General features: G+C 33.3%; 35 protein-coding genes, 1 other RNA gene and 6 pseudogenes (1 of these 42 running past the window's edge). 26 read left to right on the top strand and 16 right to left on the bottom strand.

Going from position 1 to position 40,444, the window contains the following annotated elements; genetic code table 11:
- The 4 genes in view from tig to lon are tightly spaced (at most 15 nt apart) and all read left to right on the top strand, a layout consistent with a single transcriptional unit that may run on beyond the window.
- A protein-coding gene (gene tig / locus LB100_RS00235; protein WP_264719574.1) for a trigger factor crosses the window boundary here: on the top strand, positions 1–1,222 show its 3' portion. The gene continues 122 nt to the left of window position 1, outside the view; the window shows 1,222 of its 1,344 coding nt (coding positions 123–1,344); its start codon lies beyond the left edge, outside the window; the stop codon is at positions 1,220–1,222.
- 11 nt (positions 1,223–1,233) lie between these two features.
- Positions 1,234–1,860 (top strand): ATP-dependent Clp endopeptidase proteolytic subunit ClpP, encoded by a 627-nt coding sequence (gene clpP / locus LB100_RS00240; RefSeq protein ID WP_108784694.1) that lies wholly within the window; start codon positions 1,234–1,236, stop codon positions 1,858–1,860.
- The gene (gene clpX / locus LB100_RS00245; RefSeq protein WP_456200920.1) at positions 1,860–3,137 is read left to right on the top strand and encodes an ATP-dependent Clp protease ATP-binding subunit ClpX; all 1,278 of its coding nucleotides are present in this window, start codon (positions 1,860–1,862) and stop codon (positions 3,135–3,137) included. Before clpP ends, clpX begins: the two co-directional genes overlap by 1 nt.
- Positions 3,138–3,152: 15 nt before the next feature.
- Entirely contained in the window at positions 3,153–5,609 is a 2,457-nt protein-coding gene (gene lon / locus LB100_RS00250) for an endopeptidase La (protein ID WP_456200922.1), read from the top strand.
- 99 nt (positions 5,610–5,708) lie between these two features.
- On the opposite strand, the gene LB100_RS00255 is transcribed toward lon, so the two are convergent.
- Both LB100_RS00255 and LB100_RS00260 read right to left on the bottom strand, forming a co-directional pair.
- Positions 5,709–7,265: a penicillin-binding transpeptidase domain-containing protein gene (locus LB100_RS00255; RefSeq protein WP_139686890.1), complete on the bottom strand. Its 1,557-nt coding sequence runs from the start codon at positions 7,263–7,265 to the stop codon at positions 5,709–5,711.
- Positions 7,220–8,056 (bottom strand): polysaccharide deacetylase family protein, encoded by an 837-nt coding sequence (locus LB100_RS00260; protein ID WP_456200923.1) that lies wholly within the window; start codon positions 8,054–8,056, stop codon positions 7,220–7,222. Before LB100_RS00260 ends, LB100_RS00255 begins: the two co-directional genes overlap by 46 nt.
- Before the next feature lie 120 nt (positions 8,057–8,176).
- On the opposite strand from LB100_RS00260, the gene LB100_RS00265 reads away from it, so the two are divergent.
- The 6 genes from LB100_RS00265 to LB100_RS00290 all read left to right on the top strand — a co-directional run bounded on the left by LB100_RS00265 (position 8,177) and on the right by LB100_RS00290 (position 13,304).
- Complete coding sequence (locus tag LB100_RS00265) at positions 8,177–9,679, top strand: YifB family Mg chelatase-like AAA ATPase (RefSeq protein ID WP_456200925.1); 1,503 nt, start codon at positions 8,177–8,179, stop codon at positions 9,677–9,679.
- A gap of 77 nt (positions 9,680–9,756) precedes the next feature.
- Positions 9,757–10,194 carry a hypothetical protein gene (locus tag LB100_RS00270; RefSeq protein WP_456200926.1) on the top strand — a complete coding sequence of 146 codons (438 nt, stop codon included), beginning with the start codon at positions 9,757–9,759 and terminating at the stop codon, positions 10,192–10,194.
- 232 nt (positions 10,195–10,426) lie between these two features.
- Complete coding sequence (gene ftsZ, locus LB100_RS00275; RefSeq protein WP_264330441.1) at positions 10,427–11,611, top strand: cell division protein FtsZ; 1,185 nt, start codon at positions 10,427–10,429, stop codon at positions 11,609–11,611.
- Complete coding sequence (locus LB100_RS00280; protein WP_264336848.1) at positions 11,611–12,009, top strand: EVE domain-containing protein; 399 nt, start codon at positions 11,611–11,613, stop codon at positions 12,007–12,009. The genes ftsZ and LB100_RS00280 overlap by 1 nt, the downstream gene beginning before the upstream one ends.
- A complete protein-coding gene (gene ybeY, locus LB100_RS00285; protein WP_007302008.1) occupies positions 12,003–12,461 on the top strand; it encodes an rRNA maturation RNase YbeY in 459 nt (152 codons plus the stop codon). Before LB100_RS00280 ends, ybeY begins: the two co-directional genes overlap by 7 nt.
- A gap of 54 nt (positions 12,462–12,515) precedes the next feature.
- Positions 12,516–13,304 carry a succinate dehydrogenase iron-sulfur subunit gene (locus LB100_RS00290; protein WP_006014752.1) on the top strand — a complete coding sequence of 263 codons (789 nt, stop codon included), beginning with the start codon at positions 12,516–12,518 and terminating at the stop codon, positions 13,302–13,304.
- A 3-nt stretch (positions 13,305–13,307) separates the two neighbouring features.
- Here the strand turns inward: LB100_RS00290 and LB100_RS00295 are convergent, their stop codons facing one another.
- The 4 genes from LB100_RS00295 to LB100_RS00310 are packed head-to-tail and all read right to left on the bottom strand — an operon-like array spanning position 13,308 to position 16,740.
- Entirely contained in the window at positions 13,308–14,444 is a 1,137-nt protein-coding gene (locus tag LB100_RS00295; protein ID WP_264330443.1) for a hypothetical protein, read from the bottom strand.
- A gap of 35 nt (positions 14,445–14,479) precedes the next feature.
- Positions 14,480–15,271: a GNAT family N-acetyltransferase gene (locus tag LB100_RS00300; protein WP_456200930.1), complete on the bottom strand. Its 792-nt coding sequence runs from the start codon at positions 15,269–15,271 to the stop codon at positions 14,480–14,482.
- On the bottom strand, positions 15,261–15,743 hold the full coding sequence (locus LB100_RS00305; protein WP_015587887.1) for a phosphatidylglycerophosphatase A family protein: 483 nt from the start codon (positions 15,741–15,743) through the stop codon (positions 15,261–15,263). The genes LB100_RS00300 and LB100_RS00305 overlap by 11 nt, the downstream gene beginning before the upstream one ends.
- Before the next feature lie 19 nt (positions 15,744–15,762).
- Positions 15,763–16,740 (bottom strand): NAD(P)H-dependent glycerol-3-phosphate dehydrogenase, encoded by a 978-nt coding sequence (locus LB100_RS00310; RefSeq protein ID WP_456200933.1) that lies wholly within the window; start codon positions 16,738–16,740, stop codon positions 15,763–15,765.
- Positions 16,741–17,062: 322 nt separating this feature from the next.
- Between LB100_RS00310 and LB100_RS00315 the strand changes: the two genes are divergently transcribed.
- A complete protein-coding gene (locus LB100_RS00315; protein WP_264330446.1) occupies positions 17,063–17,833 on the top strand; it encodes a response regulator transcription factor in 771 nt (256 codons plus the stop codon).
- Positions 17,834–18,041: 208 nt separating this feature from the next.
- A complete protein-coding gene (locus LB100_RS00320) occupies positions 18,042–18,182 on the top strand; it encodes a hypothetical protein (RefSeq protein WP_006014837.1) in 141 nt (46 codons plus the stop codon).
- Here LB100_RS00320 and rnpB read toward each other — a convergent pair.
- An RNA gene (gene rnpB, locus LB100_RS00325) (RNase P RNA component class A) lies at positions 18,171–18,519 on the bottom strand. The genes LB100_RS00320 and rnpB overlap by 12 nt on opposite strands.
- A 193-nt stretch (positions 18,520–18,712) precedes the next feature.
- On the opposite strand from rnpB, the pseudogene LB100_RS00330 reads away from it, so the two are divergent.
- Both LB100_RS00330 and LB100_RS00335 read left to right on the top strand, forming a co-directional pair.
- Positions 18,713–19,572: pseudogene (locus LB100_RS00330) on the top strand (IS3 family transposase); the annotation flags it as partial.
- Positions 19,568–19,831: pseudogene (locus LB100_RS00335) on the top strand (hypothetical protein); the annotation flags it as partial. The pseudogenes LB100_RS00330 and LB100_RS00335, both read left to right, overlap by 5 nt.
- A 369-nt stretch (positions 19,832–20,200) precedes the next feature.
- On the opposite strand, the gene LB100_RS00340 reads toward LB100_RS00335, so the two are convergent.
- Positions 20,201–20,449 (bottom strand): hypothetical protein, encoded by a 249-nt coding sequence (locus tag LB100_RS00340; RefSeq protein ID WP_264720191.1) that lies wholly within the window; start codon positions 20,447–20,449, stop codon positions 20,201–20,203.
- A 397-nt stretch (positions 20,450–20,846) separates the two neighbouring features.
- Between LB100_RS00340 and LB100_RS00345 the strand changes: the two genes are divergently transcribed.
- The 3 genes from LB100_RS00345 (at position 20,847) to LB100_RS00355 (ending at position 23,968) form a co-directional block, all read left to right on the top strand.
- On the top strand, positions 20,847–21,401 hold the full coding sequence (locus LB100_RS00345) for a hypothetical protein (RefSeq protein WP_264377991.1): 555 nt from the start codon (positions 20,847–20,849) through the stop codon (positions 21,399–21,401).
- Positions 21,402–21,740: 339 nt separating this feature from the next.
- Positions 21,741–22,967, top strand: coding sequence for a tRNA (N(6)-L-threonylcarbamoyladenosine(37)-C(2))-methylthiotransferase MtaB (mtaB, locus tag LB100_RS00350; RefSeq protein WP_264720190.1), 1,227 nt, complete (start codon positions 21,741–21,743; stop codon positions 22,965–22,967).
- A gap of 59 nt (positions 22,968–23,026) precedes the next feature.
- Positions 23,027–23,968: a P44/Msp2 family outer membrane protein gene (locus tag LB100_RS00355; protein ID WP_264720189.1), complete on the top strand. Its 942-nt coding sequence runs from the start codon at positions 23,027–23,029 to the stop codon at positions 23,966–23,968.
- Between the two features lie 388 nt (positions 23,969–24,356).
- Here LB100_RS00355 and secA read toward each other — a convergent pair whose 3' ends face one another.
- Entirely contained in the window at positions 24,357–27,017 is a 2,661-nt protein-coding gene (gene secA / locus LB100_RS00360) for a preprotein translocase subunit SecA (protein WP_456200936.1), read from the bottom strand.
- 225 nt (positions 27,018–27,242) lie between these two features.
- Here secA and LB100_RS00365 point away from each other — a divergent pair, with 225 nt between their 5' ends.
- The gene (locus tag LB100_RS00365; RefSeq protein WP_456200938.1) at positions 27,243–28,316 is read left to right on the top strand and encodes a hypothetical protein; all 1,074 of its coding nucleotides are present in this window, start codon (positions 27,243–27,245) and stop codon (positions 28,314–28,316) included.
- 149 nt (positions 28,317–28,465) lie between these two features.
- Here the strand turns inward: LB100_RS00365 and LB100_RS00370 are convergent.
- Positions 28,466–29,298 (bottom strand): IS5 family transposase gene (locus tag LB100_RS00370; RefSeq protein WP_456200940.1). Its coding sequence is split into 2 segments (ribosomal slippage): positions 28,466–28,929 and positions 28,929–29,298, totalling 834 coding nucleotides; the frame shifts between segments, so codons are not numbered across the junction.
- 106 nt (positions 29,299–29,404) lie between these two features.
- On the opposite strand from LB100_RS00370, the gene LB100_RS00375 reads away from it, so the two are divergent.
- The 3 genes from LB100_RS00375 to LB100_RS00385 all read left to right on the top strand — a co-directional run bounded on the left by LB100_RS00375 (position 29,405) and on the right by LB100_RS00385 (position 33,083).
- Complete coding sequence (locus tag LB100_RS00375) at positions 29,405–30,208, top strand: hypothetical protein (protein WP_006015273.1); 804 nt, start codon at positions 29,405–29,407, stop codon at positions 30,206–30,208.
- 100 nt (positions 30,209–30,308) lie between these two features.
- On the top strand, positions 30,309–31,469 hold the full coding sequence (locus tag LB100_RS00380; protein WP_456200943.1) for a porin: 1,161 nt from the start codon (positions 30,309–30,311) through the stop codon (positions 31,467–31,469).
- Positions 31,470–31,724: 255 nt separating this feature from the next.
- A complete protein-coding gene (locus LB100_RS00385; protein WP_456200945.1) occupies positions 31,725–33,083 on the top strand; it encodes a DNA recombination protein RmuC in 1,359 nt (452 codons plus the stop codon).
- Between the two features lie 32 nt (positions 33,084–33,115).
- Here LB100_RS00385 and LB100_RS00390 read toward each other — a convergent pair whose 3' ends face one another.
- A complete protein-coding gene (locus LB100_RS00390) occupies positions 33,116–34,222 on the bottom strand; it encodes a D-alanyl-D-alanine carboxypeptidase family protein (protein WP_264330504.1) in 1,107 nt (368 codons plus the stop codon).
- A gap of 662 nt (positions 34,223–34,884) precedes the next feature.
- Here LB100_RS00390 and radC point away from each other — a divergent pair.
- Complete coding sequence (radC, locus tag LB100_RS00395) at positions 34,885–35,565, top strand: RadC family protein (RefSeq protein ID WP_264336722.1); 681 nt, start codon at positions 34,885–34,887, stop codon at positions 35,563–35,565.
- A gap of 214 nt (positions 35,566–35,779) precedes the next feature.
- Here the strand turns inward: radC and LB100_RS00400 are convergent, their stop codons facing one another.
- The 3 genes from LB100_RS00400 to LB100_RS00410 form a co-directional block, all read right to left on the bottom strand.
- Positions 35,780–36,262, bottom strand: coding sequence for a hypothetical protein (locus LB100_RS00400; protein WP_456200947.1), 483 nt, complete (start codon positions 36,260–36,262; stop codon positions 35,780–35,782).
- Positions 36,216–36,524 carry a hypothetical protein gene (locus tag LB100_RS00405; protein WP_456200949.1) on the bottom strand — a complete coding sequence of 103 codons (309 nt, stop codon included), beginning with the start codon at positions 36,522–36,524 and terminating at the stop codon, positions 36,216–36,218. The genes LB100_RS00400 and LB100_RS00405 overlap by 47 nt, the downstream gene beginning before the upstream one ends.
- 195 nt (positions 36,525–36,719) lie before the next feature.
- Positions 36,720–37,028: a hypothetical protein gene (locus tag LB100_RS00410; protein ID WP_456200951.1), complete on the bottom strand. Its 309-nt coding sequence runs from the start codon at positions 37,026–37,028 to the stop codon at positions 36,720–36,722.
- A gap of 155 nt (positions 37,029–37,183) precedes the next feature.
- Between LB100_RS00410 and LB100_RS00415 the strand changes: the two are divergent.
- Positions 37,184–37,576 (top strand): annotated as a pseudogene (locus LB100_RS00415) (WPE palindromic element domain-containing protein); the annotation flags it as partial.
- A 314-nt stretch (positions 37,577–37,890) separates the two neighbouring features.
- Here the strand turns inward: LB100_RS00415 and LB100_RS00420 are convergent.
- Positions 37,891–38,031: pseudogene (locus LB100_RS00420) on the bottom strand (IS110 family transposase); the annotation flags it as partial.
- Between the two features lie 233 nt (positions 38,032–38,264).
- On the opposite strand from LB100_RS00420, the pseudogene LB100_RS00425 reads away from it, so the two are divergent.
- Together LB100_RS00425 and LB100_RS00430 are read left to right on the top strand one after the other, a co-directional pair.
- Positions 38,265–38,621: pseudogene (locus LB100_RS00425) on the top strand (phage tail protein); the annotation flags it as partial.
- A 168-nt stretch (positions 38,622–38,789) separates the two neighbouring features.
- Positions 38,790–39,161: pseudogene (locus tag LB100_RS00430) on the top strand (ankyrin repeat domain-containing protein); the annotation flags it as partial.
- Here LB100_RS00430 and LB100_RS00435 read toward each other — a convergent pair.
- Positions 39,047–39,331 (bottom strand): DUF2339 domain-containing protein, encoded by a 285-nt coding sequence (locus LB100_RS00435; protein ID WP_405197037.1) that lies wholly within the window; start codon positions 39,329–39,331, stop codon positions 39,047–39,049. The pseudogene LB100_RS00430 and the gene LB100_RS00435 overlap by 115 nt on opposite strands.
- On the opposite strand from LB100_RS00435, the gene LB100_RS00440 reads away from it, so the two are divergent.
- On the top strand, positions 39,258–39,425 hold the full coding sequence (locus tag LB100_RS00440) for a hypothetical protein (RefSeq protein ID WP_456201049.1): 168 nt from the start codon (positions 39,258–39,260) through the stop codon (positions 39,423–39,425). The two genes, LB100_RS00435 and LB100_RS00440, sit on opposite strands and share 74 nt — an antisense overlap.
- Positions 39,426–40,444: the final 1,019 nt, after the last annotated feature.

The following is a 40,444-nucleotide window of genomic DNA, read 5'->3' on the forward strand; positions in this document are numbered from 1 at the left end:
TATAGAACAAAAGATAAACTCTAGATTACAAGAAATAGCGAAGAATGCAAAATTGCCTGGATTTAGATCAGGAAAGATCCCTTACGATCTTGTTGTTACAAATTATAAAAACGAAGCTTTGGAATATGTGATAAACGATACGATTGACTATTGCTCAAGTGATTTAATGAAAAAAATCGAAGTTAAGTCTCACATCCATCCTAAGGTTGATATTATGTCATTACCAAACCTGGATAAAAAGGATGAAAAAGGCGACTTTCTGTACAAATTATCTTTTGAATCGATGCCAAAAGTGCCAGTGATAGATCTTGATAAAATAAATTTGAAGAAAGTTAAGGCAAAAATCAAAGAGGGAGACATAAAAGAATTTATTGATTCTATAAAAACAAAATTTCCTAACTTTGTCTCTGTTGATGATGTTTCTTATCAAGCAAAAAACGAGGATAAACTGATAATTGACTTTGAAGGGCGAATTAGAAATAAGCTCTTTCAAGGTGGAAGTGGCAAAAACTTTACTGTTAATTTAGGATCTGGAACATTTATAAATGGTTTTGAAGATCAATTAATTGGCATGAAAAAAGGGGAAACAAAAAGCTTTAAGTTGAGATTTCCTGAAGATTACCAGGTAATTTCCCTTGCGGGGCAGGAGGCTGCTTTTTCTGTTCGAGTCAATGATATTCAGATTGCCAAAGATTTGCAAAGTGATAATGAAATAGCTAGGGGAATTGGTTTTGAAGATCATTCTTCGCTAATAAATCATGTAAAAGAAGTAATTGATAATCAGTGTAAAAAAATGGGAGATCTCTTAATTAAGAAAGAGCTATTTGATTGTTTGGATGCTAGTTATAGTTTTGATTTGCCTATAGAAGTAGTAAAACAGGAACAGCAGAGAGTGGAAAGAGAGTTGAATGCTAAAGGTGATTCTTGTAAAGAAGCTGAAAGACGTGTAAAGCTTGCAATGCTATTTATGGAGTTCAGTAAAGAATATGAAATATCATTAACTCAAAATGATATTATGAACGTTATTGTAAATCAATATGTCAGTAAAGATGTATCATTTGACAGAGTATTTAAACATTTTAAATCAGATGGACAATTTCAGGAATTAGTTAGAGGGCAAGCGCTTGAGTATAAAGTGACAGATTATATGATAGAAAAAGTTAGTAAAGAAGAACAGATTGTTTCTGTGAAAGAATTAAAGGAATTATTTGATAATATTTGATAGGAAAAGGTATGACTCTTATACCAATTGTAGTTGAACAAACTAGTCGCGGTGAGCGGGCTTATGACATATATTCAAGGCTAGTAAAAGAAAGAATAATTTTCGTAACTGGCCCTATTGAAGACAACATGGCCAGCGTAATAGTAGCACAGCTTTTATTTTTAGAATCGGAAAATCCCGATAAAGACATTTGTATGTATATTAACTCACCAGGTGGTGTTGTAACTGCTGGTTTGTCGATTTACGATACAATGCAGTATATAAATCCAGACGTTTCAACTTTGTGTATAGGTCAAGCTGCATCTATGGGTTCTTTGTTGCTTACAGCTGGTGCGGAGGGTAAACGTTACTCGCTACCTCATTCAAGAATTATGATACATCAGCCATCTGGTGGTTATCAAGGTCAAGCAACTGACATAGAGATACATGCTAATGAAATTTTGCGAGTTAAGAAAAAACTAAATCAAATTTATGAAAAACATACTGGAAATTCACTAAAGAAAATTGAAGGAATGATGGAAAGAGATAAATTCATGGATCCTGAAGAAGCAATGAAAATTGGCTTAATTGACAGAGTAATAGCTGAGCGTAAAGATATGAAGATTGAAAATATTAAAGTTAAACAAAAGGTAGTTTAATGGATAACAATAATGATTTACACTACTGTTCTTTTTGTAACAAGGCACAAAACGAAGTAGATAAATTGATTACTAACTCTTCAGATGGTTTAAAGGTGTTCATTTGTAATGAATGCATAGAGTTATCCCATAAAGCAATAAGTCAAAAGAAAGAGAGAGCTTTTAATTCAGATCATATATCTGATATGAAGCTATTACTAAAGAAACCTGAAGATATAAAAAATTTTCTTAGTAAGCATGTTGTAGGTCAGGAACATGCGCAACACGTTTTATCTGTGGCTATGTATAACCATTGTCAATCCATGGTGCAACTTCATTCTATAAGTGATATTGAAATTGAGAAGTCAAATATAATGCTTATTGGCCCTACTGGTTCTGGTAAGACTTTGCTAGCAAAAACACTTGCTAAAGTTTCAGATGTGCCATTTGCTATGGCCGATGCGACAACTTTGACTGAGGCAGGTTATGTAGGTGATGATGTAGAAAGCGTGTTGTCACGTCTATTACAAGCTGCAAATTATGATGTTGCAAAGGCACAGCATGGTATAGTGTTTATCGATGAAATAGACAAGATCACAAGAAAGTCTGAAAGCGCTTCAATAACCCGTGATGTTTCAGGTGAAGGGGTCCAACAAGCTCTACTAAAAATCATGGAAGGTACGGTTGCTTATGTTCCTCCACAAGGAGGGCGAAAACACCCGCAACAAGAGTTTATACAAGTAGACACTAGTAACATACTATTTATTTGTGGAGGAGCTTTTGAAGGCCTAAATAAAATTATTGAGGCAAGAAAAAAGGGAACATCAGTTGGCTTTGGAGCAGATATAAGTCAGTCTAAAGCACAAAAGAAAAAAAATGCTTTACGCAATGCTCAACCTGAGGACTTAATCAAATTCGGTTTGATACCCGAATTTGTAGGACGGGTTCCAATAACTGCTGTTCTAGATGAGCTGGATCACGAGGATTTAATACATGTGTTGACAGAGCCAAGAAATGCGCTAGTAAAACAATATAAAGCATTGCTTGCATTTAGTAAAGTAAACCTTGAGTTTTCAGATGAAGCAATATCAGCTATTGCTAAAAAAGCTATAAGCTATAAAACAGGTGCAAGGATGTTACGTGCTATCTTAGAGTCACTTTTACTTGATGTTATGTATATATCCGGCAACGGAGGTTTTGAAGGTAGCACTATAACGGTTACTAAGAAAATGGTAGAATTAGGCAAAGCGACGATTAATCATAATAATAAGGGTAGTGTTATAACGGTTAATGATTAATTTGAGGCATATATTATGAGTATTGGACGTGCTGTAAACTTTAATTCTACTGTATTACCAGTATTACCTCTAAGAGATGTAGTAATTTTTCCAAATATAATGTTGCCTTTATTCGTAGGTAGAGAAAAATCTGTTCATGCACTAGAGTATGCAATAAGTAGCAGTAGTCACCAAAACGAGATTTTTCTCATAGCACAAAAAGATGGTTCTATTGATAATCCAGAGCCAGAGAATCTTTATGAAGTAGGCGTGTTAGCAAACATTATACAACCATTAATAAAACTGCCTGACAATGCAGTAAAAGTCATGATTCATGGGGTAAGAAGGGGAAGAGTTATAGAATATATTAGCTCTCACACTTTGTTACAGGCCAGAGTAGCGTTAGATGGTCATTATGAGTATGGAGAAAATGAAGATAATATTGATTTAGAAGCTTTAAGGCGTTCTGTTATAGATGCATTCGACAATTGGTGTAAACTAAGCAAGAAAAGTCGACCCGAGATTATTATTGACCCCATTGATCAAGTTAAAGAGGTTAATCAAATTGTAGATATGATAGCTTCGCACTTAAATATAAAGGTATCAGATAAGCAAAACATACTTGAAGTTTATAACCCAAAAGAGCGTTTAAAAAAAGTTTTTGCTCTTATTGAGAGAGAAATAAGTATTTTGAGTGCACAAAACCGCTTGTATAAGACAATTAAATCACAGATTGAAAGTACTCAAAAAGTTTATTACCTTAATAAGCAATTAAAAGCTATACAGAAAGAATTAGGTGAGTTTGAAAATGGAGATGAAGGGAATATACTCAATGAATTTGAAAAAAAGATAAATGAAACAAAGCTTTCTGAGGAAGCAAAAAAGAAAGCCATAACTGACTTAAAGAGATATAAGAAAATGAATCCCATTTCTCCTGAAGCAACAGTTATATCTAGTTACTTGCATTGGTTGCTTGATTTGCCATGGGGAAAGTACAAAGATGCAAAAATTAACTTAAATGCGGCTAAAAAAATCTTAGATGAAAATCATTATGGCATAGAGAAAGTAAAAGATAGAATAATAGAATTTTTAGCAGTATTAAAGAGAGTAAAAGAGATAAAGGGTCCTATACTTTGCTTAGTTGGACCACCTGGTGTTGGTAAAACTTCTTTAGCTAAGTCTATGGCAAAAGCAGTAGGAAGAGATTTTGTTCGCATATCTCTTGGTGGTATACGTGATGAGTCTGAAATACGAGGACACAGAAAAACTTATATTGGCTCAATGCCTGGTAAAATCATTCAACACATGAAAAAAGCTAATTCATGCAACCCGCTTTTTCTGCTTGATGAAATAGATAAGATGGGTTCTGATTCGCGTGGTGATCCTGCATCTGCATTACTTGAGGTTTTGGATACTGAGCACAATAAACACTTTACGGATCATTACTTGGAAGTTGAATTTGATCTTTCAAGTGTAATGTTTGTAGCTACGGCAAACAGCTTAAATTTGCCACATCCTTTGCGTGATAGGATGGAAATTATACAATTATCTGGATATAGCGAAGATGAGAAGATCAGTATTGCTACGCATCACCTTATTCCAAAATTAAAAAAAGAGCATGGTTTGCATCAGAAGGAGTGGAAAATAACTAATGAAGCATTATACGAGTTGATACGTTTATATACACGTGAGAGCGGCGTGCGAAGCATGGAAAGGGAACTTGCAAAGCTCATGAGAAAAGCAGTTAAAGCAATATTAACTGATAAAAATAAGAAAATATCCGTAGAGGTTGGTAATTTACAAGATTACCTAGGGGTACGTAAGTATACCTTTGGCATTGCAGAAAATGAGAGTTTGGTAGGGGTAGTAACTGGTCTCGCCTATACTGAAACAGGTGGTGATATTTTAATGATAGAGTCAGTCCTAATTCCGGGCAAGGGGGAAATAAAATACACAGGAAAGCTTGGAGAGGTTATGCAAGAGTCTATAAAAGCTGCGTATAGTTATGTGCGATCAAATTGTTTATTTTTCGGTATAAAACCCGAAAAATTTCAAAATAATGATATACATTTGCATGTACCTGAGGGTGCTGTGCCAAAAGATGGTCCCTCTGCTGGCAGTGCAGTATGTACATCTATTGTTTCTCTTATGACAAATATACCAGTTAACAAAAGTGTTGCTATGACAGGTGAAGTAACATTGCGTGGTAGAGTGTTGGCTATTGGGGGTTTGAGAGAAAAATTGCTTGCTGCGCTAAGAGGATCAATCAAAACTGTGATTATACCAAGTGAAAATGAGAAAGATATGCAAGAGATTCCTGCAAATATAAAAGAAGAAATCAATGTAATTTTTGCTGAGAATATTGATGAAGTTATAAAAGTTGCTTTGATGCACCCTATTACTTCAATTGATGATAATAACGAAATTAGTGTGTCTAGCTCCATAGAAAATAAGGATAATACCTTCCCTTCATCAGAAACATTAAAGCACTAAATTGAAAAGGTTTATGCAATTTTCGTTTCTTTTTTTTAACCTCAAAGCTCTGATTTGAATATATAAATTACAAGTAACATATATGGCAATTTCATAAGTTCATTTTTCAAGCATATATTGCAATATCTCACTAGCAATTGCAACATCTTGGCGTGGAGTTTTACCATGTTCTATAAACACTGAGATTGCATAGCGCGGATCATGGTAGGGGCCATAAGCGATAAACAATTTATGACTTTCACCTTTAGAGTTTATCTCTGGTGTACCGGTTTTGCCAGCAATTTGTATACTGCCTAGTCCTTTTCTATAGTTAGAATTCACCACGTCAAACATAGCTTTTCGAACCACACTAAGATGCTCATGATTCACATCAATATCAAGAAAGTCTTGCCCTGATTTACTCATCTCAATGTGGGGAATTACCTCCTTTCCTGTTGCAACCCTCGCTGCAAGAACCGCAAGCTGTAATGGCGTTGTAAGTAAATACCCTTGTCCTATAACTAAGTTAATGGTATCACCTAAATACCACTCTGAATATAGCTTGCGTGCACGCCAATTCATGTCAGGCAACAATCCCGGAGCTTCTTCCTTAAACATTCCAATTAATGGTCCACTTCCTATACCAAATTTGCTAGCCATTTCTAGTAGAGAATCTACATTTATTTTTTTTCCTATATTATAAAAGTAAGTGTTGCATGAGAAGGCCATTGCCTCGTTTAAAGATACATATCCATGGACTTTGCTTTTTAGGCAACGAAATTTTCGTTCACCTATTTTCATATAGCCCCTACACGAGAACTTTTCTTCTGGTGTTATTATTCCATCTTTTAAACCCGCAAGCGCATCTATTATTTTAAATATTGAACCAGGTGGAATTTGATATGATAATGCACGGTTTACAAGCGGTAACGAAGGAATATTTAAACTTTCCCAAGTTTCATTTGATAATCTGCTAGTGAAAAGATTATTATCGTAAGAAGGTGAGTTATACAATGCTAAAATTTCTCCGTTATTTACATCAATTACCACTGTGGAACCTTGGTGGTCTTTAAATATCTCTGCGATTTTTTTCTGTAAATCAACATCAATTGTCAGCTGTACATCTTGTCCGTCTTGTTGAGGTATGCTAGACAACTCTCTCATGATACGCTTCTTAGAATTTATTTCCTGCTCAGACTTGCCTGTCCTGCCTTTTAATATATCATCATATGTATATTCAATGCCACTAACCCCTGCTTCGTTTATGCCTTGCTGTCTTTTCGTGTATCCGATTATATGAGAACATATCGAACCAAATGGGTAGTAACGTTTATAAAGAGCAGTTATTCTTCTTTCTGATGATTTTATCGCATCAGGTTTAATTTCCGATAACATCTGCAAGTCAACTTCCCTAGTAAAGTTTTTTTGCCCATCAAACAAAACAATATACGAAATTTTGTTTACTGCGAGTTCAACGCTATTCCTATCCAAAATCCTGCCTCGTTTAGGCACAATAGTAACAACTTTTATCCTATTATTATTGGATAGCACTTCATATTTTTGTCTATCTCGTACTTGTAAAGTATACAACCTATAACTAAAAATAGCAGAAATAGTAAGCTGAATACCACCTAATATGAATGACCTACGGTTGAAGACCTTGTTTTTTGTCCACATAGAATTCCTTTAGAACGCACTCCTTCTCCTTTTATTGGCATATTTCTAGCTTTCACCACATCACAAATCCTCTTTTCCCAATCACTTAAGGTAACAAGCTCATAACCCGATTTTTTTAGTATTTCAATAATCTGAGGTAAAGCTTCAACTGTATTTGATTTGTTATCGTGATCATGGAACAATATAATCGCTCCATTATGTACATTGCTTAAAACTCTTTCAACCAAAATCTCTGATTTATCACCTTGCCAATCCAGAGAATCGACTGTCCATAATATGGAATACATATTTAATCGATTAGTATTTTCGATCAAATTATCGTTATGACATCCATATGGTGGGCGAAACCATTTTACATTCTGTTCTGTTGCATTTTTAATTGCCACATTTGTCCTTTCCAGTTCTTGCAATTGCTCCTCACTTGAAAGTGATGTCAACTTCCTATGCGACCAAGAATGATTACCTAATTCATGACCTGCTTGATGGATCTTTTCTACTATTTTAGATGTTTTTTTATTTATGCGTTCACCAAGCAAAAAAAATGTCGCTTTTGTTTTATTGCTCTCCAGAATATTAATAATATCTCCCGATCTATTATAAGATGGACCATCATCAAACGTAAGCGCAACGAACTTATCGTTGTTATTCAATAATTTCTTTATATTACTTAAATTTTTATATGATAGATCCAAATCACAATTGAGCCCACGATACGGTAAGTTAAAGTTACAATCACTACAGAAAACTGCGCTTGAATATAGCAAAAGAAAAGCGATTATTCTTATAAACATATATAATCAGCAAAGTGATAGAGTACTACACTTTTTTGCTAAATTAAACCACTTTTAACAGCTACTGTTTACTTCGTTACTTTGTCAATATATTATATTAATAACTTTATATAATATAGTATGATTGCAAATATAAATACCGTTGCACTTCAGGGAACCAGCACAGTAAATGTTAATGCACAAATTCACATGGCAAATGGTATTCCAGCTTTTAATATTGTTGGACTGCCGGATAAAACTGTTGCAGAATCCAGAGAGCGTATCAGAGCAGCGTTAAATTCAATCAATCTTCTGTTACCTCCAAAAAGAATCACAGTTAATCTTTCCCCTGCGGATTTGCTTAAAGAAGGTAGTCATTATGACTTAGCTATTGCTGTTGGATTACTTGTTGTAATGAATGTGATACCAGTTGAAAAAGTTCAGTCTTATATAATTATGGGCGAGCTTGCACTAGACAGCAGAGTCATACCAATCTCAGGAGTACTTCCAACAGCAATCAATGCAAAACAGGCAAATAAAGGAGTAATTTGCCCAAGGGGAAATGGAGTAGAAGCTTCATGGGTAAAGAATGTTTCTATTCTAGCTATAGAGAAATTAACCGATATTATCAGACATTTTAAGGGTGAGCAGTTAATTCAGCCGGTAACTTTTAACTATAGCGCTGCACCCAAAGAAAAAAATTCAGTTCCAGATATAAAGGATATTAAAGGTCAAGTTGTTGCAAAAAGAGCAGCTGAAATTGCAGCAGCAGGTGGACACAATATGCTTCTTGTTGGACCTCCTGGTACTGGAAAGTCAATGCTTGCTAAGCGATTTATAGGGCTATTACCCGATTTGACTGAACAAGAGATGATTGATGTTAATATCATCTCTAGCATAACAAAAGCCAGTAACGAAACATTTAAAGTAACTCGTCCCTTTCGTGAACCTCATCACTCATGCTCGATGTCAGCGATGATAGGAGGAGGAAGAAATGCAAAGCCTGGGGAAATTACCATGGCTCACAATGGTGTGTTATTTCTTGACGAGCTACCTGAATTTCCAAGGCTTGTGCTTGATTCTCTACGCCAACCACTTGAAGATAGAAAAGTCACTATCGCAAGGGCAAATGCTCACATTACTTATCCAGCTAATTTTCAACTTATAGCTGCAATGAATCCCTGCAGGTGCGGTTACTTAGGTGATGCAAGTAGATCGTGCAACAAAGCTCCAAAATGCGGCACAGATTATAGAAATAAAATATCAGGACCTTTGCTTGATAGAATAGACATATGCATTGAAATGCCAAACGTTAGTATACTCTCTCCTGAAATTTCTTCAGAAGGAGAAAGCACTGAAAATATTAGAAAAAGAGTGATAGCAGCGAGGAAAATTCAAGCTGAGCGTTATAGTAAATTGAATATTTATTGTAATGCAGAAGTAAGTGGTGAAGCATTAACTAAGCCAGACGAGGAAGGATTAGAATTACTAAAATACGTACTGAAAGAAAATTACATTTCCAATCGAGGCTACATACGCATATTAAGAGTTGCAAGAACCATTGCAGATCTTGCGAAAAGTGAGGAAATAAAAAGAGCACATATTGCAGAAGCACTAAATTACAGAATAAGAATGTATAAATAAGTTAATTTACTTGACAGGAAACTTTTTTTTGCCATATACTACCCTTAGTGAAATTTTAATATTTTTGGAGTAGAGTTATGCCGACAGTAGAAACAATGAAAGGTAAAGTTAAAGAAGTTTATAATCAGGGTTATGGTTTTGTAACAAAACACCCGTATAAAACAGCTGCTACTTTTGTAGCAATTGCAGCAGTAGCCTCGCTTACAGCTGCTTATCTCTTAAGCCCAGCTTATACAACTTTTGTTGGTAAAGTTGGAACAAAAGCTGCAACACTTGTTAGTCCTGCTATTACTGCAATTTCTGCATTTGCAGTTGCTCATCCACTTGTTGCTAGTTTGGTAGTTCTTGCTGCAGTAGCAGCTTTAATAACTGCACCTGTGTATGCATATATGAACAGTAGTAAGGCAAATCAAATTGAGAAAGCAGGTAAATTGCTTAATGGTGAACAACCAGAAACCCAATTAGACGAGATCAAACAAGTACTTGGGGTACAAAAAGGAACTGCGAAAAGCTAGTAGCAGTTTTCAATAAAAAGGGATAGGCTTCTATCCCTTTTTCACAATTTTTTTTTGCATTCTAAGTAGTGCTGTTTGAAAGCCTGCAATTATTATACCTACTGATTAACAATGTTAAGAATAAGTAAATCTTGTTTACTGTTTGTGTATGTCAAAATGAAAAATGTTTGCATATTGTTAAAAAAGCAGTAACTTGTTATCAAGTGAATTCACTAATATTTGAGTAATTTGAATGTCAATTGACCTTAGTCTACCAGAGTTACCTATATTACACCCAAGAATTACCGTTGTGGGAGTGGGTGGTGCTGGTGGAAATGCTGTAAACAACATGATCCAATCCAATTTGCAAGGGGTAAATTTTGTTGTAGCAAATACCGATGCTCAAGCGTTAGAGAAGTCGTTATGTGATAAAAAAATTCAACTTGGTATTAACTTAACTAAGGGCCTTGGTGCTGGTGCTTTGCCTGATGTTGGTAAAGGTGCAGCAGAAGAATCAATTGATGAGATTATGGAGCATATAAAAGATAGCCATATGCTCTTTATCACAGCAGGTATGGGTGGTGGTACTGGAACAGGTGCTGCACCGGTAATTGCAAAAGCAGCAAGAGAAGCAAGAGCGGTAGTTAAAGATAAAGGAGCAAAAGAAAAAAAGATACTGACTGTTGGAGTTGTAACTAAGCCGTTCGGTTTTGAAGGTGTGCGACGTATGCGCATTGCAGAGCTTGGACTTGAAGAGTTGCAAAAATACGTAGATACACTTATTGTCATTCCCAATCAAAATTTATTTAGAATTGCTAACGAGAAAACTACATTTGCTGACGCATTTCAACTCGCCGATAATGTTCTGCATATTGGCATAAGAGGAGTAACTGATTTGATGATCATGCCAGGACTGATTAATCTTGATTTTGCTGATATAGAAACAGTAATGAGTGAGATGGGTAAAGCAATGATTGGTACTGGAGAGGCAGAAGGAGAAGATAGGGCAATTAGTGCTGCAGAGGCTGCGATATCTAATCCATTACTTGATAATGTATCAATGAAAGGTGCACAAGGAATATTGATTAATATTACTGGTGGTGGAGATATGACTTTATTTGAAGTTGATGCTGCAGCCAATAGAGTACGTGAAGAAGTGGATGAAAATGCAAATATAATATTTGGTGCTACTTTTGATCAGGCGATGGAGGGAAGAGTTAGAGTTTCTGTTCTTGCAACTGGCATTGATAGCTGTAACAACAATTCATCTGTTAATCAAAACAAGATCCCAGCAGAGGAAAAAAATTTTAAATGGCCTTATAATCAAATTCCAATATCAGAAACAAAAGAATATGCTTCAACTGAGCAAACAAATGAAAGAGTTAAGTGGGGCAGCAATGTTTATGATATACCAGCTTATTTAAGAAGAAAAAAATAATGCAATTTTGGCTACTAAAGTCAGAGCCAAGTGAATACTCGTGGCAAAAAATGGAAAAGGAGCAGGTGACGCAGTGGAATGGTGTATGCAATTATCAAGCTCAAAATTACATGAGAGCTATGAAATTAGGCGATCTTGCATTTTTTTATCATACAGGTAAAGAGAGAGTTATACTTGGAATAGTTGAAGTATTAAAGGAGTATTATCATGTTTATAATTCCAAATTTGGACTAGTGAATGTAAAGCTTTTAAAACCTTTAAATAATCAAGTCACGTTAAGTAGTATAAAACAAAACCCACTTTTAAAAAATATGGTTATATTAAAACAATCACGTTTATCAGTTTCTCCGGTTTTAGAGACTGAGTGGAATGAAATAATAAGGATGAGCGAATGTTAGAAGTGAGCATTCTTGATAAGAGGTGGCATAGTATTACGAAGGACCCACAGAGTTTTGTATTAAATATTATTAATGCTTCTCTAAAAGAATTAAAAATAGATCATTATAAACCAAATATATCAATAGCTCTCGCTGATGATAACTTGCTACATCAACTTAATCTTAAGTTTAGAGAAATAGATAAGCCAACTAATGTACTATCATTTCCATGCGAACAGTTATCTAGTGAATGTGATCTAGGAGACATAGCAATTGCAGTAGATACAATAGAAAGAGAGTCTCATGAGTACTGTATATCTATCCTCACTCACACTGCACACATGTTAGTTCATGGATTGCTGCATTTACTTGGCTATGATCATCAAAAAGAAGATGAAGAAATTATAATGAAAAGTTTAGAGAGCAAGATTTTAGCTTTGCTTGAATTTGAAAAGGAAAAGTATGGTAGATAATACCAAAATATGTTATTTACAAAAAAGGGGTTTTAGCTGTAAAAGGTAAGCAATATGGTTCAGTTTTCTTTACCAAAAAATTCTAAAGTTAATAAAAAGGGCAAGGTTTATCCTACTCCTACTGGAGCAAAAAATATTAGAAGATTTCAAATTTATCGTTGGTCTGCTGATGATGATAAAAATCCAAGAATAGACACATTTTTTATCGATATGGATAATTGTGGCCCTATGGTACTTGATGCATTAATAAAAATAAAGGATGAAATAGATTCAACCTTAACTTTTAGACGCTCTTGCAGAGAAGGAATATGCGGATCTTGTGCAATGAATATTGATGGTACCAACACTCTCGCATGCACTAAATCTATACATGATATAAAAGGTGAAGTAAAAATATATCCACTACCTCATATGTATATAGTAAAGGATCTAGTTCCAGATCTAAGCCAATTTTATGAGCAATACAAATCGATTAAACCTTGGTTACAAACAGATAAATCTGCCTTACAAAATAAAGAATACTTTCAATCTCCTGAAGATAGAAAAAAATTGGATGGTCTGTCTGATTGTATACTATGTGCTTGCTGTTCGACTGGTTGCCCAAGCTATTGGTGGAATGGTGATAAATTTTTAGGGCCAGCGATATTACTGCAAGCTTATAGATGGATTGCTGACAGTCGTGATAATAAGAAAGAAGAAAGACTTGCTTCTTTAAACGACCCATTTAAGTTGTATCGTTGTCATACAATAATGAATTGTACAAAAACCTGCCCGAAAGGTCTTAACCCAGCAAAAGCGATAGCGAAAGTAAAACAGCTTATGGTAGAGAGAGGAGGAATTTGAGTGTTATTTCTGGCACTCTTCGTAAGAAAATAGTAGACCCTCTGAAGCATAGGGTATTGTTAATACTCTAAACGTTCTTCCGTTCATGAAATGTATTGTTTCACCATATGATTCCAGTAATCTTTTGAACAACTCATGTCTTTGATTATTAATAGTTTGAAAATCATTTTTTCCTAAAAGCTTTTTAGATTCAAATAGGTGAAGCATAATCTCGTGATAAGTTGGATAAGACTCCAAAAATTTTGGATCAAACTGAAAAGTTTTTATAAAAGCATTATTATAAAATTTTAGCTTTTGATTCTTACTATATATCGCTACAGCAATCGATAGTTTCTCAAGCAAACTTTCTTGTGCAGCTAAACAATTGCTTAGCTCAGTATGTAATTTTTTTTCATCACTAATATCTTTTCCATACATTACTATGCTATTAGAATTTTGCATTGGAACTTCAACAAAATTAAAAACCTTAGGTTCGTTCTTGTAAGTTATTACACACTCTCCTGGTTTTACGTTATAGGAGCCACTCGCAACAGTAAATTTTTTAGAGCTGCCTATATATTTATCATAAAATAAGTTATAAAACCTTACTTTTTTATTCTTATTGTGCTTCAGTATTGGAAATGGTAAAGAGTCAAAAATTTTTTTATAGTTCTCCAATTCTCGCATAAGCTTACTATTTTCTAACTCAAGTTCATTAGCTTTTATCTTATAATCGGAGATATTCCTTATCCACAACAACACACCAATCACATTATTAGAATAATCTATTATGCTTTTACCATAACATGTGCAATAAACCTCACTGTCTTTTGACTTTAAATCTAGAGTAAAAGATTTATTTATTTCCTTTGCCTCAGCAAAACTTTTAATTAAGCTTTCTGATTGCTCAAAAAAATTTACAAACTCATTAAATGAATAAAAAACAGTATTAAGCAAAATTAGTAAATTGGGAGAAAATTTTTCTATACGTTTTTTTGCGTCCCAAATATAAAATCCATCATTTACAGTATCTATTAAATTATTTATGATAACATTTTGATGTTGTAAGTCCTTAATTTTATTACTAATTTTTAATTTAGAATATGAGAAAAAGAAGAATACTAGAATTAGTAGTAAAACTATTTCATACAAAAAAAACATAGCATTCTAAAACAAATATAAAAATTTATAACCTCTCAGCAAAGAGATTGTACTGAAGAGGTATATAAGTGAAGATTGCCCAATACCCTAAAGCCTAATCTTTTATAAAGGTTTACAGAAGGTTTCATGCAATGTGCTACTATGTATTTGCATTCAAATTGCCTAGCTATCTTTATTCTTTCTAGAACCATTTGAGTTCCTATTCCACGACCCCTGTAAATTGGTAAAACTCCATCACTATAAAAACCAGCTATGCTGTCTTGAATATAAAGACCGCATGTTCCAACAATTTCGTTATTTAGCATTACAAGAAAAAATCTTAACCTTGAGCTCTTATCATCATAATTCGATAATTGGCGAAAAAATGTGCTAACAATACTAATTCTATGATAAAAAATTTTAGAAGTGTGTAAATCTAATTGCTCTAAGAGCTCACTACTATTTACAACATTGAACTTCAAATTTGGAACAGCATCATCAGGCAAAAAATAATCTTTTATATTGAGTAAAACTTTTTTTGGTGTGCTAACGTGTTTTATTTCGCATTTTTCTAAAATACCCCCTATTTTTATACGTGGACTTATTATCCATGTTGCTTCTATATTTCGTGCTTTGAGATAATTTAGAGTTCTGTATATGGAAAGCTCAGTACATTGATCTTCACAAAACACAAAATTAAATAACGATTCTCTGGTACCATTTACTGTAAATATAACATTATAAAATTCGTCATGTATTTCCCACTTGGACAAATTCGTTGCATAAAGTATATAATCCTTTAGGTTCTGAATAATTAAGCTTGAATAACAAATTTTTTTATTCTGCATAAACCAACAATAAACAATAAAAGGCTCCTATAAAAACAAAGGCTAAAATTGCAGCTACAACATCATCTAGCATAATACCTAAAGGACCTTTTGTATTTTTATCAATCAAATTTATAGGCCACACTTTTATTATATCAAAAAACCTAAAGGAGAAAAAGCACACCAACAATACAGAGCTATTCATTTCTTGTTCTAATAATATTGAAACTAGAAGTACTGTCAGCAATTGACCAACTACTTCATCAATTACTACCTCTTTTGGATCATGCGGAGCTTTGTAATGTTGTATATAATTGCCTGTAGACCATAATCCAACTAAGAATAAAAAAAAAATAATTGCTGTACCTAAAATTCTGTCATTGAGTAATATAGGAACAATTGGGTAAGCAGCCAAGCTGCCTATAGTACCTGGCATGTTTTTTACCGTGCCAGATAGCCACCATGTTGATATTAATTTATATAAAAATTTCACAATATACCGAAATATAAAACTAATTTACAAGAACAGAAATAGTATCTTCTACAGAAGTATTTTCATATAGCAATCTATAGATCGCTTCACATATGGGCATTTTTATCTTTAGCTTTTCTGCTAAATCAAATGCAGACTTAGCAGTGTTAAAACCTTCAATTACCGACTTACCTTCTGATAAAATCTGCTGAGCACTAGAACCATTACTATTAGCTACTTTAGATCCAAAAGATAGATTTCTTGAATTTAATGATGTGCATGTCACAACCAAATCGCCTAAGCATGCTGGTCCAAGTAGTGTATTTATATCTACATTGCCGTCACCAACTTTTGCTGAGTATAAAGCCTTAATTTCACTCATACTTTTCGTAATTAATGCTGCATGAGCATTAAACCCAAACCTACCTAGAACAACCCCACATGCTATAGCAAAAACATTCTTTAACGCTGCACAAACCTGTATTCCTATAACATCGCTACTAAGGTACAATTTAATATTTTCTTGCTGTAGCTCTGATACTAATTTTGAACCTAATACTTCATTTTGACATGCAAGAACCATCGAATATGGTAATTTTCTTGCAACTTCTATAGCAAAGCTAGGACCAGAAAAAACAGCAAGAGGATTATTAGGTAAAACTTCATTGACTACTTCACTAGGTAATTTTAATGTAGATTTTTCTATTCCCTTACAAGCCAAAATTATTGCTACATTTTTTTTTAGGTTACAATCATTCAATTGATGACATATCTCCCTTAGAGACTGAGTGGGAACAGCTAGAATTATTACTGAAACATTAACTGCATCTTCAATAGCTAATTTTACTGATACATTATCAGAAATTGGACAATCAGGTAGCTTGTCACTTTCTCTTTTCTCTTTAATTGATTCAAACATGGCCTTATTGCGAGTCCACAAAATTACATTTTTCTTACTACTTAATGAAATCGCAATTGCTGTACCCCATGCGCCAGCACCTAAAACTGATATTACCACTCAATATTCCTGAAAGTATTACTTATAATTTAAAACTGTAGAATAAGTAAATTAAAAATATAACATAAAAGTATAAAATAGTTTAAATATCTATTAACCTAAGTATTCTTTTAATAAAATAGCTTCTATTCAATATTTACTAAAAATAGTATTATTATAGTATATCTATTGTATTTTAGATCTATTTGTATAATTTTGGAACGACATATTAACTATTAATTAATAAGTGTAATTTCTATTATTCATTAATAAAAATTTGATTTGTTACTTTCCTTAGTTATATATATTACTAAAATTATAAATTATTTATGGGGTGTAAAATATGCGTATATTATTAATTGAAGATGATCAAGTAAGTGCAAAGACTGTAGTTAATGCCTTAACTTCTGATGGACATTTTTGCGACGTTGTTACTTCTGCACAAGATTATAACAATAATATGGTTTCCTCGGGTGGAGACTATTACGATCTAGTTATTCTAGATATACACCTGCCTGGTGATATTGATGGATATGATATACTGTTAAGATTAAGAAGTGCAAAAATCAAAGTTCCTGTTTTAATACTTTCGTGTATCTCCGCTGCCAACCATAAAGCTAAAGGACTTGGGTATGGTGCCGACGATTACTTAACCAAGCCATTTCACAAGAGCGAATTATTAGCTCGAATTAAGGCCATAGTCCGACGTACTAAAGGTCATCCCGAATCAGTGATAAAGATTGGTAATATGAATATCAATTTTGATCACAGGATTGTTGAGGTAAAAGGCAAAACAGTTCACCTTACTAACAAAGAGTATTCCATGATAGAATTGCTGGCATTGCGTAAAGGAGCAGTGTTGACAAAAGAAATGTTTTTAAACCATCTTTACAATGGCTTGGACGAACCTTCAGACAACAAAATAGTTGATGTTTTTATGTGTAAATTACGTAAAAAACTTGAAAGTGCAAATGATGGAATAAGCCACATAGAAACCGTTTGGGGTAGAGGATATGTCCTAAAAGAGTATGTTGACGATGAAGAATACTCTAGTGCTAATATAAGCGAAAGCAGTAGTGACTATCAAGCAGAACAAGTGAAGGACAGCGCATGAAATGCTTTATTCACCCATTCATTGAAGCAACAAAATAGGTAGATGAAATAAGATAAAAACCAATCGTAAAAGTGAGGTAACATGGTTAGTCTTTTAGAACTTTACAAAGACTTGCAGCAAAAAATAGAAAAGTTGGAAGCTAAGCTAAAAGTTATAGGTAAGAAAATAAGGTTTTAGAGATAGAGGGTGATGAGTTAAAGGAAAAGCTTTGTTAAGTTCAAAAGGAAATGCAAAAAGAGATAAGCCAAGAAGTAAAAGGAATATAGGTGGTCAAATTGAGCGTACAGGGTATGTGAAATGTTTGATACATTTACATAGTATGGCTGACATTCATGCATTGCCTAGGTGAAATATAAGCCGAGTTCTGTTTATGTAGCTATTTATCTGGAGTAAATGTTACCATTTACTTCGTGCGATTTACCCGAGTAGATATGAGAAAAACATAAAATCTACTTCTATTTAATCTTGCTCCTAGTGTTGGTTACTTGACTACCAATGTTGCCATTGTTATGGTGTGCTCTTACCACACCTTTTCACCCTTACCTAATAATATTTAGGCGGTAATTTTCTGTAGCCCTATAACTGGAGTTACCTCCGGCGGGCGTTACCCGTCACTACCTTTTCTTGGAGCTCGGACTTTCCTCTGCTGTGTTTATCACACAACAGCAGCTACTTATTGCACCTAGGAATTATACTTTAACATTAAAATCATAAAAGCAAAAGAAAATTTCCTAACAGTCTACATACTAAAAACATTCAGACAAATAGCTAAAGGTGATATTCCAGTACATCATCGCTATCCCAAGATATATAATGCACCCCATAAACTAGACCAAAAAAAAATGGTTGATCCGAGTAGGAAGGTAAAGGGGTAAAAGTATGGCAACAAAAAAATATGAACCAGAGTTAAAAGCAAAGATAGCTTTGGAAGCAATAAAAAATCAAAAAAGCACAGCTGAGATATGTAGTGAATATAAAATACCATCAACAAATCTATATGATTGGCGTGATAGAGTATTGGCAAGGTTAAAAGACCTATTTGTTGAAGAAAGTGAAAGTGCGAGAAAACAAAGAATCTTAGCGCAAGAAATAGAAAGTTTACATAAAGTAATAGGAGAATTGACAGTGGAAAATAGCTATTTGAAAAAAAAATTACTGAAATAAGCAAAAAAGATAGAGTAAGGTTTATAGAAAAAGATTCTGATCTGTCAATTAGGAAACAGGCTGATTTATTGGGGATTTGCAGATCTAGCCTATATTATAGGCCTATAATTAATAACGAAAGTGAAGTAGCAAATTTGATTCAAGAAGTATATTTGGCTTCTGATTGCCGTTATGGATATCGTAAAATTACTGCTGAAATCATAGCGAGTGGAGTAGTAGTCAATCACAAAAAAATCTTAAGAATTATGAAAAAAATGAAGATTAGTGGGCTGTATTGTAGAAAAAGATGTAATACAAGTATTAAAGAAAAAAAGCATAAAATATATCCTTATTTACTCAAAGATTTGATTATTTGTAGAGTTAATCAGGTATGGGCTACTGATATAACATATATTATGGTAGAAGGTAAGTTTATCTATTTTGTGGCAATAATGGACTTGTATAGTCGCTATATTATTGCTCATTCATTATCACCATATCTCGATGCTGGATTTTGCCTTTATACTCTCAAAGAAGCTCTAAAACAAGGTAAACCTGAGATTTTTAATAGTGATCAGGGGGTGCAGTTTAGTACCTCGAAAATTGAGAGATTACAAAATTGATGGCAGAAGTTTATTTGATACCATTAAAGAATATTTCTACAAATTCTGCGAGAAGTTAGGATTCAAGTTTGAAGTAGAAATAGAACACAATTTTGAAGAAGAAGATTCTTTATATGAAGGTGAGGAGTATAACTTTGAGGGAGCACGTCTTGTGTTTCAAGAACAACCTCAAAACTATATAGAAGATCCAGATGTGGATCCTCTTAATAAAAAACGTGAAATTTCACCTTGATAATAATTAAAATATCTCAAGTTCTGTTAGCTTATTTGCATAGTCAATTGTACTAGACGCAACTTAATCTGACAGAAAAACTAATGTCAATCTCTATGTTTGATGCTACTAATATTTTTCTAAAAAGCAATATGCTTGCTATCAAGAAAAGTCTGCATAGCAATATTTACCTAAATGAGGCCTTGTCTCAATTCCTAAATATAGCTGTGATTTTCTGGTTTATCATAGCACATATCAGTCAAAATGTGCGATAATAGCACCATCAAAGAAAGATATATTAAAAAGATTAGCGGCAGTAATTGCAGTTTTGTCTGTTTGCCATATCAACTCTTGAGTAGGTATCAATAATAATGATAATCTATATATCTGCTATAAAACCTCGAGATCCGTAGAATAGGGCTGACTAAGGTTCTCATACATTCCTGTATGCTGAGAACATAAAAGCTCTTTTGATTCTATTCCTAAATCCTCAAGTATTTGCTCCTGTTCAGCTATAAGTTCTGATAGCCCTGTTCCACTTTCACTTACTTCACTTCGTTCAAGACACATAAGTTCTGTTAACTCTGCTATGTCTTCTCTAGAAAGCTGATTTTTTTCAGAAAAAGTTGCTTCACTCATATGGTCCTCTTTTTGATATAAAGAGTATCTTATACAAGAGAATAACTAAAATAATCTAAACTCTTGTGTCATATTTGTAGCTTGGTGTAGTTATATGGTACATTTCAGATAAAAGTACTGATTACCTAATTGTAGGAGAAGACCTAGTCAAGATATAAAAAAGCAGTGGAATTGGGGGTGGTAAATTTTAGATGAAGATCAGTGGAATAAAGTGGTAAATTCAGAAGTGTCTGAATAACTGTGTGAACTAAGTTCGGAGGAGAATAGTATCAAGAAAGGAGAAAATTATGTGGTTTTACCTTTATTGATGTATTAATTGAGAAGAGTTCTTAAAAGTTAATGTTTTGTTAGTTGTTTCATACTAAAATAGGCATATATAAATAATTAGGAGAATGTTATGCGGTCTAATTCCAATTCACTTAATAAATACGGATATGTATCTGATGCAAATGGATTGTCTCACCAACAAATGGGAATGTATGATGATTTAGGAAGATATGAAGTTGCTGATGAAGATATGATGTACCAAAAAAACTATGGTATTATTGGTGATAGTTTAAAAAAAATAACAAATCTGACTGGAGATACAGCAAAGAGTATAGCAGATTACCTTATTAAACCTGTTAGTGATCAGGTTGCAAAGCAAATCGTTGTTCCATTAGGAACGGAGATTATAAGTAAAATTGTCGTACCTATTACAAAGAAAGTTGCAGAACAAAATCAAGACATGATAAAAGAGCTAACAGATAAACTCATGGTTCGCGTGGAAGATTTTGCTCGGTTACAAATAGAAAAATTAAAAGAAGACGTGAAGCAAGAGATAACATCAATACCAGGTAAAGTTTTAGAGAAGATAAAACCTTCTTCATGGCTTCCATGGAAAGCAGAAAGTTTGGATGAAGCTTATTCTGACACTTATGTACCAAATGATATAGATGAATTTGCATGGTAGAGCTTCAAGGTTTAGCAAAATGTTTTTTGGTTTATATTCGCTTGAGGTTAACATCATTGGCATTAAGCTTTTTTTATGGAATATAATAGATTTCTTGCATAACCAGCCAGCTTGGTATCCAATAAGAAAATCTTGATTCCAGCGTCACGAGCTGGAACTCTTTGAATTCCAGTTATGCAAGAAATCTAATACCAAAATGTTAAATGATCTTACTGTATATCTACAAATTCTTCCTGTGATTTTCAACTCTAGAGGTTATGTTTAAATTATAATATCTACCAAAAAAATAGTCATTTTGCTTGGATATTTGATATAATTTAGATCTATTAAAGCAAAAGCATGAATGAAGTAATAACATTTGGTTGTCGTCTAAATTTCTACGAGAGTGAGTTAATCAAAGAAGCATTAAAAAAAGCAAAGAGAGAAAATGTTGTTGTAGTGCATAGCTGTGCAGTGACAAACGAAGCAGAACGCCAAGTGAAGCAAAAAATACGTAAGATCTATAAAAACGACCCAAGTAAAGAAATTATCGTAGTTGGCTGTGCCGTTCAATTAGATCCTAAATCATATAGTGATATTCCTGGTGTAAGTAAAGTGCTAGGTAATCAAGACAAGCTAAGAGCTGAAAATTATCTACTAAATAATGATGAAATCTTAGTCAGTGATAACCAAGTAGAACCTATTCTCATTAATGGATTTGAAGATAAATCAAGGGCATTTATTGAAATTCAAAATGGTTGTAATCATAGCTGCACATTTTGCTCAATTACTGAGGCAAGAGGGAATAATCGATCTGTGCCAGTAAACAATATTATAGAGCAAATTAAGATTTTTATAGAAAATGGGTATCAGGAAGTGGTGTTTACAGGTGTTGATATTACTGATTTTGGTACAGATTTGTTTGGTAAGCAATCACTTGGTTCAATGATTAGAAGAGTTTTAAAGGATATACCACAGTTAAAGAGGCTAAGACTTTCCTCTATTGATGTTGCTGAAGTTGATGATGAACTAATGGATTTAATAGCTAATGAGTCAAGACTTATGCCTCACTTACACTTGAGTCTACAGTCTGGTAATAATTTAATACTAAAGAGAATGAAACGTCGTCACAATAGAGAACAAGTGATAGAATTTTATCATAGAATGAAGAGTTTAAGACCTAATATAGCATTTGGTGCTGATATTATTGCTGGATTTCCAACAGAAACTGACGAAATGTTTCAGGATACAGTTGATTTACTGAAAAAAACAAATATAGTTTACCTACATGCTTTTCCATATTCAGAGCGGAAGAACACACCTGCTGCACGGATGCCACAAATACCAGAGAATGTGCGTAAAGAACGAGTAAAGCATCTAAGAGAAATAAATAAAGAAATGATGAGCAGTTTTTATCAATCTTTGCTCGGCACTGAGCAAAGCGTTTTGGTTGAGCAGAATAATATTGGTAGAACAGAAAATTTTGCATTAATAAAACTTACATCAAGAGTTCAAGCTAAAAGTATTGTGAAAGCTCATGTTAAAGGAGTGGAAAATAATTGTTTAATTGGAAATATTATTTCTTAATTTTTGTACATTAAAGGAATATATGATATAGTAGTTATACTATAAGTGATAATTCATTTATGATAATTAGAATATCTATTGCTTTATTTTTCATCTTCATTCCGTGTATCTATTTTTTTATTACTTATATCAGTAACAATACACACATTGAGCAAGTACAATCCTTAAAATTAGAAACAGACAATAATGAAAGTGTAATACGTTCTGAAGAGGTTGCTGAAAAAGAAATACCAATAAAATATCAAGAACTTGAAAGTAATTCACCTTCTATTTTCCAAGCAGCTGATCAGAAAAATATGTGGCCAAGTATTGCAGATCAAACTGAACCTACAAAGGAAAAATCAAAAAAACTTGATTTTTATGTTAGTGCTAACGGTGGTAAGATATACCATGATAACTCAGACACATTTGTAAAGGGTATAAAGGCAATAGGAGAAAGGTTTATTCGTTTAATCAATACAGATGATTCTGATCTTTCTTGGCTAGAAATTCAGATGTTAAGGCTTGTCAAAACTGGATTAGTAAATGAAATTAAGAGTATAGAGAAATTTAACGGCAAAATTGATTTCCAGTGGCTTAGGAGCGTATCTTTAGGTTACTATGCTGGGGAAAATGGCCGAGTTGATTTTGAAGCTATGTATTCTACAGCCAATATTGAAGATAGTAACTCTCCTCCGTTATTTGATAAATCAGCAAGCGTGTTTGCATTTTTATTAAACTTCTATTATAACTCCAGTATTCGAGATACACAATTTGCTCCTTATATTGGTCTTGGTATAGGGCCAACAGTTTTTAGATTAAAAAAGATTAATGGATCACCAGAAAATTCAATGCCACTGAATGTTCCTTGGTTTGCTTATCAAATAAAGCTTGGTGTTAATTATTTAATAATTCCAGAAGTTAAAACCTTTTTCGGCTATCGTTACTTTAGTATCCCAATACCTATTGCAGATGATATATCCACTCATAATATTGAAGTTGGTTTGATGTTTAATTTTTAGTAATAATATCTGTTCAAGGGCATCTTAAGCAAAAGTGGTCAGTGCTTCTTTTCTTGCCATTAGACTTCTTGGATAACTTAAGAAACAAGTAGTAGAAGCAAATATTAGGGAAGGTATAAATTTTGAGCAGGTAAGTAAACTTGATGAAGAGAAGCTTCGAAGACTAAGAGGAGTAAAAAGAAAAACATTGGAAAAATAATAGAAATTTTAATAGAGGAAGAGGCCAAGAAAAAGGTAAGAGGAGGAAAACCAAATAAACAATGCATGTTTGTTAATAGCACTAGGCTCTGTGGAATTTACTATGAGGCTGCATATAGAGTATCAAAGTACTCATTAAGTAATGAGTTAGATGATATTGATATTAGCAGCTATAGCATGCTTGTAACAACTAATTCTGTACATTAGGAGCACCATGGCAGTGTTTGTATTTATGCCCGGAATGACAAGGGCACTTGTCATTTCTTGAAACTTTGGTAAAATTATCTTTTTTAGTAGGGTATAATCTGTTGCTTATCTCTTGGTTATTTACCAACTTAAAGTGCGCTAGGCGATAAATGGTTAGCTCTTTCCATTTTTCAAGCATCGACTCAAACATTAAGAAAGCTTCGCGTTTAAATTCATTTAATGGGTCTTTTTGCCCCATGGCACGCAAATTTATGCTTTGTCTTAGGCTTTCCAAAACCGAGAGGTGTTCCCTCCATAAATGATCAAGTGTCATGATCATAACTTGTTTCACTATCGTATTCCACAAATCTGTAGTTTGTTGACTATTGAAATATTTTTCTTTTTCAGTAAAAAATTCTTGTATCTTACCATTTACATAATTCAAGGCTTCTTGTTTATTCAAAAACTCTGCTAGGGCTTCCTTATTAAGCGTTACCCCGTACCTTGTGTAGAATTCTTTTGCAATATTTTCAACGTAATCTTCGTAGTAATCACTTCGTACTATACCTTCTATTACACTCTCATTTACTTCGCTATATACTTCAACTAAATCATTGACTTCATTGTTTAAAATATGATTTCTCTGCTTAAAAATAACCTTACGTTGATTGTTGATTACATCATCAAACTTCAGCAAAGACTTCCGCACATCATAATTTCTAGCTTCAACTTTTTTCTGTGCTTTCTCAAGTGCTTTATTAATCCATGGATGATGAATAGCCTCATTGTTCTTTAGTCCCACTCTTTGTAAAAAATTCCTCATTCTATCAGAGCCAAATATCCTCATTAAATCATCCTCAAGTGATAAAAAGAACTTAGAAAGCCCAGGGTCACCCTGACGACCAGAACGGCCACGTAGTTGATCATCTATTCTCCTGCTTTCATGCCTTTCGGTTCCGATAACACATAAGCCACCAGCTTTTATAGCAATTTCCTTATCTTTTTTTACTCTTTCGACTATTTCTTGATATTTTTTTTCTCTTTCATCAGCATTTTTTATTTTCTTGAGCTCTATTTTTGCAATCATTTCAACATTTCCACCAAGCTGAATATCAGTTCCACGTCCTGCCATGTTTGTTGCTATAGTAATGCTTCCTGGCACCCCAGCTTGAGCTATTATGTATGCCTCTTGTTCATGATAGCGAGCATTCAATACTGAATGCTTAAGAGAATAGCTTTGCAAAAGCGCAGAAAGTTTTTCAGAGTTTTCAATACTTACCGTACCAACAAGGACTGGTTGTAGGCGTTTGTGGCATTCCTCTATAAACTTCAATACAGCACTAAATTTTTCTTTTTCTGTGCCATAAATTTCATCATCAACATCTATTCTTTTAACAGGCACATTAGTTGGAATTTTTACTACATTTAATCTATATATATCACGAAATTCTTCTGCCTCTGTTGCTGCTGTTCCTGTCATACCAGAAAGTTTGTTGTACATACGAAAGTAGTTCTGAAATGTGACTGATGCTAAAGTTTGACTTTCATACTGAATTTCAAGATTCTCCTTTGCCTCCAGTGCCTGGTGAAGACCATCAGAATATCTCCTACCTTCCATCATGCGCCCAGTAAACTCATCAATAATTACCACCTTACCGTTTTTCACTATATAATCTTTATCAGCAGTAAACAGCTTATGTGCACGAAGTGCTTGATCTATATAATGAGTCAGTATAATATTGCTAGTATCATAGAGCGAGGAATTTCCAGGAATGAGGTTATACGATTTTAGTAATTCCTCCACTCGTGAAATGCCATTTTCAGTGAGGAACACTGCTCTACTCTTTTCATCGACTTCATAGTCAGAATCAACTAATTTGATTACTATTTTATTGATATGCTTATATATCTGATTATTTTCCTCAAGTGGGCCAGAAATAATGAGCGGAGTACGCGCTTCATCAATCAGTATAGAGTCTACTTCGTCTACTATCGCGTAATTGAAGCCTCTCTGAACCATATCTTCTTGAGAAAATTTCATATTATCTCGTAGATAATCAAAGGCAAGTTCATTATTTGTTGAGTATACGATATCTGCGCTATAAGCCTTTTTTCTCTCGTCGTCTGTCAAATTATTTGTAATAAATGCAACAGAAACTCCAAGAGAATTATATAATTTACTCATCCACTCTGTATCTCGTTTTGCAAGATAGTCGTTAACAGTTACGACGTGCACACCTTTTCCTTCTAAAGAATTTAGATACGCAGCTAAAGTTGCGACGAGTGTCTTTCCTTCTCCTGTTTTCATTTCTGATATCATGCCATTATGGAGAACCATGCCACCAATTAGCTGAACGTCGAAATGCCTCATGTTAAGGAATCTCCGTGATGCTTCTCGTACAACCGCAAATGCAGGTACGAGAAGGTCATTTAGTGTTTTTCCATTTTTCAGTTCTTGTTTTAATTCCGCAGTTTTACTAGCAAGATCCTCATCAGATAAGCTCTGCATTTCTTGCTCTAGCGCATTAATCTGCTGAGCAATTTTTCTGAAGGATTTTATTATCTTCTTGTTCGTTGATCCAAATATCCTTTTTATAAAAAAAAGTGACAACGTAAAGATGAAGAATATAAGAATAGTTGTTAAAACTAACGTAGAGTCTGGCATAAACTTAGGTAAAGTTTTATTTAATATGAGATTATATTACTAAACGTAACCTGCGGCAATTAGATTCAGAAAATCTTTATTTACAAACTAAGGAAAAGATTCTTGCAGATGAAATGTAAAAGAGTCTATTTATTTTATTAAATATTATAATTAATAATTAAACTTTCTTGATAAATTATTAAAATAGTGTTAAGCTACATGTATAAAACGGTTAGTGGAGTTACAATGTTAAGCAATATTATAAAAGTAAAATTAGAGGAAAATAGTTGCTCTGTTAAAGAATTAGAAGAATTCTTTGCTCAAATGCAATTTGGTACAAAATGGTTTAAAGATTCTTCAATAAAATTACTTTGCCAAAGATATTATAAATGTGGCGATAAATGGAAAATTTCTTTTACCCTAACTCTACCAAGAGAAGCAGTACCTAATTCTTTCGCTTTGAAGCTTTTATCTTTGCTTAGCAAGGGAAATGAGCTGGCTTTACCTATTATATTAAAATACCTTTCTTGTAGAACTGTATTTAAAGATTTTGGTCAAAAACTACAGGCTAAAATGGATCAAGATATAAAAGAACAAAACGATTCTAAAATTTCTCAGGAGATTGAGTTATGCAAAAAAGACATTTTAAACGTTCTAAATGGTGGTCGATCAGTATTAGATAATCAATTACGGCAACGTTATATAGCATACTATTCATTAATGGATAGTGAGGTTAAAGAATTAAAGATTAAGATTTCAAAAGAACTAGAAGATTATACTAGCAATATTAACGTTAATAAAATGTATCAAAGCCTTAATAATAAAATAAAAAAAATAGGGCTTTGTGAGATAAGAGGAATCGCTGCATTGTGTACTTGTGGTTTTACTGCATTTTTTATGTTACTTTTGGCTCCGCTCATAGCACTATTTGTATGTGCCGCTAAACAAGGAAGTATAGGTTATTTACATGCTCTTATGTATATAGCATCTCCATTTTTGGTTGTTGCAGCATTAGCACTAACAGTGGCAGGTGTAGCTTACTTAACAAGTTATTGCCTAAAGCATAGTTTTGCAAAAGAGGTGCAAGATTATATAGAACAACCAATAAAATGTATGGATAAGGCAACTAATAATAAAGAATTAGACAATTTTCCTTCTGACAATTATGAAAAAGTACAACCTTCAGCACCGCTTGAGGAACTACCACCGTCATACGAGGAATCGTGTTCATCACCACCTTCATACGAAGAATCGTGTCACAGTAGTTTAGGTAATATTCAACCATCTAATCCAATACAGCAAAATAAGTTGTTGCGGTGAAGATATAAAGAGAACAAGCAAAATTACATTTGTAATTTTGCTTCCTTTATCATGACTTAGAACATGCAGCAACATGACGATTTGTCTATGCTTTATCAAGTATATTAATGGGTAAATGAATTTTAGAGGTTGTCCGGAAACTAGTAAATTCAAGCATATTTCCTCTTTAACATAACCCTACTCATAGCTAGGTATATGAAATTCTCAGTGGATGTTGTGAGTAAATCATACTCCTTCGATAGCCTTCTATTCCTATTAATCCAAGCAAAAGTCCTTTCTACAACCCATCTTCTTGGCTGTACTTTAAACCCTTGTTCTCTTGTTGGTAGTAGCTCAGGTGGCGTATCTTTGTGCACCCAAAATCTACATGGAGGCCTTTTAACAATTTCAATATCTATGTCATATTCTTCCTTTATGTGATTCTTTAAATTTCTTCCTTGGTATCCCATGTCAGCCCACATTTTTTTAACTTTAGTATATTTTGTTCTCATATTGTTTAATGCTATTTTAATACCATCTCTATCATTTTCGTTAGCAGCGCCTACATAACAACCTATTATAAAACCCTGAGTGTCTGTAATTATATGCCTTTTTCTACCCTTTACTTTTTTACTTCCATCATAGCCTTTGATCCCCCTTTTTCTGTAGTCTTTACAGATTGACTATCTACTATACAGGCACTCGGCTGCTCATTCCTTTCTATTTTTCTTCTACTATATTTTGTAATTTCATAATTCATTTTCTCAAAAATTCTCTGCTTCTTCCATTGCCTGAACTGCTCATACACAGTCTTCCATAGCGGAAAATCATTTGGTAAATATCGCCATTGACACCCTGTACGCAATACATAGAAAACTGCTTCTAATATTTCTCTTTTGCTATACTTTGGCGGCCTTCCTCCCTTCTTGTATGATACTCTGAAGTGTTTTTCTATTCTTGCCCATTCCCTTTCGCTTAGGTCTGTTGGATACTTTTTTCTCATCTTTACCCCTTACTTAAATTTCAGATGTTATAGCCTTTTACTAGTTTCCGGACAACCTCTTAATACAATCTTATTATACTTATAAATACGTTATATGTGAGAAGATATGGAAGATTTTATAACTGCAAGAAGGAAAGATGATGCTGTGATATCTGTTTGTCAGGATAATGAGAAAAAGAACGTATTAATCTTGGGACTCAATCAAGCTGCAAGGAATTTATTAAAATGTGAGGAAGAGAATTTACTTAATAAGCCGTTAATCAATATTTTAAGTAAAAGAGCAGCTGAAGATATGAAAAGCTATTTGGAGTATACTGAAGATGGGCGCGATTTGCCCGATATATTGCCAAAAGTGATAGGCTTTTCTTTAATCGACGCTAAAGGAGAAGATATAAAAACAAAGGTAAAAGTTTTTCGCACAACGCAATTTACTAATAGCAAGATTAATTATGAGCTATTGATACGTGACATTAGCCTGTTTCATAAGCTAGCAATGTTTAGGGATAAATATCTGATGGGTAAGAAATATAAAAAACACAACTTGTTTGATATACCAGACAATGATTCAACGATTTTGGAGTTATATGTCATATTGAATTTTGCCTTTGAATATCAAATTAATGCAGTTATAGGAATAATAGGCTTCAATAATAAATTTAATGAGATAAACGATGCATTGAGTATGATCACAGAGCATTTTTATAAAAATTGCCGTAGTGATGATTTTCTAGGATTTATTGATGAGAATAAGGTGCTTTTTATTTTGATTAACTGTGATGCAAAGAACACATCTAAAATAATTAGTCGTATATATTCTACCATTAATAAGCAGTTACTAAAGCGAAAGTTACCAAGTATATCAATTATTTATGGAAATATAATTCAAAAACATAGTGTGAAGAATGCTTAAACGCTTTTGTCATTAATTGGTTTGTAGTATCTAAGTTCTACACAATATAAGAATTGTTTTTTATTTCTATTAAGCTTATATTAAAAATTTAAGCTTAACTATGAGGTTACTGATCAAACTATTTTCATTATTATTCGTGGTAGGGAGTGTCAATGCTAGGGTAATTCTGGATAAGGAGATGTTTTATGCAGAACTAGATGGAAAAATAGATTTAAGATTTGGCTACGCTTTCAACAGAGATTCTTTTAGCTCTACAAAAGACAAGACCTCAAGTTATTCAGACCTGCGCTTTCTTTATTTGCAGCAAGTTTATCCCAATACGCAAATGGGGTTTAATGTTAAGGCAGGAGTTTCTGCTATTGCAAACCTAAAAGCATTAGACATAGAAAAATTAGAAATGGAGAAGTGCTATTTTATCATAAAGAACCAGGAGTTTGGATCAGTTGAATATGGTAAAGGAAGTTTAGTTAGTCAGAGTATGTTAATTAACACTTCAAAAATTTACACAGCTGCTGGAGGAATAAATGGTCATTGGACAGATTATGCAAATTTGCGCGGTAATAAAAAAAAAGATGATGGTTCTGGGTATGATAAGGATAAGGTATTTTGGGTCAAGCCTAATATTTATAGCGACTATAATAGACTAGAACTAAAGTTAAAACAACCAACGTTAAACTATATCTCTCCTAAAATCTATAACTTTCAACTTGGATTTAGTTATGTTCCAGGTAAAAATAATTTACAATATAACAATCTAATAGCCGCTGGTCTTTCGTATGAAAATGGCCTATCAGATGATATAAGTTTTACTACTGCCTTGGCTGGTGAGTTTGCAAGGGAAAATTTAACTGACTGCTCGGATGGTACTTCTCAAAATTATGAATGCCGTAATCAATTACTACACTGGAATTTTGGATTGAAGCTAAAACTTTTTGAACTCGATTGCATTTTTTCGTACGGTAATGGCGGTAAATCTGGTGAGAAGCGTAGTCCTGAAACAAATAATATGCATTATGTAAATGCAGGTGTTGCTTATCATTCTGATTCTCGTAAAGTGAGCTTAACATATTTTAATAGTGTTAGGTATATTGCAGGTAAAGGTACAAACGAATTCACATCACAGGCTTTCAGTCTTGAATATCCATTAGCTCTTGGCACTTCATACTACTTCGATATTGTAAAATTTAGTACTCAGGAACCTGTAGTAAAAGATAATAACTCCGGGTATGTGCTTTTGGCCGGATTGAAGCTAAGTTTTTAGTGAAGTAACTGGTATGTAAGTATTGTAATAATGAGAGTAAAATTGAGTTGTTAATATATTTGATATTATAAAAATAACTATTACATAAGATTTTCAATAAAAAGACATTCTGTTACTAATCTAAGTGTAGGAGAAAACAGTTATTAATTAGCAAACCAAACCCTTCAGTAAGCGCATCTCTTCAGGTGCTCTTTTTTCTTTTTTATATATAAAAAAATTAGATAGTATTGTGAGTGCGGTTTTTTCTGTGTTCTGATGCTTTTCAATTCTATAGCTTTTGTATTGAATTTCCTTTTTTTACTACTATTTCTCTATATCATCGCAAGAAAGAACAGAAAATTAAGTGAAGAGAATATAAAATCAGCAAGTCTTGAGAAGAATTTACTTAAAGTAGAGCATGAGCTTCAAGAGGCAAAGAGAACTTTACTGAATAAGGATGAAGAGATAGTTGATTTGAAAGTGAGGAATGCAGAGCTTGAAGTAATTTTGCAAAAAGAACGTGAGGAAAAGAAAAAAGAGATGGAGTTACTGACAAAAGCAGAGGAGAGGCTTACAAACACTTTTAAAGCGCTCTCTCTTGATGCTTTGCAGGTAAACAATAATAATTTTCTGAATTTAGCTAAGGAAGTAATCGATAGTAAACTAAAAGAAACAGAAAGTGACTTCAAAAAAAGGCAAGCAACGATCAATGAAGTTGTTACTCCAATAAAAGAAAAATTAGAAAAATTCGACAGTGAAATACGTGAGCTAGAGAAGGAGAGGGTAGGGGCCTATGAAGGTTTAAGAGAGCAAATTGGAGCATTAATGAGTCAAACTTCTAGCCTTGCTAACGCCCTGAGGAAACCTCACATTAGGGGCAAGTGGGGTGAAATGCAGCTCAAAAGAGTGGTAGAAATGGCGGGAATGGTTGAATATTGCGATTTTTTTACTCAAGCTTCAGTGGTTGATAAAAATGAGGATAATTTGTTACGTCCTGATTTAATAATAAAAATGCCATCAGGAAAGCAAATAATAATAGATGCTAAAGTGCCACTTGATTCTTATATGGATGCTATGTCACAAAATGATTTGCAGATACAAAGGGAAAAGTTGAAGAATCATTCTCTGGCGATAAAAAAACATATAAACGATCTAGGCAGAAAGGAATATTGGAACCAATTTGAAAATACGCCAGAACTTGTGGTGCTTTTCTTAACAGGAGAAGGGGTTTTTAGTGCAGCACTAGAATGTGAACCAGCTTTGATAGAAATTGGAATAGAAAAAAAAGTAATTATTGCAACACCAATCACTTTAATCGCGCTACTTAGGGCAGTAGCCTATGGATGGAAGCAAGAGATGATAGCTGAAAATGCAAAGAAAATAAGTGAACTAGGCCATATTTTATATGAGCGAATCTGCACAATGGGCGAAAATTTTGATAATTTACGCAGAAGCTTAAAAAGTGCTGTTGATCATTACAATAAAACTGCTGGTTCGCTTGAGGCAAGAGTGTTTCCTGCTGCCCGAGAATTCAATAAGCTTGGTATACATGCAAAAAATAAAGAACTCACTGCTGCAAAAGAGTTGGAATCTTTACCACGCAGTTTACATGCTGAGAGGTTGAAAGTAGATTAGTATTTCAGGTCTCCTTAACTTACATTTGCTGATTAAAACAACTTTCTAAAAATTTTTTTTATATAGCTCAATTCCTGCACATCATTTGCTGCATAAACAGGTATAGTTTTTTGCTCAGTACCAGGTATTTCTACAAAAATTTTGCCCACTTCTTGACCTTTTTTAATTGGTGCGGGTACCATATCTTTATACTCAATACGCACTTTAATTTTATCATGTAATCTGCGGTTATAAGTTATGGTAACATCGTTTGCAACTGTAACGGGCACCTTTTTATCTTTTCCATAAACAATATTTATTTCTTCAACTACGCTATCCTTAGCAAATATTTTCTTGGTATTAAAATGATTTAAGGAATATTGTATTAGTCTTTTTGCTTCCTCTATTCGCTCTTTCTCGGTGTCCAAACCATTCACAACAGCAAAAATTCTCCTATCGTTCCGTTTTGCAGATACTATAATTCCATAACCACCAGCACTCGTATGACCTGTCTTTAGACCATCAACTCCAATATCATGGAAAAGTAAAAGATTTTTATTTTTTTGTACAATATCGTTATATGTCAAATATTGTTCAGAGAATAGATCATAGTATTCAGGAAAATCGGTGAAAATTCTTTTTGCCAGTGTTACCAAGTCTTTTGCGCTCATAAAATGGTTTTCATCTGGCCATCCACTTGAGTTAACAAAATGACTATCATTAAGATTCAAATCTTGTGCAACTTCATTCATTTCAGCAACAAAATTCTCTTCTGATCCTGCGATACCCTCGGCTAGCACTATGCATGCATCATTACCTGAGGCAATTGTAATTCCTTCAAGCAGTTCTTTTACAGTAACAAATTGACCTTCTTTCAAAAACATAGAAGAGCCTTTCCTTTCCCATGCTTTTCTACTTACTCGAAATTTATCTTCCATTTTTATTATTCCAGCTTTTAGATAATCGAAGGCCACATATAAAGTCATTAACTTGCTCATTGAAGATGGGGCCATTTTTTCACTGGAATTATGGTCAAAAATGAAAGAGTCTGAAGCTAAATCTAAAACAACTGCTTGCTTTGCTTTAGTTCTAAACTGATATGAGTACGAATTAAAAGGGAGTATAAAAATTAATAGCAAAGTTACTAATTTGCTTAACATATTTATAATTTTAAATTTATAATGTGCTAAATTAATAGTATGATTTTGCACGAGCATTTCAATAGATCTCTTGCATAAAACTTCCTTGACAAACTGCGCCAGCCCCCTTATTATGACAATAAGAGTATTTATCCTTGTTTTCGATCCGCGCGGGTTCAACAACAAAAATTCAGTAAAAAACTCAGATATTTATTGGTAAATTACATAAAAATTATAGCGGCTGCATGTCTTTTTTATTTTTTCTACATTCAGCCAAAACGCGCTTATTTTAAGCGTTAGCACATTATTACAGCGCCAATTTACATTATTATAGGGTCAAAACTCGTTACACGGGGATTTTTTTGCCTTTTTTTTCGCTTGGTAAATTTATTAATATTTGAGGTGTCATTCCAGTGTTTGACACTGGAATCCAGGAAAGTTTAGCTTATGAGCAAGCAAACTAGCATAGAAAGTGGTTGCAACATTTTCGGTGAGATTTCAGAAAGGCTAGATTCCAGTGTCAAGCACTGGAATGACACCCTCTTGGATGGAGGACAGTGTCAGCTACTTTCATGACACCATTTGCTGTCTTCAAAAATTTACAATTATGCTTCATGTGTTTTATTAAATATTTTACTTAAAAATTCAATTTCTTATTATAAGAGATAAGCAATTCATGAATAATGAAAGATTACAAAAAAGGTCATAGAAAGCGCCTAAGAGAGAGAATTATTTCAGATAACGGACAATCATTACTTGATTATGAGATTTTAGAACACATTTTATATTCAGCATATAGTAGAATCGATGTAAAGCCAGTAGCAAAGAGTTTGATAGAAAATTTTGGTAGTTTAAATAAGGTTTTTAATGCCGATTTAGAAGCACTGCAAAATATTAAAGGAGTTAATAATGCAGCCATATCTGCTATCTTTTGTGTGAAACAGGCTTTTGTTCGTTCTGCACGAGAAGAAATAAAGGACTTACCTATAATCAATAATTGGAAAAAATTGCTTGATTATTTAAAAGCAAGTATAGGAAGCCTTAATAAAGAAAATTTTCGCGTTATCTATATGAATAAAAGATATCGTCTAATAGCAGAAGATCTACAAAACTTTGGTACAGTAGATCAAACTCCTATTTACGTTAGAGAGATCATAAGACGCGCTCTTTTGATTGGCTCAACATCTATTGTAATATCCCACAATCACCCAAGTGGAGATATACAGCCTTCAAGTAGCGATATGTTTCTCACTAGACAGCTTGCAGAAGCTTGCAAAAGCATAGGAATAGAATTAATAGATCATATTATTATCACATTTAGTAGCTATTTTAGTTTCAAGGAAAATAGGCTTTTATTAGAGTAGATCTAAAATTGCTTTTGCCATTTTTCTTATTATGGAAGTAAAGCTATACATGAGGTGGTTGCCAGTGGAACAAAAATTTTCCTTCTGGAAGACAATGTGTGATTTAGGTAGTGGCAAATTGAAAGAAATACATGGTATTTGCCACTATTAGAAATCTCCTGTTTTGATAAGACTTATGAGGTCTTTGTTGGTTTTTTGAATTTTGTTGAAGCACTCACATGCTTACTCTAATATTTTGTTCACAGAGCCTAGTTAGCTCAATTTCAAAGTTAATTTGTGAAGCTCTGAGTTCTGTTAGGGGATTTTCTGGTTGAATATCTAGCTTATTCTGTATGTTAGGTAAACAAATTAAAGCCGAATCAAAAATTTTATCATACTGCTCTGCTTCATGTGCGCAATTGATTATTTCTTCGAATTCTTCCACATCTTGCGGCGTATCTTTTAATATTGCTCTTATTTGGTTTAGGTTTTGACGAAATTTTTCCTGATATCCAGCAATTCTCTCTTGATATATATCAATCATTTTTTGACATGCACTGCCTCTAAATGGATGCTCTGCTTTTTCTTTTATGTAGGAGCTCTGAAAATTTTTGCAACTAAGGACTGCTTCTCTACATTTTTTTATGTCACTAATTATGCTGATTGTTGACTTACTGATTTCCCTTAAGCTTTCTCTGTTCTTTTTTTTCAACAGCATGATTTTTTATCTGGCTCATTTTATCATACAGATTTCTGCATTCTTTATAGGATGCCAGCGGTTGTAATATTCCTTCTTTTACACCTTTATCATAAAAATTCTTCAACTCATTGCTTGATAGTATTGCGATAGCATCTTCCCTTTTACCTTGTGATTTAGGATACTTTTTATTTAGTGAGCTAATGTAATTTAATAGGAAACTCTTAGTTAAATCTTCCTTTTTAACTTCTGATAATTTTTCTAGTGTTTCTATATATTTCAAAGTTTCCGCAAAAAGCTGCGCACCAGATGGAGCAAATCCTGGCAGTGGTTTGCTCTGCGCCTTATAAAAATCGGTTTGTAAAAAATCTTCGGCTTGTTTTTTTATTACTGAAAGTTCATTGAAGGCTTTCTCTGGATTGATTTTTTTTAAAATACTAGTAGCTTTTTTAATCGCTCTTTCTCTCTTTTTATTATCTTATTTTTCGTTTAAGATTAAGCTTTCAGCTTCAGTAAAAGCATTCCCTTGGCCACTTTTGGCAATATTACAAACAACGTTTTTTACAACTTGCTTAGTTGCTACATAATCTATTTCCTTTGTAAAGCAATCAATAAATAGCTGCCAAATTTTTTTGTTAACGGACTTACTTGTCTTATGTTCGAAATCTTCTACATCTTTGAATCCTAAAATAGTATAGAGATTTTTTTCAATTATTGGTTCAGCATGTTGTTTTGCCACTTTACCTTTTATATTGAATAGAAATTCACTAATCTTAGTTGTGCCCATAATATTACCTCACAATATTAATGTTATATAATATAAAGTATAAAAGCTTAATACTTAATTTTTACTTACTATTAATATAATTGAAGATTAGCTTTGTTCCTATATTAAAACTTTAACTCCCAATTTATTATTAGTAATATCATTATATGAATCTTATGCCTGAATTTGGGAATATATCGCTACTCATAGCCTGTTTGTTATCTTTAACGTATTTGTTTCTACCGCTTAGTTTTTACCGATTCGTCTCCTCTGTCATATTTTTTTGTGTATCAACATCGATGGCTATTTTGATCTACTGCCACATTACAAATGATTTCTCACTCGAAAACGTATATTACCACTCACACACAACAAAACCTTTGATCTATAAGATTTGTGGAGTTTGGGGAAATAAAGAAGGGTCTATGTTGCTTTGGACCTTAGTGCTTGTCATGTATTTATTACTAATGGATATTTATATACCTTCTGTCATCCCAGTGCTTGACTACTTGGATCCAGACAATTTAATTGCAAATGAGTACATCAAATGGCAGTGTAATAAAAACTGGATTCCAGACTCATGCGTCAATGTTAAACAAAGTACCATAGAATTCAAGAAGACAATTTCCAGAAAGTTCCTAGACCCAAAAAAAGGTAAGTCATGTTAATGTTATTTGAAAAGGATAAGCTAAATTTTTTAATCTATAAAATGGAAAAATATAATTGATTAAAGATAATGATTGAAAGGTTGGAAAAATAAATTAAAGAAAAGATTAATCGATATTATGCCTTATAAGGTAGCGCTTCATAAGCAATTTTTGCGTTCTACTCCCCAACGGCAGATTACACGATGGCAAGGCATCAAGTAGGCAATTGCATTTGTATCTGAAAATTTTTGAAACATTTGTTGCCAATCAGAAGTATCATTGTCAAATTCGACAGCGCTCTTCTGTTTGTGAACTGCAACAACATTTTTAAATTTTCCGATGTCAATGCCAATAAAATTTTGATAAGACGTAATCATAATAACTTCGATAGTTTTAATTGATTTAAGATTGTAAACGGGTGCATATTTATGTCCCACACAACTATTCAAACATATCGAGAGATGGGCTAGTGTACCTTGATCCGAACGGTTATAATACCAATAGTTGGTCAGTCGCACACGCCCGTGATAGCCCTATTTTCTTATAAAGATAGGACTATCTTCCCTCTTATCTTCTTTATATCATATTTTTAACTTACAATAGTTGAAGATTAGGAGAAATAAATTCGTGCTTTTCAGTTAGTAGTATAGAGGAAAGAGGAAATAAATTTGTATTGGAAAACGATAAGCTTTCAGGGCAACGTTGGAATTTAAAACACAAACCAATTTTAGAAAGGTTTAGCGTTACCCATGATTACAAAGTAGAAAATTATACTGATCAAAAGATCACAAAATATGTTTTAGCAGAACACAACATTTACTATAAAAATGATTTAGAGCAGAAAGACTCAATACACGAATTAGAAAATCACATTTTAGTGTTTTATCCAGGAGTACTGAAATGGCACGAACATCGACATTTGCACAGAAGTTGGAAAAATAGTCAAGCAATATGTGTAATAAGTTAAGTACTTATATTTAGATCCTCATGTATTATATTGATAATAGGTTAAAGTGTATGAAATAAAAAGAAAAGGACTTGCTTTCTCATGCTAAAAAAGACATGACTTGAATAGCAGCAGGTAAATATAAGAAATTTGTCTGGCGCTAGAAAAGCTAATTTTGTGAGGTATGAAATGAGTTTTAGCAAGAGTAAGTTTTTTAAAGAAGTATCAAGTAACGGATTTAAAAATATTAACAAAAAAAATGAAGAAGGAGAGACGATATTACATCAAGCATCTGATTACAAAACAGTGAGGTTATTAATAAAAAAAGGGGCAGAGGTTAATGCAAGAGATAAAAATGGTTATACACCACTACACTGTGCAGTATTCGCAAAAAGTTTAGAAAATGTAAAAGTGCTACTAAGGGAAGGAGCAGAAGTAAATGCCACTCAATATGTTACTGGATGTACGCCACTGCACTCTGCATGCAAGATAGGAGGAGCAGGAGTTGAAATAATAAAAGATCTAGTAAAGGCAGGAGCTGCAAAGATGCAAATGTATAAATCAGCAATACCTGCACCAGATAGTGCCTGCACAATTCGCATACCGTTAGCAAACTTAGGCCTAGTATGCACCCAATTTGCAGCATAAAGTAAACTAATGCCAAATATCAGACCTAGAATAATACGTACATTTGGCCCAAGTAGCCCTATTTCAATAGAATACTTAACCATAAAAAAGCCAGCAAGCGCTAAAGCGATAGCACCTATCCACACAGGCAAGCGAATGCCAAACTGTCGCTCAAAGTTCGATTGCTTTTTAGATTGAGTAGATTGCTCTGATTCTCCATTTTTAGTAGCAAAAGTGTTTTTTTCGTCAAGTGTTGTATCATTAGTATGTTGCCATGGATTTTTATCTAGTACTATGCTACTTTTTAAGTTGGGTGTAACATTTTTTTTCAGTAATTTGAACAGTTGGTCTTGTAATTTATTCACCTTACTATGTAAGTTGCAGATTTGAATAAGAAAGATCAGCAAAACAGTTACATAGATTACATCCATAATTATAGATCCATTATTACCCTATGAGATGTTGTATAGAGATAATAAAGAAAGCATTAAGGAATATTGTAACAAGAGATTCACTGCAAAATGGTAGCAAAAGCCAAAATTCTGGCAGGGAGCGTTAAACTAACATGTACATTGATAGGTTTCATAAGATATATATAACGTTTTTATTCACTTAACTCATTGTCAAGTCTCCATTTTATATCAATTTATTACTTTCTTTTTCGGTTTGATACGCTTTTTTGAGCATTCTCATTACAGAATTTGTACAAACAGCAGGCTCTTTTCTTGATGATTTTTAGGTATAATTATAAAGTTTTTTGTATTGGTTGCATCACTTTTGGTAATTTCTTTTCATAGTTATTTGGGTCCAACAAAAAACAAGCTGATAAATCTACCTAATAATCTAACGCTAATATTTCTTTACTTGAATTCAATTCATTGGAGGATGATAGTTATGATACAATAAACACAAAGTAGTGCAAAATGATAGCAAAATTCCAAACAAACTCTTCTCGTGCGACCTGAAAGTCGTGAAATCGTGATGGTTCAATCCCATCCGCCATAACATCTGGCTGAAATCGTTATCCACATTTTGTGAAATTGGCAACTTCACATGGTGCAAGCATGGATAAAAAGGGAGTAATACTAAACCTTATGGTAAATCCTTCCAAGAAGAGTTAGATATGGTTACGAAAGAAACCCATGTCTGAATTGTCATAACCCATAATATGCGAAATAAGGTTGAAACCATAAACCAAAAGGTATGGAGATATAATG

It is taken from the genome of Wolbachia endosymbiont of Protocalliphora sialia (genome assembly GCF_053891855.1).

Excerpts from the sequence above, each read along its gene's own strand:
- LB100_RS00340 (WP_264720191.1), bottom strand. The coding sequence starts at position 20,449 with ATGAGTGAAGCAACTTTTTCTGAAAAAAATCAGCTTTCTAGAGAAGAC.
- ftsZ (WP_264330441.1), top strand. The coding sequence starts at position 10,427 with ATGTCAATTGACCTTAGTCTACCAGAGTTACCTATATTACACCCAAGA.
- LB100_RS00280 (WP_264336848.1), top strand. The coding sequence starts at position 11,611 with ATGCAATTTTGGCTACTAAAGTCAGAGCCAAGTGAATACTCGTGGCAA.
- LB100_RS00380 (WP_456200943.1), top strand. The coding sequence starts at position 30,309 with ATGAGGTTACTGATCAAACTATTTTCATTATTATTCGTGGTAGGGAGT.
- LB100_RS00355 (WP_264720189.1), top strand. The coding sequence starts at position 23,027 with ATGATAATTAGAATATCTATTGCTTTATTTTTCATCTTCATTCCGTGT.
- LB100_RS00265 (WP_456200925.1), top strand. The coding sequence starts at position 8,177 with ATGATTGCAAATATAAATACCGTTGCACTTCAGGGAACCAGCACAGTA.
- lon (WP_456200922.1), top strand. The coding sequence starts at position 3,153 with ATGAGTATTGGACGTGCTGTAAACTTTAATTCTACTGTATTACCAGTA.
- LB100_RS00255 (WP_139686890.1), bottom strand. The coding sequence starts at position 7,265 with ATGTGGACAAAAAACAAGGTCTTCAACCGTAGGTCATTCATATTAGGT.
- LB100_RS00390 (WP_264330504.1), bottom strand. The coding sequence starts at position 34,222 with ATGTTAAGCAAATTAGTAACTTTGCTATTAATTTTTATACTCCCTTTT.
- LB100_RS00400 (WP_456200947.1), bottom strand. The coding sequence starts at position 36,262 with ATGCTGTTGAAAAAAAAGAACAGAGAAAGCTTAAGGGAAATCAGTAAG.
- LB100_RS00435 (WP_405197037.1), bottom strand. The coding sequence starts at position 39,331 with ATGGTTAAGTATTCTATTGAAATAGGGCTACTTGGGCCAAATGTACGT.
- LB100_RS00315 (WP_264330446.1), top strand. The coding sequence starts at position 17,063 with ATGCGTATATTATTAATTGAAGATGATCAAGTAAGTGCAAAGACTGTA.
- LB100_RS00290 (WP_006014752.1), top strand. The coding sequence starts at position 12,516 with ATGGTTCAGTTTTCTTTACCAAAAAATTCTAAAGTTAATAAAAAGGGC.
- radC (WP_264336722.1), top strand. The coding sequence starts at position 34,885 with ATGAAAGATTACAAAAAAGGTCATAGAAAGCGCCTAAGAGAGAGAATT.
- LB100_RS00270 (WP_456200926.1), top strand. The coding sequence starts at position 9,757 with ATGCCGACAGTAGAAACAATGAAAGGTAAAGTTAAAGAAGTTTATAAT.
- clpX (WP_456200920.1), top strand. The coding sequence starts at position 1,860 with ATGGATAACAATAATGATTTACACTACTGTTCTTTTTGTAACAAGGCA.
- LB100_RS00295 (WP_264330443.1), bottom strand. The coding sequence starts at position 14,444 with ATGTTTTTTTTGTATGAAATAGTTTTACTACTAATTCTAGTATTCTTC.
- LB100_RS00375 (WP_006015273.1), top strand. The coding sequence starts at position 29,405 with ATGGAAGATTTTATAACTGCAAGAAGGAAAGATGATGCTGTGATATCT.
- LB100_RS00345 (WP_264377991.1), top strand. The coding sequence starts at position 20,847 with ATGCGGTCTAATTCCAATTCACTTAATAAATACGGATATGTATCTGAT.
- LB100_RS00260 (WP_456200923.1), bottom strand. The coding sequence starts at position 8,056 with ATGTTTATAAGAATAATCGCTTTTCTTTTGCTATATTCAAGCGCAGTT.
- LB100_RS00440 (WP_456201049.1), top strand. The coding sequence starts at position 39,258 with ATGCCAAATATCAGACCTAGAATAATACGTACATTTGGCCCAAGTAGC.
- secA (WP_456200936.1), bottom strand. The coding sequence starts at position 27,017 with ATGCCAGACTCTACGTTAGTTTTAACAACTATTCTTATATTCTTCATC.
- LB100_RS00385 (WP_456200945.1), top strand. The coding sequence starts at position 31,725 with ATGCTTTTCAATTCTATAGCTTTTGTATTGAATTTCCTTTTTTTACTA.
- LB100_RS00365 (WP_456200938.1), top strand. The coding sequence starts at position 27,243 with ATGTTAAGCAATATTATAAAAGTAAAATTAGAGGAAAATAGTTGCTCT.
- clpP (WP_108784694.1), top strand. The coding sequence starts at position 1,234 with ATGACTCTTATACCAATTGTAGTTGAACAAACTAGTCGCGGTGAGCGG.
- ybeY (WP_007302008.1), top strand. The coding sequence starts at position 12,003 with ATGTTAGAAGTGAGCATTCTTGATAAGAGGTGGCATAGTATTACGAAG.
- LB100_RS00300 (WP_456200930.1), bottom strand. The coding sequence starts at position 15,271 with ATGCAGAATAAAAAAATTTGTTATTCAAGCTTAATTATTCAGAACCTA.
- LB100_RS00410 (WP_456200951.1), bottom strand. The coding sequence starts at position 37,028 with ATGGGCACAACTAAGATTAGTGAATTTCTATTCAATATAAAAGGTAAA.
- mtaB (WP_264720190.1), top strand. The coding sequence starts at position 21,741 with ATGAATGAAGTAATAACATTTGGTTGTCGTCTAAATTTCTACGAGAGT.